The sequence below is a fragment of the Casimicrobium huifangae genome (assembly GCF_009746125.1).
Classification (GTDB): domain Bacteria; phylum Pseudomonadota; class Gammaproteobacteria; order Burkholderiales; family Casimicrobiaceae; genus Casimicrobium; species Casimicrobium huifangae.
In genome coordinates this window covers 1-57,671 of sequence record NZ_CP041352.1, presented here as the reverse complement: position 1 = coordinate 57,671, position 57,671 = coordinate 1, and the positions used below count along the sequence as shown (strand labels likewise).

Genomic DNA, 57,671 nt, shown 5'->3' with positions numbered 1-57,671 from the left:
TCATCGCCAAAGTGCTGGCGTTCTTCCTGTAGCCAGGCTTGCTGCGCGGTGGGTAGTGCCTCGCAGGGCTGCCCACCGCCAGCGTTCTATGCTGACCGGTTAAGTGCTACGTGTTGATCGCGGCAGATTCGGTGGTTTCCTGCGCCCTGGCCAGTGCCGCGTGACAGTGCGTCATCAAGCTGGCCGGTAACGGCGAGAATCGTTCGGGAACCTGCGGCGACGGTTGCGGTACTGGTGGGCGCCGCCGTGCAGCAGCCTCGTCAAGCAGCTTTTCCTCGGCGGGCGACAGTGTGAGACCGTCACGCTCGCGCAAGCGCCCTGCAGCGCTGCGCAACGTTGCGGCTTCGGCGACGTTCACCGCCGTCAACACCGAGGCGACGGTGTCCACCACGAAGGGTTCCAGATAGCGCCGTACTTTCGTTTCCGATGACGTCAACCGCACGGCCGCCTTCACCGCCGCCCGCCAGTCGCCGGTTGCCAGACAGGCGTTGGCCAGCCAGACGAGGGTGATGTCGGCTTGCTCGAAGTGCGAGCCGGCGGGCATGGATTCCATGCTCTGATTCAGCGCCTCGGCTGCCGTCGTGGGGTTGCCATGGAGCAGATGGTAGGCCCCCCGCTGTTGATGCAGCACGCATTGCAGAATGGTCATGCGGTGAGTCGAGACCAGCGCTTCTGCACGTTGCAGTGATTCGTTCGCGCGCGGCAGGTCAAGCGCGAGCAGTTCGCACTCGGCCTGATCGAGCGTCATGATTGCTTCGGCGCGCCCCTCCCGCTCAACACGGCAGCGTTCTGCCGCAGACGCATAGAGCGCTATGGCGCCACCGAAGTCACCGGCGAAGCGGAGACTCAATGCGAGATTTCCGATCAACCGGATGGGCATGTCGATGTGACGCCGGATACAGATGTCGCGGGCGACGGTGCCGTGCGTTCGTGCTTCGGGATAGTGCCCGGCACGATGCTCCAGCGTGGTAAGCAGGATACGCGTGTCCAGCTCTCCCCGTTCATCGCGCGCTGCCAGCGCAGCGGCAAAGGCCTCATGCGCGTGGACGGTGCCGGTTGTCCACTCGCTCTGGATCAGGTAGGCGTAGGCCAGAGAAAGATGTATCGCCACGGCATCAGCACTGGGCAGACGTATGTTCGCAAGCGCCATCTCGCCGCAGCGCTGGGCGAGCGGGTAACGCGCCGCAGCGCGATAGACCTCACAGGCAGCGACGAGCAGTGCCAGCTCATCCGGGCTACCGCCAGTGATGTCCTGCAGCAGGTGTTCGTCTTCGATCCAGCCAACCAGATCGTAGATGTGGCCGCGCCGAACGCAAGGCGCCCACAGAAAGGCAATCAGCTCGCGAGCGGCTGGACGATTGACGCGCGCGGCCAGCCGGATCGCACCGGCAATGTTCTCGAATTCACGCTCGAACTCCTCAAAGCGGTCGCGCTCCTGCGGTGTATGACGGCTATCGCTCACCCGTCGGGCAAAACGGTGCCAGCGGTCAATGAACGCGCCGGTAATGCGCTGCCGACTGGCGTCGTCCATCCAGTCGGAATGGCGTGCGTAAGACCGCATGGTTTCCAGCAGACGGAAACGGGGCGCCGGTTCGGCACGCATATCGGCTGCCCTTGCGACGTCCACGGCAACAACGCGCGCCTCAAGCAGTTGCCCGAGAATGCGCTCGCTATTGATGCCGTCGAACAATCCGCTGTCGGCAAACTGCACTAGCGTGAACCCTGCTTCGAAATGCGCGGCGTAACCGAGACCGACTTTGCAGTCGTCGTCGAGGATGGCGCAGGTTGACTTCAGCAACTCCTGCAACGACGTGTGACGAGGCGGCGCATCGCGCATGGGATTGACCAGCGCCACATGCTGCGTGGACAGTTCGACAAGCAGGGGCTGGATGCCGATCACGCAGGCGCGCGCTGCCGCGAGCTCAATCGCCAGTGGCAAGCCATCGAGCCGCCAGCAGACCTCTTCTATCACGGTCAGATCACGAGCGGCATCAACGCACTGCGCCCGTTGGCTCCGCGCAGCGCGCAGAAACAGGGCTGCCGCGTCACTGGGGGCAGCGGCGAGGTCACGCGTATTCATATTCGGCGCGGGCGCATGCTGCGTTATCAGCGGGTCAACGTCAAACACCTGCTCGCCGCGCAGAAGCAGCGGAAACCTTGAAGTGCAAAGGACGGTGAGTGTGGGTGACTGCTCAATCAATGATGCAAGCCACGGCGCCGCCCGGTGGACGTGCTCAAAGTTGTCGAGTACCAGCAGCAAGTCCAGCGGCGCGAGATGTTGTTGCAGGCGCTCCTGCCACGAGCGTCCGTCGGTGCGCTTGATGCCAAGCGTCATCGCCACGGCTCGTGCCACCGCGCCCGCATCAGGGACGCGCGTCAGGTCAACCACAGCAGCACCATGTCTGCGGTCGCGGGCGATGCGGTGCGCCACTTCCAGGGCCAACTGCGTCTTTCCGATGCCACCAATGCCGCATAGCGTCAGTAGCGCCGGCACATCAGCCGCGCGCAGGTGCTCCACCAGCCGTGCGATCGCAGTATCGCGACCAATCAGCCGTACCAGCGATCTGGGAGGCGCATAGCGCTGCACGGCGTCGGGCGTTGTGGCGTCTGTGTTCGCCGTGACGTTGCCCGCTGCCGTTGTCTGCTGCCCAGCCAGACGACGTTCGCGCGCCAGACGGATTGAATCGATGGTCGCTGCTGACGGCTTCAGCCCGAGATCACGCGCCAGTACGGTACGACAGAGCAGCAATTGCTGCTCCGCTTCGTGGTAGCGGCCAAGGGTGGCGTAGATCTCGATCAGCTGCCGGTGGCTCTCTTCGTCACTGGGCACAATCCGCAGTATGTTCTGCAGCGCAACGATGGCATGATCGACATGCCCAAGCTGCATGTACTCGCCAACCAATGCCCTGGCGCAGCCCAGATAGAGCTGCTCAATGTGCAGACGTGTCGGTGCCACTGCCGCTTCGATAGTCGGCAATAGCCCGGCGAGCAGCGGGCCGTTGCAGGAGGCGACGGCGGCTTGCAGCAGAGGCAGTCGTGCCCGTGCGTCGGCCGCCAACGCGTCATTGGCCGCCTGCTCGAACTGCGCAAGATCAATTTCGATCTGACAGCCCTCTGTCTCGAGCCAGATTGCGTCCGCCGAGGCGCCCACGTAGTCGCCCAACCTTCCCGCACCATCTGTGTCTGCCGACCGGCCTCGCAGCGCATAGAGGGCATCGCTCACCTGACGCAATTGCTCGTCGTCGCTGTCGCGTGCGAGCGCTTGTGCCGCCTCGTGACGCGTGAGGCGATGTCCGGGTGCGATCGCCAGCAGCTGCAGCAGTTGCAGCGCGCTCTTGCGCGGCCACTGCGTAATGGCGTGGCCATTGATGGCGACGGTGAATGGTCCGAGCAGGGTCAGGCGCAGCATGGTGAATCAGCGTGATTGCCCGGATCGCTGGCGCTGGTGCCACTGTCATGACTGGCGAAGCCCGCGACGCCGCAGCGCAGTTGCGACGCTTTCATGCTAATGGCATCGCGTGCGGATGCAATTCGCAAACGGCATCGACCCATGTCGATAGCTTGCCGGCATCGGACGGTAGCAGCGCAGTCATTCCTTGCGCCGGGGCTGCGAGAGTCTGCGAGAGCTTTGCGAGACCACCGCGCAGAACATGTGCCTGCAGTCGCGACTTGACACGCTGCCCGGTTGCGACGCCGCTTGCTTGCCCCTCAACGGCGCGGCGCAAGCGTCAATTCAATCCACTGGAGGACATGCCATGAAACATTTACTTTGTGCCGTTGCCCTGGCGATGGCTATCGGCGGAACTGCCGATCTGTACGCGGCACCGCTGATCGACAATGCACCGATAGCGGAAGCACCCGCGCTGGCGACACTTGGCCTGGATGGCGTTGCCATGATGGTCGAAGCGGCTGGCAAGGATGCCGATGTCAAAGCCCGGCTGGCGGAGTTGGCGCTGGCAGGATGGCGTGCCGATTTCGCGGCCGCGCAAGGCGACAGCGCCGAATTGCCTGGGAAGGATGATGCCGTCCTGGGCAACGCCAAGTCCATGGCAAGGCTCTACGTGCCGTTGAGCAGTGTCGCAAATCCGGCATTGAAAGCAGCACTGGTGTTCGGAATGGCAGACAACGGTCTGAGCTTCGTGGCCATTGCACCGCACGCCGACGACACGACGGGGGTTGGCCTGGCTGCCGTTACCGGCGCAATGGACGCAAGAGCGGCTACCGATGCAGCACACCTGATTGACGGTTCGCTCGCGCCTGATCGCCAGAAAGTGACTTATCCACACTACTGGTCCTGCAAGTACGTGAACAAAATCGGTACCTCTGTTGCCTGCTTTTCGCTTTGGGGTAATCCGTTCGGCGCCTACTACAGCTATCTCGTCCGCTACGGCTATGCCAAGTCCAGTTCGCAATACTTTGGCTGGTACGCAAGCTGGAAAGGCTGCGGCGTAGCCTGCCCATTCGTGGTCACCACTACCAGTGGTCGCGGTCTGGTTTGCGGCCAGGTTCCGAACACTTCTTCCTGCACTGGCTTCTAGGCTGGTCCATTGCGCCCGGGCAGCGGCGACCGTCGCTGCCCGGCACTTTCTGGAGTCAAATATGCAAGTCACTAAACATTGCCTGATGGTGATCGCTGCCGCCCTTGCGGGCTGGAGCGGCACTATCGTCGCTCAGGACGGCGACGGCGCGCAGCAGATGCGGTTGCGCGAAAGCCTGCGCGAGCGGATGCCGGGATTGCCTGCGATTGACGCAATCAATCGCAGCCCCGTTGCTGGCCTGTGGGAAGTTCGGGTCGGCGCGGTGGTGTTCTATGCCGACGAAAGCGGTCGCTACGTGGTGCACGGAGAAATGCGTGACCTTGGCACTCAACGCAATCTGACCAAGGACCGCGTTGATCAGAGTACGGCGATCACCTTCACCGATTTGCCGTGGCGTGACTCACTGACCACGAGACGCGGTACGGGAGAACGTCGAATCGCCGTATTCGCCGATGCCAACTGCGGCTATTGCAAGGCGCTGGAAAGAGAGCTGGCAAAGCTTGGCGATGTCACCATCCACACCTTTCCAGTGGCGATGCTGGGGCCCGACTCACGCAAGCGCGGCAGCAGCATCCTGTGCGCTGCATCGCCAGAGAGGGCATGGCAAAACTGGATGCTTCGAAGCACCATGAGCAAAGCGTCAAAGTGTGACGCATCGGCACTGTCGCGCAACGAAGCCTATGCCCGACGCCACCTGCTGCGGGTCACACCCACCATTGTGTTCGCTGACGGCAGCCGGCACGAAGGCGTGCTCAGCGTCGAACAACTGAGGAGCAAGATGGCTGCCGCGGCTGCAGCCGGAAGTTAGCCTCCGGGCGTCTGCGCCGGCTGCCGATGGAAGGGCATCAAGCCTGCAGACGCGCCTGAATCTTCGCCTTGGTCGCCGGCAGTTCTGGCGGCAGGTTGTGCGCGAGCTGTTCGAAGAGGTCTTCGTGCAGCTTCATTTCCTCAGCCCAGGCACTGTGGTCGATGCTGGTGACGCTCTGGTACTGCGCCTCGCTGAAGTCGAGGCCGTGCCAGTGAATGTCGCTGTAGCGCGGCGTGATGCCGAACACATGCTCTTCGCCCTGGCCGCGGCCTTCGACGCGCTCCAGCATCCAGGCCATCACGCGCATGTTGTCGCCGAAGCCCGGCCACACGAATTTGCCATCGGCGTCCTTGCGGAACCAGTTGACCGTGAAGATCTTGGGCAGCTTGGCGCCACTGGCAGCGAGGCGCTCGCCGAGCTTGAGCCAGTGACCGAAGTATTCGGCCATGTTGTAACCCGCGAACGGCAGCATCGCGAACGGGTCGCGGCGCACAATGCCTTGCTGGCCGGCCGCTGCAGCGGTGGTCTCCGAGCCCATCGTGGCCGCCATGTAGACACCTTCCACCCAGTCACGCGCTTCGGTGACCAGCGGCACCGTGGTGCTGCGGCGTCCGCCGAAGATGAAGGCGTCGATTGCCACACCTGCGGGGTTGTCCCATTCGCTGTCGAGCGCCGGGTTGTTGGTGGCGGCGACGGTGAAGCGCGCGTTCGGGTGCGCTGCCTTAGCGCCCGTTTGCTTGGCGATCTCGGGCGTCCAGTCCTTGCCCTGCCAGTCGATCAGGTGCGCGGGCGCCTCTTTGGTCATGCCTTCCCACCACACGTCGCCGTCATCGGTGAGCGCGACGTTGGTGAAAATGACATCGCGGTTGAGCGAAGCCATGCAGTTGGCGTTGGATGACTTGTTGGTGCCCGGCGCCACGCCGAAGTAACCGGCCTCGGGGTTGATGGCGTACAGGCGGCCATCCTTGCCCGGCTTGATCCATGCGATGTCGTCGCCGATGGTGGTGACCTTCCAGCCCTCGAAACCCTTCGGCGGAATGAGCATCGCGAAGTTGGTCTTGCCGCAAGCCGACGGGAAGGCCGCCGCGACGTGATATTTCTTGCCTTGCGGATTGGTGACGCCGAGGATCAGCATGTGCTCGGCCAGCCAGCCGTCGCGCAAGCCCATATTGGACGCGATGCGCAGTGCGAAGCACTTCTTGCCGAGCAGCGCGTTGCCGCCGTAGCCCGAGCCGTAGCTCCAGATCTCGCGCGTTTCCGGGAAGTGCACGATGTACTTGGTTTTGTTGCACGGCCAGGCGACGTCCGCCTGTCCAGCGGCGAGCGGCGCGCCCACGGTGTGCACACAGGGCACGAATTCGCCGCTCTCGCCTAGCACGTCGATCGCGCCCTTGCCCATGCGGGTCATGATCTTCATGTTCACCGCGACGTAGGCCGAATCGGACAGCTCGACGCCAATGTGGGCGATCGGCGAGCCGAGCGGGCCCATCGAGAACGGCACCACGTACATGGTGCGCCCGGCCATCGCGCCCTTGAACAGCGGGTTCAGCGTGGCGCGCATTTCGGCGGGCGCCATCCAGTTATTGGTGGGGCCGGCGTTCTCTTTCTTCTCGCAGCAGATGAAGGTGCGGTCTTCGACACGGGCGACGTCGGACGGATCGCTGCACGCGAGGAAGGAATTCGGGCGCTTCGCTTCGTTCAGCTTTTTGAAGGTGCCCGCCTTGACCAGGCCGGCGCACAGACGGTCGTACTCGTCTGCGCTGCCATCGCACCAGTGGATATCGGCCGGCTGCGTGAGCGCGGCCATTTCGCGCACCCAGGCGAGCAGGCGGATGTTCTTGACGTAGGCAGGTGCCTTCACAGAGGCTTGCAAAGTGGCGAGCGTTTCGGGCTGATTCATGAAGTAAGCGAAAGACGTGGTTGCGACGGAAGGAAAACGGGTCGCCGCAAACAGGAGGTCGGTTGGGCCTTGCGCGGGCTGCCCACACGCTGGCGGGTGGCCGTGCGGCGGGGATTAGGATTTTAGCCGCTGGCTACGGCGAGCTACATTCCGGCTTCATGCGTCATCGGCATGAGCGGATGCCAAAGGCTAATGTCTCGTTGCAATGCACAAATTCTGTTTTTGGCTTTTGGCTGAGAGGCTCATATCCATTGGGCTTAGCCAGTATTTTCTGCCAAAGTCGATATCACCTGTTTTTTCGGCTAAAGCCGCATGCGACGGCCACTACAGCGAAAAGATGTTGCTTCCGGAAAGCCTTGCCAGGCGCTGCAGGCGGTGCCTGGTAGTTTTCTGTAGTTCGTGCGCTAGTCGCCAGACAACCCGCGTCACGTTGCCGTGAGGCGGGTTGTCTTTGGACGCTGGGCTGCGGTAGCGAAACTACGCAGCGCGGCGCGGCAGATCGAAGCGGTCGAGCTCCATCACTTTGGTCCAGGCGGCGACGAAGTCGCGCACGAACTTGGTCTGGCCGTCGTTTTGCGCGTAGACCTCGGCGATCGCGCGCAATTGCGAGTTGGAGCCGAATGCGAGATCAACGCGCGTGGCCGTCCACTTCACGTCGCCGGTCTTGCGGTCGCGGCCTTCATAGGCGTTGTCACCTGTCGGCCGCCACGCGGTGGACATGTCGACCAGGTTGACGAAGAAGTCGTTGCTCAACTGCCCCGGCCGCGTGGTGAAAACGCCCGCCTTGCTGCCGCCATGATTGGCGCCGAGCACGCGCAGGCCGCCGACCAGCACGGTCATTTCCGGCGCCGACAGCGTCAGCAGCTGCGCCTTGTCGACCAGCATCTCCTCCGGCGACACGCGATACGCGGCCTTGCGGTAGTTGCGGAAGCCATCGGCCTGCGGCTCGAGCACGGCGAACGAATCGACATCGGTCTGCGCTTGCGTGGCGTCGGTGCGCCCCGGCGTGAACGGCACCTCAATCGTGTGGCCAGCAGCCTTGGCGGCGGCTTCGACGCCAGCGTTGCCGGCGAGCACGATCACATCTGCCAGCGAAACCTGCTTGCCGCCCGTCGCCTTGGCGTTGAAGTCACGCTGGATACCTTCGAGCACGGCAAGCACTTTCGCGAGCTGCGCCGGCTGATTGACGTCCCAATCCTTCTGCGGTGCGAGGCGGATGCGGGCACCGTTGGCGCCGCCGCGCAGGTCGCTGCCGCGGAAGGTGGAAGCCGACGCCCAGGCGGTGGACACCAGCTCGGCCACACCGAGGCCGCTGGCGAGAATCTGCGCTTTCAGTTGCGCCGCGTCGTTGCTGTCGATCAGGGCGTGCGTCGCGGCAGGCAACGGGTCTTGCCAGATCAGGTTTTCCGCCGGTACTTCCGGCCCAAGGTAGCGCACCTTCGGCCCCATGTCGCGGTGGGTCAGCTTGAACCAGGCGCGGGCATAGGCGTCCGCAAACTCTGCGGGGTTGGCCAGGAAGTGGCGCGAGATCTTTTCGTAGGCCGGGTCGAATTTGAGCGACAGGTCAGCCGTGGTCATCATCGGCGCGTGCTTCTTCGACGGGTCATGAGCATCAACAACCATGTCCTCGGGCGCCACGTCCTTGGCCCGCCACTGATGGGCGCCCGCCGGGCTCTTGACCAGCTCCCATTCGTACTTGAACAGCACTTTGAAGTAACCCATGTCCCAGGTCGTCGGGTTCGGCTTCCATGCGCCTTCGATGCCGCTGGTAGTGGTGTCGCCGCCTTTGCCGCTACCGTGCTGGTTGATCCAGCCGAAGCCCATCGCTTCCATCGGTGCGGCTTCCGGTTCCGGGCCGACCAGTTTCGGGTCGCCCGCACCGTGCGCCTTGCCAAAGGTGTGGCCGCCGGCGATCAGCGCCACCGTTTCGTAGTCGTTCATCGCCATGCGGGCGAAGGTCTCGCGCACATCGCGACCGGAGGCGACCGGATCGGGGTTGCCGTCCGGGCCTTCCGGGTTCACATAGATCAGGCCCATCTGCACGGCGGCGAGCGGGTTTTCCAGTGCGCGATCACCGCTGTAGCGGCTGTCCGGCTTGTCGCTGGTGGCGAGCCATTGCTTCTCAGCGCCCCAGTAGATGTCCTCTTCCGGTGCCCAGATGTCGGCACGGCCGCCACCGAAGCCGAAGGTCTTGAAGCCCATCGTTTCCATCGCGACGTTGCCGGCGAGGATGAACAGATCGGCCCAGGAAATCGCGTTGCCGTATTTCTGCTTGATTGGCCACAGCAGGCGGCGCGCCTTGTCGAGGTTGCCGTTGTCCGGCCAGCTATTGAGCGGGGCGAAGCGCTGGTTGCCGGTGTTGGCGCCACCACGGCCGTCGGCGGTGCGGTAGGTGCCGGCGGCATGCCAGGCCATGCGGATGAACAGGCCGCCATAGTGGCCGTAGTCAGCAGGCCACCAGTCCTGCGAGTCCGTCATCAGTGCGGCGAGGTCTTCTTTCAGCGCTGCGAAATCAAGTTTTTTGAATGCTTCGGCATAGTCGAACCCGGCGTCCATCGGGCTGGATACCGGCTGGTGCTGGTGCAGGATTGAGAGATTCAACTGATTGGGCCACCAGTTGGCATTGGACTGGGCGCCATGAGTGGCGCGGGCACCGCCGGCGGCATGAAAGGGGCATTTGCTCTCGGTTGTCATCACGTTCTCCTGTATCGGTGTTGCAGTCTGGAATCGATAAGGCGAACATTAGGCCGTTCTGGTGATCGGGTCCAACGATTAAAAATGACCTCTGTAATCGTCAAAGGCGATATGGAACGACGAGCATCCGGGCTTCGCAGGCAAGAAAAACCCGCTGTCGTTACCGATCAGCGGGTTTCCGGCGATGAGTCGGGAGGGGATTAGCCCTTCTTGAACTCTTTCGGGCACTCGCCCGGCTTTTGGCTCATTACCCAGTCGACGATCTTGGCGATATCGGCATCGGCCACTTGCGGGTGCGCCGGCATCGGGATCTGGCCCCAGACACCTGCGCCGCCAGCCTTGACGTGCTTGACCAGCTTTTCCTTGTTGGCCGCCAGTTTCTTGGCGTCCTTATCGGCGTAGCAGGCAGCCACGGCGTTGTAGGCCGGGCCGACAACTTTCTTGTCGACCTGATGGCAGGCGGTGCAGCCTTTGGCTTGTGCCAGCGCCGCATCGGCGTGGGCAACATTGACCAGCGCAACCGGCGACAGCGCGGCGGCGACGAACAGTGCAAATTTCTTCATGACGAGTCCTTGTTAAAACGGGCGCGAGTGTAACCGAAGCCCCGCGCGATGACGCTCAAGCGTTAACGCGACGTTAAGGTGATTTGTTGACGCCCGACTGACAGCACAAACAATAGCCCGGCAGGGGCGGACAGACAATGGTCGTGCCTACATGTGCGTAGTCGACGGCTTGGCTCCAGTCCGGGGTCGAGTCGCCACTGTCGCAGCAGCCGGTGGCGATCCGTCTTCTTCCTTGCCCGGCGCCCGATCTGGTGCCTTGTCCCTGATTGCTTCGACGGAGAGTGCGGCATGGATTCGTTCGCGTTTTGTGGGTTGTCCGGCTGCAAACCGGTGGCGCTGTCAGGCGGCGACAGCGGCAAGGGCCTGGGACTCAAGGCCGCCGTCGGGCTGGCCTCACGGTGCCGCAACTACCCGGATGACGTGAAGAAGGTGCAGGAAGCGCTCAACCGCTTTCCACCGCTCGAAGGCGGTCCCAGCCCGAAGCTGGTGGTGGACGGCATTGTTGGCCCCAAGACCTCGGCGGCGATTTCGGCCTTCCAGCGCAAGCAGTTCGGCATTGGCAAGGCCGACGGCGTGGTCGATGTCGGCATGCGCACCGATGAGCGGCTGGCCGGTGTCAACAGCACCTACAGCAGCCTGCCCGCCGAGATGATGCAGCACATCCCGCGCGCGCTGTCGATCATCAACATCTCGCGCTCCACCATCAGCGCCGCACGCACCTTCAAGCTGAACGGTGGCGGCGGCTTTGTCGGCTTCGGCGAGGCAAGCTGGAACAAGGTGGTCAAACACTTCCAGGTCGACAAATTCCCCGACTGGAGCAGCCAGCTCGACTGGCTGAACCGCATCTACATTGGCATGGAGACCGCGATCGGTCACATCCCGATGGGCATGATCCTGCTCGCCGACGAGCCCGCCAGCAGCAACGAAGGGGCGTTCGCCTTTACCTTCGCGGGCGGTTACGAAGTGGGCGAACGCAACAAGACCTATCAGGGCATTCCGCGCGGCTCGGTCTATCTATGCCCCAAGATGCAGACGATGAAGCAGGACGCCTTCGCCTATGTGCTGATCCATGAACTGGCACATTTCGTCGGCCCGACCGGACAAACCGGCGTGCAGGTCGACGACTACGGCTATCGCCACAAACCCGGCTATGACGCTTTGGTGCCGTGGCAGCGCGTGCACAATGCCGACAACTTTGCGCAGTTCTCTTTCGACGCGATCGGCAAGCCGTTTAACCTGAAAGAGCACCTGCTCAGCTGATCGAGCACCGCCAACGCCGCGTGTCGCGCGGTCAGGGCTTCAACGCATCAATCGCGAGCACAACGTCGGCGTCGCTGCGCGCCGAGTTTTTGACGCCCTGGGTGATGACTGCGGCATTGCTGATCCCGAGCAGGCGGCGCAGGATCATCACGCCATCGGTCAGCGCCAGTGTCTGGCCGTCGCCATCGACGTCGAAGCGGGACAGGTTGGCGGCGACATGCGCCGCAATCTGCGCTGCATCGCGGCGCGCGCCGGGGCTGATCGCACCAGCAACCAGCACGGTGCCCCGATAGCCGAGCAGGTAACGCAGCAGCAGCACGCCATCACTGGCAGCATCATAGATAGTTGTCGGCGCACTGTCATCGATATCGAGAATCGGGGGTGGGGCCACCACCTTTAACAGACGCAACTGCTGCGGCGCAGGTGCCTGACTGCCGCCCGCGGCGAGCGGCGCAGCGCCTGCCTGACTGGCGCGCACACCGCACAGACTGCCCACGGCACCGCTAATCGTCAGTGTGGTTCCACTGACGCTGCAGGTCGTGGGTGTCCAGCTGTCAAACGCGACGGGCATGCCGCTGGTCGCGCTCGCCACCAGGGTCGGCGTGGTACCAACGACGATACTGTCCGACGACGTGAAAGCTATCGACTGCGCGGGCCGAATCGGCACGGCAACGCGACGACTAATGGTGCTGCCGTCACCCACCTGCCCGTTGCCGTTGCGCCCCCAGCACTTGACTGCGCCCGCAGCGGAAAGGGCGCAGCTGTGGGCGCCCTGCGCGCTGGCGACCACAGTCGCGCCCGCGAGGCCGCTGACGTCCACCGGCGTCAGTCGCTGGGTATTGCTGTTGTCGCCCAGCTGCCCGTAACTGTTGTCGCCCCAGCAGCGCGCGCCACCGCTGGCCATCAGGGCGCAAGTGTGGAGTTCCGCGGTGACAATCGAGGTGGCGACACCGCCGAGGCTCACCACGTCGACCGCTGTCAGCCGTTGTGTCGTGCTGTTGTCGCCGAGTTGGCCGTTGACGTTGTAGCCCCAGCACTTCACGCCGCCAGCGACCAGCGCGCAGGTGTGCAACACGCCTGCGCTGATTGCGGAAACGCCGCTGCCGAGCCCGGAAACAGCGGTCGGAACCAGCCGTTGCGTGGTGCTGTTGTCACCCACGGTTCCCCAGAAGTTGTACCCCCAGCACTTTGCAGCGCCGCCAGTCAGCGCGCAGGTGTGCAGCGCACCGCCGCTGATCGCCGACACGCCGCTGCCCAGGCCATTCACATCCACCGGGGTCGGGCGGGTGGTCGTGCTGTTGTCACCAATCTGGCCGTTAGCGTTCAGGCCCCAGCATTTCATGGCTCCGGTCGTGGTCAGCGCACAGGTGTGAAAACCGCCTGCACTGATCGCCGCCACGCCACTACCGAGCCCGACAACAGCAACCGGAATCGGGCTGTCGGTCAAGCTGTTATTGCCCAACTGACCGTCGCTATTGCGGCCCCAGCACCATACGCCGCCGCCGACACTGAGCGCGCAACTGTGAAAAGCCCCCGTGCTGACGGCGGCGATGCCGCTGTCGAGGCCGGCCACGGCAACCGCACTCGGCCGCTGTATGGTGGTGTTGTCACCGAGTTGCCCGCTGTCATTGGCGCCCCAGCATCGGACCGCGCCAGCAAGCGTGACGGCACACGAGTGATAGGCGCCGGTGCCGATGGAGACGACGCCCGCGGTATGCCACGCAACGTTGGCTGGCACCGCTGATTGCGACGTGCTGCCGTTGCCCGTCTGCCCGAAAAAGTTGTAGCCCCAGCATTTGACGTCGCCCAGCGCCATCAGCACACAGGTGGACAAAGCGCCGGGGCTGACGGCAGCGGCGCCGCTGAGGCCGACAACGTCCACCGGCGTGGTGCGGGTCGCCGAGCTGCCATCGCCGAGTGCGCCATATTGGTTGTAACCCCAACACTTCATGGCGCCACCGGCGATGAGCGCACACGTGTGATAGAAGCCCGCACCGATCGATGTAACCCCGCTGCTGAGGCCAGAGACCGCGATGGGCGACAGGCTGTTGACGGTGCTGCCGTCGCCAAGTTGGCCCCGGTCGTTCGGCCCCCAGCACTGCACGCCGCCGGAGACCAGCAGCGCGCAACTGTGGTAGTTGCCGAGACTGAGTGAGGCCACGCCACTGCCGAGGCCGACCACCGCAACGGGCGCCGAGCGATTGGTGGTGGTGCCATCACCCACCTCACCGGCGATGTTGTTACCCCAGCATTGCACGGCGCCTGCCTGACTCAGCGCACAAGCGTGTGAGCCACCGACCGAGATGGCCGCAACGCCACCGCTCAGACTCACCACGTCAACGGGAGTCGATTGATCGGCAGTGTTGCCATTGCCCACCTGACCGTAGGCATTGGACCCCCAGCATTTGACCGCGCCCGCGGTCGTCAGCGCACAGGTGGAGAAGCCACCCGCATCAATAGCAGCAACGCCGCTGCCGAGGCCCACGACGTCAACGGGGGTCGAACGATCAGTGGTGGTGCCATCGCCCAGCCCGCCGACAAGGTTGCGCCCCCAGCACTTCACCGCCCCACTCACCAGCAGGGCGCAGGTGTGATCGGTACCCGCCGTCAGCGCCGCAACTCCAGGCGCAAGGCCGCTCACTTCGGCGGGCAGAACGCGTCTGAGTGCGGTGCTGTTGTCGCCCAGCTGGCCATACTGGTTGCTACCCCAGCACCGCACCACCCCGGTCGCACTCAGCGTGCAGGTGTGCTGGGCACCGGACGCCACCTGCGTGACGGGGTCATCAAGCGCGCTGGCTGTTTGCGCCTGGACACGACCAACAGCGCCGAACACCAGCAAGATAATTGCGAGCAGCCCAACGTGCATGAACCGATGCGGGTGTCGCACCAACTCAGACAGCCTGCGATGACAATGAAACCGACCGACCTCACGCGCCAGCCACTGCGGCCGGGCGCGGAATGCATGACTCAAAACCACATCAACATCCCGGAACAAGATCCCGAACGGGATTCGTTACAACACGACGAATGCTAGGGGCAAACGATGCCCACCCAAAGCGCCACGTTTCATTCGCTCCTGTACTCAAGCGAGCGGCTCTGCGATCGGACCGAAGGGCCGCAGTGGCGTGCGTCGACTAAGGCTTCAGGGCGTCGATCATCAGCACGACATCTGCATCGCTGCGAGCTGAATTTTTCACGCCTTGGGTAATGGCTGACCCGGTGATGCCCAGCATCCGGCGCAGGATCATCACCCCGTCGGTCATCGCCAGCGTCTGGCCATCCCCGTCAACGTCAAAGCGGGTCAGCGTGTCGGCGATGTGCTGCGCGATCTGTGTCGCGTTACGTCGCGCGCCGGGCCCGATGGCGCCGGTGATCAAGGCGGTATCTCGATAGCCCAGCAGATAGCGCAACAGCAACACGCCATCGCTAGCGGCATCGTACTTGGTGGCCGGTGCGCTGTCGTCGATGTCGAGCGATGGAGCGCCCAGCGTGATGCCAACCAGCACCGGATCGTGGTCCGACGAGCGGAACGGTGTCGCCGTGTAGTAATCCGGCGAGGTGCAGGTGGTTGAGGTGCAGTTCGGGTTGTTCTTGAACTCAACGTTGTAGTCGAGGATCACCGGCTCGTCGGAGTTGATGTTCCAGATGCCTGCGTTGGTCACTTGCGCCATCAGGCTCGGCGTCACCATCGCATGATCGAGCGAGCCCGACTGGCCGCTGAACACATAGGAGTGCTCGCCGACGGCGAGATCAATCAATCCGCCCGCGCGAAGGATGTCGATCGGGTCTTCCTGCGAGTAGGCGTTGAGGTCGCCCAGAATGATCACGTCGGGATCGTTGGCGGCTGCCTGCACCGTGGCGATGAAGCCCAGCAGCGCTGCGGCCTGCCCTTTGCGCATGGCATTCCAGTTGCCCTGGCCATCGCCCTGATCGGCATCGGCGCCGGTACCCGTGCCGCCTTTTGATTTGAAGTGATTGATGATCACCGAGAGCTTTTGCCCGGCGCTTGCGCCACCATCGACGGTGAAAGTCTGCGCCACTGGTGCCCGTGCCTGCGTAAAGGCGGCGTCGTTCGGCGACATTGACGCGCCGACTGGCGTCACGGCCGTGGTGCGATAAATCAGCGCGGGTCGGATCTCGTCGGTGCTGCCCGGGATCGTGCCCCAGCCTGAGGGGTTGGGCACATAGGTCCAGTTGCCGCAGCCGTTGGTCGCGGTCAACGCATTGGTCAGCTCGGTCAATGCCGAGGTGGTGCCATTGCCATCGTTCTCCATTTCGAGCAGGCCGACCACGTCGGCACCGAGGCCGCAGAGTGCGGCAACGATTTTGGCCTTCTGGCGGCCGAATTCATACGCCGTGTCAGCCCCACGCGTGGTGGGGAAGCCGCCACCGGTGCCGTTGCCATTGAAGAAGTTCAGTACATTGAACGACGCCACCTTGAGGTTACCGCCTACCGCCGGCGGCGACAACGGGCGTGGCGCGTAGCTGAACGCCGGCGCTTCAGTCGCGTGAATGGCGTAGTTGCCAAACGAATGATTGAGGATGCCGGTGAGGTTGGTGATCGTCGTGCCGAGCCGGATCGTGTTGTTGGCCGGATCGAGGAACGGGATCACCGCCGGGTTTTGCGTCGCGCTGGTGTCGGCGAGCAGGATGGACGAGCGCAGGTTCAGGTTGGCGCGCGCACTGACGGCTGCGACGTTGCTGGTCCCGCTGCTGTTGTTGCCCGAGGCAGGATCGTCGTTCGGATCCACGACTTCGGTCGGCTGCAACAGGCGGCCATTGACGGAGAGCAGAAGTTCGCCGTAACGCGCGAGCGAGAAGTGCTCGCTGACGGTCATCGTCTGCGGCAGGCGCACGCGCATGCCTTCGTAACGCTCAAGATCGGTCACCGACGCAACCGGCAAAGCGACGTCGACCAGCGCCGGCAGTGGATTACCCGACGACACAATCTGCACGGTAGCCGAAGTGATCTCAGTGAGTGTGTTGGGTGCGGTGCCGAGTTCGGCAACGGTACCGGTCACGTTGACCTTGTCGCCCACGGCAACGGCTGTTGCCGAGTGAAAGATGAAGATGCCTTCGGAAGTGGCGGGGTCGACGTCAATGTTGGCGTCTTCTTCCTGGAGGTAGAAACCGCCCAGCGAATTTGCCGCCTGGAAGCTGGCAGTGACGATGCCCTGCAGCGTGACCGTCTGGCCGACCATCGGGCTGGCGCTGCCCGTACCCTGCACGTCGTGGATGCGCGGACCGCTGCTGACGTCGTCGTTGACGATGGTGCCGATGCCCTGGCCATCGGCGATGAAGGCGCCGGTGACGTTGGTCACGTTGACGAAGAAAGTCTCGTTGGGCTCGAACGAGGTGTCGCCGTTGACGTCGACGCTGAACGTGTACGTCGTGGCGCCAGCGGCGATGGTCTGTGCGGCGAGCGATTTGGCGGTGTAGTCGCTGCCGGCCGTCGCCGTGCCGTTCGCCGTCGCGATGTCGAAGCTGACGCCGCCGACCGGCGCCGGCTCGGACAGGCTCACGGTAAAAGTGAACGTGGTGGTGCCGCTGTTGCCTTCGTTTTGGTTGACGTCGTTGATGCTGAGCATGACGCCACCGTCATCGTTGACGATGGTGCCGAGGCCCTGGCCGTCGGCGATCGTGGCGCCGGACACATTGGTCACATTGACGAAGAAGGTTTCGTTGGGCTCGGACATCACGTCGCCGTTGACCAGCACCGTGAACGTGTAGCTCGTGTTGCCCGCAGCAATGGTCTGCGCGGTGAGCGACTGCGCTGCGTAGTCGCTGGCGGACGATGCCGTACCGTCGGCGGTGGCGATGTCGAACGTAACGCCACCGGCACCCGCCGGTGCGGAAAGACTCACAGTGAAGGTGAACGCCGTGGTGCCGGCGTTGCCTTCGGCGACCGAGACGTCGTTGATGCTGAGCGTCGGCAGCGCCGGGCCGCAGGGCGCAGCGGCCGTCGCCGAGTTGCGCGGCACTGCGGCGGCGGCGGCGAAATCGTTCGCGTTGTTGTCGGTGTCGGTGCAGCCGTTCGCAGCGCGATAGATAGCAGTCGTGGTGCTTGGCGACGGGCTTGTTGCCGTCTCGCTGCAGTTGGTGCCCGAGCCGTAGCCGACAAGATCGACGATGCCGCTGCTCGGGCAGGCACCGCTCAGTGCGGTGGATGAGCTGACCAGTGCGATCTTGCCGACGGTGGAGCTGATCTGGATGGTGCCGCTCGCGTCGGGCGTCGGGATGGCTGTGATGCCGTTGGCGTTGCTGCCAAGTCCCACCAGATAGTACTGACCCGGCTGCACTGTACCGCTCAACGCGACGCTCTGCCACGATGTTCCGGTGGACCCCGCATACTGCACTGACCAGCCATTGATGCTGACGGCCGAACCACTGCGATTGAACAGCTCGACGTAGTCGCGCGTGAAGGTCGAGCAGCCTGCCGTGGGGCACCCCGCCCCGCCGTAGACCTGGCTGATCACGATGTCGGGCGACACCGCTGTAGCCGGCAACGCGATCAGCGATAACAGTGCGGTCGCCAGCCTGCGCGAGAACAATTGCGTGCAAGACGGCGCCACATCAAGGCACCACAAACCAGAAAGCGAACGAAGCAGCACGACGGCCCCCAGAAAACATCATCGGGCCGTTACGCCCACAAACAACGATTATTAGCAGCTCAACGCCGCCAAATCAATCACATCAGCGTGACGAAGCGACCGCAGAGCCACCCGTAAAACAAAAGCAATCGACACACCAGAAGGTGGAGCTGATCAGCGCTTCATGCGCGCGATGAGTCCATCAAGCTGATCGAGACTGGCGTAGCGGATCACCAGTTCGCCTTGTCCACCGGACTGATGCACGATGGAAACATAAGTGCCCAGCGCGTCGGCGAGCTCAGTTTCCAGGCGATCCAGATCCGGGTCGCGCGTGGCGGGCAGATCAAGTTTGCCCTGCTTGCTTTTGGCGGTTGGCACACCGGGGCGCTTGCCGGTCGCACTGCTCTCTTCCTTCACCAGCGCTTCGGTCGCACGCACCGAGAGATCGTTGATGGCGATCTTTTCGGCGAGCATCACTTGCTTGTCTTTCGGCAGCGTGGCGAGTGCGCGGGCGTGGCCCATTTCGAGCGTGCCGGCGATGACGCGATCCTGCACGGGAGCGGCAAGCTCCAGCAGGCGCAGCAGGTTCGACACCGCGCTGCGTGATTTGCCCACCGCTTCGGCGGCCTGCTCATGCGTGAAGCTGAACTCGGCGATGAGACGCTGCAGGCCATGCGCTTCTTCAATCGCGTTCAGGTCCTGACGTTGCAGGTTTTCGATCAGCGCGAGCGTGAGCGCCGTCTTGTCGTCGACTTCCTTGACGATCACCGGCACTTCGGCGAGGCCCGCCAGTTGCGCCGCGCGGAAGCGGCGTTCGCCGGCGATGATTTCGTGTTTGCCGGACACTGTTTTTCTTACGACGATGGGCTGCATGATGCCCTGCGCCTTGATCGACGCCGACAGCTCGGCGAGCGACGCATCATCAAAGCGGCGGCGCGGCTGGTATTTGCCGGCGATCATGTCGGCGACCTTGAGCGAAGTCACGCCCGCCGCCGGCGCATCCACCCTGGTCGGCTCCGGCATCAGGAGTGCGTCGAGTCCGCGGCCGAGGCCTTTGAGTTTCACTGCCATAGTTGTTCTCTGTCATGTAGCCCGGATGCTTGCATCCGGGGATCGTGCGTTGGTGAAGACGCCATCTGCGCTTCGCGTTGGGTTCGCGGGAACCCGGATGCAAGCATCCGGGCTACGTTAAAAGTTTTTCGTAGTCGCTTCGCGGCAATCGGAAGAACGGAATCTCGCCGCCGCCGTTGTAGTTGAGGGTGCCGTCACGCTTGAGGCCGCATTTGGTCAGCACATGCTGCGAGGCGGCGTTGTCGGGGTGGGTAACGGCGGTGATTTCGTCGAGACCGACGACGTTGAAACCATAGTCGAGCACGGCGCGCGTGGCCTCAGTCGCGTAGCCTTTGCCCCAGCTCGATTGCGGCATGCGATAGCCGACTTCAACATGCGACGTGTCGCGAATTGGTTTCAGGATCGCCCAGCCGAGAAATTCATCACTGCCGTGCAGGCACATCGCCCACATGTGAAAGCGCTCGCTCGTCCACAGCGCCAGACGGCCACGCATGAAGTCGCGATATTCCTCGAAGGGCCGCTTCTCGGCCTCGCCGGTGCCGACGTAGCGCACCACCATCGGATCACAATCCATCGCGTAACAGGCGCGGTAGTCCGCCTCGCTGACGAGGTCGTGCAGCGACAGTCGCGCGGTCGTGAGCGTGTGCTGCGGCGGCGTCATGCGGGCGATGCCTCCTGCGTATTTTCATGCTTCGCCACCAGCTCCGCCGCGAGCTGCATGTAGGCCTGCGCGCCCTTGCTTGCCTTGTCGAGCAGCAGCGCGGGCAGGCCGTGCGACGGCGCTTCGGCGAGGCGCACATTGCGCGGGATGATGGTCGCGAAAAGCTTGTTGCCGAAGTGCTGCTCCAGCTGCGCGGCGACCTGTTGCGACAGGCTCATGCGCGCGTCGTACATCGTGCGCAGCAGGCCCTCGATTTCGAGCGTGGGATTCAGGTGCTGCTGCATCTTGCGCAAGGTGCCGACGAGATCACTCAGGCCTTCGAGCGCGTAATACTCGCATTGCATCGGAATCAGCACGCTGTCGGCAGCGCACAGCGCGTTGAGCGTGAGCAGGTTCAGCGTCGGCGGGCAATCGATCAGGATGTAGTCGTATTCCTCGGCAACAGCGGCGATGGCAGCCTTCAGCGTGTGAATTGCGTCTTTGAGCTTGGTCTCGCGGTCGGGCATCGACACCATCTCGATCTCCGCGCCCGCGAGCTCGCGATTGGCCGGGATCAGATCAAACCCGCCCTGCGCCTTGATGCGCGCATCAAGCAAACCGACCTCGCCGAGCAGCACGGTGTAAACACTCTGCTCCAGCGCGTTTTTGTTCACGCCCGAACCCATCGTCGCATTGCCCTGCGGATCGACGTCGATCAACAGCACACGACGGTTCTGCGCGGCAAGCGAAGCGGCAAGATTGACGGCGGTGGTCGTCTTGCCGACGCCGCCTTTCTGGTTGGCGATTGCGATGGTTCTGATCATTATTGTTTTCCGTAGGGCGGGCATTGCCCGCCATGTGTACGACGGCGGGCAATGCCCGCCCTACGTTCGATGCTCATTTCTGCAAAGCAAATTTCACGCTGAACCCGATCAGCGCCACGCCCGCCAGCCGCTTGAGCCATGCGCCCGCGCCGGGGTAGCGGGCAAACACGCGCTTTGCGAGTTGCGCTGCGGCGACCAGCCACATGCAGTAGCCGAACACCAGCGCCAGCACCACGGCCATGATGCGGGCGTAGGTGGCCGCGCCGTCGAACGTGGTCTGGTCGATGAACAGCGGAAAGAAGGCAACGTAAAAGCCAATCGTTTTCGGGTTCGACAACGTGACCAGCATCGCTTCGCGAAACCACTGCCACGGGCCACGACCGGCACCCGTCGCCACCTTGCCTTCGCCCAGCGTCTGCTTCGCGTTGCGGATCAGCGTGAAGCCGATCCACGCCAGGTACGCCGCGCCTGCGTAACGCAGCAGGTCAAACGCGCGCGGGTACGCCGCCGCCAGCGCCGCGACGCCCGACAGCGCCAGCACCATCCACACCGCATCGCCCGCCATCAGCCCAAGCGTCGCGAAGAATCCCGCCTTCGGCCCGCCGTTCTTCTCCGCCATCGAGGTGAACAGCTTGATCGTGCCGGGGCCGGGAATCGCCAGGAAGATCAGCGTGGCGATGACTAGCGAGGGGAGGTCGTTGATGCCGGTCATGGGCGCGCTCCGCGCGCAGGACGAATGACCAATGACGAATGACGAGCGGAGGGCACGTTATTCATCGATTAACTCGCCCGCGCTTCAGACGCAAAACGATGAGAGCCGCGAGCGCGAGCAGCGCCGCAGCCGCATAGAGCTTACCCATGAACGCTACGAGCGCCGCGCCGGTGATGAAACAGCTGGCGAGCACATACTGGGACACCAAACCAAACCATTCGGTGCGCCGATGTCTTTGAAGCTTTGCGTCATTCGTCATTGGTCAGTCGTCCTTGGCTCGAATGCGCTCAAGCGCGCTCGAGCCACAGCAAGCATCGCTCCGCCTCAAGAAACGGGACAGTGAGCGCCCGCTTCCTGTCGACAACCCAACCAGTTCCGGCGAGTTCGGCGACTTCATCGTCGGGGAATTTGCCTTTCATGGCGAGCACGAGGGCATCTTCCTCGGGGGAGACGCAACCCTGCGCCGAGGTCACAAAATCCTTGAGCGAGGCGTAGGCGCGGCAGATCACCACGTCGTAGGTCACCGGGTGCTCTTCCACACGGCTGTGCACGGCGGACAGATTGCCGATGCCCAGCGCTTCCGCGGCCTTGTTCACATAGTCGGTCTTTTTGCGCACGGCATCGACGCTGACCACCTCGAGATCGGGCCGCATCACGGCAATCGGCAGCGCCGGGAAGCCGCCGCCGGAGCCGACGTCGAGCAGCGTGGTGGCCTCTTTCGGGATGAAGTGCAACACCGAAAGCGAATCCAAAACGTGCTGCACGAGCATCGCATGCGGCTCACGGATGGCGGTGAGGTTGATCACCGCGTTCCATTCCGACAGAAAGGCGAGTGATTCGATGAGTTGATTTTTCTGCTTGTCGCTGGCCTTGAGATGCATTTCGGCGAGGCCGGCGTCGAGCTTGGCGCGCAGTTCGGCGCGCAGCCCTGGAGTGAATTCGATCTGCTCACGCCCCGGTTTGAGCGGTCGGTCGATCACGGGCCTGAGCCCGGCAGAAGTGGTCATGCCTTGTCCTTGTGGGTTGATACCGGGCTTCACTGCGGGGCGGTGGCCGGTTTTGTTGTTGTTCATGCGGCGATTTGTACGAATGCCTCTCCTACCGCGTAGGGGAGGTTTCGCGTAGCGACGGTGGGGTTGCTTGCGCGGACGGTTGACGCGTGCAACCAACCCCTCCGCCCGTTCCGGGCACCTCCCCTGCGTTGCAGGAGAGGCGTTTCGAGTGCGTCGGTCACGCCACAAACTCCGCCAACCGCCCCTTTTTCAGGTGCACCAGCAGCAGCGAAATCGCTGCGGGCGTAATGCCGGAAATGCGACTCGCCTGCCCTAGCGTTTCCGGGCGCTGGGCGGTGAGCTTGATCTGCACCTCTTTCGACAGGCCGCGCACTTGGGTGTAGTCGATGTCGACGGGCAAACGCAGATTTTCATTGGCGGCCTGGCGGTCGATTTCGTCCTGCTGACGCTCGATGTAGCCGGAGTATTTGGCGGCCACTTCTACCTGTTCCACGACGGATTCATCCTGACTCGTAGGCTGGGTTGAAAACCCAGCACCGCGCGAGTCATCGCTGGATGTTGGGTTTTTAACCCAGCCCTCTGCCGTCGCTTGTTCGCTTTTTGCTGTCAGATTCAATTCCGAGCGCAGCGAATCCACCGCACCAAACGTCACCCCCGGCCGCCGCAGCAGATCAAACAGGCTGTACTCGCGCTCAATCGTCGTACCGAGCAACTCGGTCGCCCGGGCTGCCGACAGAATGGACGGGTTCACCCAAGTCGACTTGAGCCGCTCTGTTTCACGTGAAACAGCGTCGCGCTTGCGATTGAAGGCATCCCAGCGGGTGTCATCGACCAGCCCCAGCGCCCTGCCCTGTTCGGTCAAGCGCATATCGGCGTTGTCTTCCCGCAGTTGCAGACGGTATTCGGCGCGACTAGTAAACATGCGGTACGGCTCACTCACGCCGCGCGTGATGAGGTCGTCGACCAGCACACCAAGGTAGGCTTCGTCACGGCGCGGACACCAACCGTCCTTGCCCTTTGATTTCAGCGCCGCGTTGACGCCAGCCAGCAACCCCTGCGCCGCCGCCTCTTCGTAACCTGTCGTGCCATTGATCTGCCCGGCCATGAACAGGCCGTCGAGATACTTGGTCTCCAGCGTCTGCTTGAGCTGACGCGGATCGAAATAGTCGTACTCGATGGCGTAACCGGGCCGCAGGATATGGGCGTTTTCGAGGCCCACCATCGAGCGGATCAGCGCGAGCTGGACATCGAACGGCAAGCTGGTCGACACGCCCGCCGGGTAGATTTCCTGCGTCGTCAGCCCTTCCGGCTCCAGGAAAATCTGGTGGCTCGTTTTGTCGGCAAAGCGGTGGATCTTGTCTTCGATGCTCGGGCAATAGCGCGGCCCAACGCCCTCGATAACGCCAGTGAACATCGGCGAGCGATCCAGCCCCGACCGAATGATGTCGTGCGTGCGCTCGTTGGTGTGTGTGATCCAGCAAGGCACCTGACGCGGATGCATCGCGCGATTACCGATGAAGCTGAACACCGGCGCCGGGTCGTCGCCGGGCTGCACGCCCACCTTGGAGTAGTCGATGGTTTTGCCGTCAATGCGTGGCGGCGTACCGGTCTTCAGCCGACCCTGCGGCAGCTTCATTTCCTTGAGCCGTGCGCCGAGCGTCGTCGCCGCCGGGTCCCCGGCGCGACCGGCCGTGTAATTCTGCAGACCGATGTGGATCAAGCCGGAGAGAAAAGTCCCCGCCGTGAGCACGACCGTTTCGCTCTCGAAGGTCAGCCCCATCTGGGTCTTGACGCCCGTCACCCGGTTGCCCGAGGTCAGCACGTCGTCCACCGGCTGCTGGAACAACGTGAGATTGGGCTGGTTTTCAATCCGCCGACGAATCGCCGCGCGATACATCACCCGGTCATTCTGGGCACGGGTCGCACGAACCGCCGGGCCTTTCGAGCCATTCAGGATACGAAACTGAATACCCGCCTCATCAGTGGCGATGGCCATCGCGCCGCCCAGCGCGTCAACCTCCTTAACCAGATGCCCCTTGCCGATGCCCCCGATGGACGGGTTGCAGCTCATCTGGCCAAGCGTCTCGATGCTGTGCGTCAGCAGCAGCGTCTTCGCACCCGCACGTGCGGCCGCCAGCGCGGCCTCGCTACCGGCGTGGCCGCCGCCGACGACGATCACATCAAAACGGTCGGGGTAGATCATGTATTCAGTGGGGCAGCCAATGTTTCACGTGAAACACGAGCCGGAAAGGAGGACGTATTCTACCGACGCGCTCGCAGACATCGAACCGCGAACACTAAAAGCCGCCAAGAAGGATCCGCGCCTTGGCCAGAATCGCCAGACCAGATCGCGCTCATGGCGCAAAACCTACACGACGCAGCGATTGTGTCCAACCTTGGCCATCAAATCAGACCGGGAACAATCCAGACACCGACTCAGATCGCCAGACCAAATCGCGCTCATGGCGCAATTTGTTCCACGTGAAACCTACATACCCCAATCGCGCGACGGCACCTTGCGTTCGCCACGGCGAACCTCGTCAGTCACCTCGACGAATCGTCCGTCGCGCCAATCAAAGAATCTGGCCCCCGGCAACGTCGCCAGATCTGCCGGCGGCAAGCGATAGCGATAACGGACCGTGCTCCACGTTGAGTCAGGCTTTGCGGAGCCGTCCGGATTGGTGATCTTCGGCATCGGCCATTCGGGCAGCGGCGTGGCGAGCGGAAAGACAAACAGCCAGGGCGTGCTTTCGGTCATCACGAAACAGCGCCAGGCATGCTCCGGGGAGCCCGCCCGCGCTTTGACGGTGACGTCCGAGAACATGCGAAACAGCGGATGCTTCGTTTGCGTACCGAGAAATACCAGCAAACACGGCTCACCGCCAGCCGGTCGATCCGCAACCGCTGTCGCGGCCACCGAATATGGCCGGATATCCGTGTGCACCCACTGGGCGAACGACTTTCCGAGCGGCCGCAACCATACCCCACAGACAATCGCGAACAGCAGCACCGCCATCGACAACGCCCTTGGCCACGCAGCCCGCGCCAGCAGCACCGCAGCCAGCACCACACACCCCGCCCAGGGCGCATAGTAGAAACGCAAAAAGGTAATCGTCCCGAACGGTGATCCGTCAGCGATAGGCGCCGACAAATGGGCCAACGGTGTCTGCACGATGATCGCAGCCAGCGCCACAGTCGTGACTGCCGCCAGCACACCAAACGAGGGCGGCACCTCCGCCATCAATCGACGGTCCCACCCCGTCTGCGCCTGGCGCCGTGCGAACAATGCGCCGACCACAGCCAGCGTCAACAACAAACCCAACCCAATCAGCCAGAACACGCCACGCTCACCCCCGAGCGCGCTCGACGCCAAACCCGGAAGCAATCGCACCAACGTACCGAGACCTCGTCCGATCGCCAGCAGCGGATTACCCATTACCACCGCATAAGCATCGGCCAATATCAGGTGACGCCACGCGAAGGCTCCCCCAATGGCAACCCCGAGAGCAGCAAACACCAGCCAACGGCGACGCCAAGATGCCGAACGCGCCGCGAGCACCATGAACGCCATCGCCGTCGCCACCGGGTAAGCCAGCTCCTTGCTCCAGCAGGCGGCGATAGCCACCAGCAACGCCGCCAACAGCGGCATTGTCATGCGAGCACTTACTAGCGTCACCAACACCAGCTTGGCGAGCAACAGCAAAAAACCCGTCGCCAGCAAGTCAAACCGATTGGACGGCCACAGCGCCGGCCCCAGACTGAATGGCGCCAGCGCAAACAGGGCGGCACCAGCCAGCAAGGCCCAGCCGCGCACGGCCAATGCTCGCAACAGCACTACCAGCAGCAGCACATTGATGCCGTGCAACACCAGATTGATCAGCGCATGCGGCAGGTAATTGAGACCAAAGGCCCGCTGCGCGATCCACCAGGACACGACGCCGATGGGCCGAAAGTAGAACGGCTCATAAAAGTGGCTTTGCCAGAACGCCGCCCACGGCGCCTCGACCATCCTCGCCGTCGCGATGAACACATAGTCGTCAATCACGAAGTCGCCGCGCGTCACCGGCCAGTAGGCCCAGGCCATCAATCCGAGCACCGCCACCAACAAGACGCGCAAACTCAGGGGCAAAGCAACTTTTTTCTGTATGTCAGTCTGCATCGGGCCTGGAGGTTACTTTTTGTCAAAGTCGACTATCGCCGCAAAGAGACTATGAGCCCTTATTGAATCGTCGTTGCAGCAAAAAGCCAATGACGTCCGCTAACATCCACGGATGCCCGATTCGCCCGACGCGGCGGCGCGTCCAGAGCCTATCACGCCGCCCGCATCAGCCACCGCCCGCCCGGATCAGCCCGAGGCTCACCCTCCGCGCGGCTTTGTCTTCTGGCTGTCGGTCGCGCAGTTGATGAGCTGGGGCACGCTGTTCTACGCGTTCTCGCTGCTGCTGGAACACTTCGAGCGCGACCTGCGGCTCTCCCGTGTTGACGCTTCGCTCGCCTTCAGCCTCGCGCTGCTGGTTGAAGGTTTGCTCGCCTTTGCCGTCGGGCGCCTGATCGACAACGGGCGCGGTCGTCTGGTGATGGTGGCCGGCTCCCTGCTCGCAGCACTGGCTTTTGGCAGTCTGGCCTGGGTGCAAAGTGCGTGGCAGCTGTACGCGGTATGGATGGTCGCCGGCGCGGCAATGGCCGGCTGCCTCTATCAGCCTGCGTTCTCGATTCTGATCCGCCGCTATCCCGAGGATTATCGTCGCGCGATCATCACCCTCACCTTCCTCGGTGGCCTCGCCAGTACGGTGTTCATTCCGTTGGTGGCCTGGCTGATTGCCGCCTTCGGCTGGCGTCATGCGTCACTGGCCCTCGCGGCGCTGCATCTGGCGCTCGGCCTGCCGATCCATCTGTACTGGCTGCGCGGCGAACCACCGTTCGTGCCACACGCCACAGACACCCCGCCAAAACGGCTGATCGAATTCACCCATCACTTCCCGTTCTGGGGTCTGGCAGCGTTTTTCGTGCTGTTCTCCGGCATCACCACCGCGATGGGCGCGCATCTGGTGTCCATCCTGCGCGAACGGCAATTGCCGGAGGCTTGGGTGATTGCCATTCCGGCATCCATCGGCGCACTGCAGGTGGCGGGCAGGCTGCTGCTCTACTTCACCGAGAAGCATCTCGACGTTCACTGGGCCAATCGCTGGATTCCGGTGCTGCTGCCGACCGCGCTATTTGTGCTGGCGCTGGGCCTGCAGTCGCCCTGGGTTGCCATCCTTTATGCGTTGCTCTATGGCATGGCCAACGGCATGATCACCATAGTCAAGGCCACCGCCATGGCCACCTATGTGTCGCGACAGCAGGCAGCGTCGCTCAACGGCCTGCTCGGCACCCCGACCGCCATCGCACGGGCGCTGGCGCCGTCAGCCATTGCCGCCTTGTGGACGGTCAGCGGCAACTACATCCTTGGTCTCGCCATCCTGTGCGCGGTGGGAGTGCTCGCCACCGTCGCCTTCTGGATGGCGCAGTTTCGCAGCCAATTGCGTAAAGCCTAGAGCGAAACCGACGCGGCGTCGCCCTCGCCCACGCGTAACCAGATGTAAAACCCGGCCAGTAGCGTGCACGTGGGCGTTGCCACGGCGTTGTTGAAGCATGCGGCGCCAAACCAATCGAACCGGCGATCCGCGACCAGAAACGAAGTCGTCACCACCCCATCCACAAAGGAGCACACCATGAACATCACCCTTCGCACCCTGATCGCCGCTGCCGGCGTTGCCGTCGCATTCAGCGCCAGCGCGCAGACCGCGACACCGAACATCGATCAACGCCAGGCCAACCAGCAGGCCCGCATTGAGCAGGGCAAGGCCACCGGCACGCTCAGCAAACGCGAAGCCGCACGCATGGAAGCCGGCCAGGCCAAAGTGCAGGGCATGAAGCAAGCCGCCGCCGCTGACGGCAAGGTCACCCGCGCCGAGCGCAAAGCGATCCAGAAAGAGCAGAACAAGCAAAGCCGCCGCATCCATCGCCAGAAACACGACGGCAACAAGAAATAGCCATCAGCGGAAATAAAAAGGGCGCACCGTGGTGCGCCCTTTTTTAACTCGTCCAGCAAGCGCTATTGAACAGCCGTCGCCACGATTGTTGAGTTGGACGTCACCGTAAAGCCAAATACGGTCGAACTATCCGTGATTTCACTGCGCACCATACCCACGGCTGGCGCCACCCAGGCAATCGTGCGGGTGTTGGACGTCGAGCCGATCGGATAAGTCGTCGTCGTATTGATCGTGTACTTGCAGGCGTTGGCGTAAGTGCCGGCCGGCGCCGTGACCGATTCACGCGAGGTGAGCACGATGGTGCCGGTCTGCGTGCCGTTGCCGGTCGGCGTCGCCGGGTTGAAGGTGACGGTGCGGTTAACGCTGATCGACTGCCCTACCGTCATCGTTTTCGGGAACACAATCGGCGGCGAGAAGTAAGTCTCCTGCGTACCGCTACTCCCGGTGGATCGGCCACCAAGCTCGCTCCACGACGTCGCGCCGTCCGAAATCATGGTGTATGACGGTGAACCGGTGCTTGGTGTATCGACGATGCGCGTAGCCGTCTGGCCGTTGAAGCTCACCGGGGTCGGGTCGTAAGTGCGCACAAACGTGGACGTCGAGCTGGCCGCACCCGTCGAAGTGGTCTGGTAACTGATCTGCTTGCCGGGGAAGTAGAACGTCCCGCAGGCATCGCCGCTGGGTGTCGGCGTAGTCGTTGCAGCCGTGGCAGCAGTCACGCAAAACGCCACCCCCTCACCCACATAGCCAGTCGCAACGGCGGCGTCATACGTCGCCTGGCTGGCGCTGTAGCGATGATTCGAGGTCTTGCCGCCGGCCGCCGTGCGGAATCCCCGGTAAATGGGCGTCGTGCCGCCCGGACATACGCCGCTGGTGGGTTGCTGCGTGGCGAAGTCGTAGTCTTCCCACGAGAAACCGGGAATGTTCTGGCCGCGGATGGACTCGCAATCCACGCCCTGCCGACCGTAAAAATGCGAACTGGTAAACGGACTGGTGTTGGCGATGTAGAAACGGCAGATGCGCGTCTGTGCAGCCGTCGCCGCCGCAGTAGCGGTCGCCTGGAAGGTCATGCCGGTCCGCTGGAAGTCGGCTACGCCATCAAGCGCCGACTGCTCGGGGGTACGCCCCGTCATGAAATACGCGTCCAGCGTCTTGTTGTAGTACTCAACGACGGTCACCGTCTGTGCCGACGCCGCCGTGGCAAAAGCCACCCCCAGCAGCGCAACCGCGCGCGCTGCATTCAATCGCAACCCCCTCACAACCACCACTCCCTTCGTTTGCAAAAAAACTGGCCGGACGATCCGGCCAGACATCAACTTCATCTTAACAAACGAAAACGGAGAACAAATGACGCCAGTCAACTTTCTGCGGTCACCGCTGACTCACTGTCGTTTGAGCGCTGCAAACGCGGCCGCCATTGCGCCATCCGGAGCCCGCGGCGCACCACGATGAGGCGCGCCCTGCCACGCGCGATCACGTGAACCAGCCCCGTGACGCTGTGGCTCGTGATCGCCTCGCGGGCGCACCTCGGCGTCGAGCTTCATGGTCAACGCGATGCGCTTGCGTGCCACATCGACCTCGACCACTTTCACCTTGACGATCTGCCCGGCCTTGACCACGTCTTTCGGGTCTTTCACAAACTTGTTGGCAAGCTGCGAGACGTGCACCAACCCATCCTGATGCGCGCCGACATCCACAAAGGCGCCGAACGCGGCGACATTGGTCACCGTGCCTTCGAGGATCATGCCCTCGACCAGATCCTTGATGTCGTTCACGCCCTCGTTGAAGCGCGCCACTTTGAACTCGGGGCGCGGATCGCGGCCCGGCTTTTCGAGCTCGGCGAGCACGTCACGCACGGTGATTTCACCAACGCCATCCGCCACAAAGGCATTGGCGGGCACCGCCTTCAATGCGGCGCCGTTGCCGAGCAGTTCGGATAGCGGCTTCTTCGCGCGCTCAATGATCTTTTGCACCAGCGCATAGCTCTCGGGGTGAACGGCGCTGGCGTCCAGCGGATTGGCACCGCCCTGAATGCGTAAAAAGCCGGCGCACTGCTCAAAGGTCTTCGGCCCGATGCCCGAGACCTTGCGGATCTCGTCGCGATCACCGAACGCGCCATGCTGTTCGCGATGCGCCACGATGTTGCGCGCGTTGCTAGCGCTGAGTCCGGCCACGCGCGTCAGCAGCGGCGCCGAGGCAAGATTCACGTCAACGCCCACCGAGTTCACGCAGTCCTCGACTACCGCATCGAGCTTCTTCGCCAGCAGCGACTGGTTCACGTCGTGCTGATACTGACCCACACCGATGGACTTCGGATCGATCTTCACCAGCTCGGCGAGCGGGTCCTGCAAACGCCGTGCGATGCTCACCGCGCCACGCAAACTGACATCCAGATCGGGCAACTCCTGCGATGCGTATTCGCTCGCGGAGTACACCGATGCGCCCGCTTCGCTGACGACCACCTTGGTCACCCCCGCTCCCAACTGCTTGATCAGATCCGCTGCCAGCTGATCCGTTTCACGACTTGCCGTGCCGTTGCCGATTGCAATCAGCTGCACACCATGTGCCTCACACAGCTTGCGCAGCGTGTGCAGCGAGCCGTCCCAGTCCTTGCGCGGCTCATGCGGGTACACCGTGTTGGTAGCGACCACCTTGCCGGTCGCATCCACCACCGCCACCTTCACGCCGGTGCGAATGCCGGGGTCGAGCCCCATCACCACCTTGTTGCCGGCCGGTGCCGCGAGCAGCAGATCACGCACGTTATCGCCGAACACCTTGATCGCCACCTCCTCCGCACCCTCGCGCAGGCGGGCGAACAGGTCGCGCTCCAGCGCCGGTGCCAGCTTCACCTTCCAGGTCCAGCTCACCACCCGTTTCAGCCAGTCATCCGCCGCACGAGCCTGATGCGACCATTGCACTTGGCTCGCCACCATGCCCTCGCACACGGTCAGCGTGCCGGGCGCCGGCGCAATCTCCGGCACGGGCTGCACCAGCTTCACCGTCAGCACCTCAGCCAGCCAGCCTCGGAACACCGCCAGCGCGCGATGCGAAGGCACCTTGCCAATCGGTTCAGCGTAGTCGAAGTAGTCGCGGAACTTGTCGCCGTCCTTCTCCTTGCCTTCCGCCACCTTGCTCTCGAACAGGCCATTCGTCCACAGCCATTCGCGCAGCTTGCCGACAAGAGTTGCATCCTCCGCCCATTGCTCCGACAGGATGTCGCGCGCGCCATCCAGACAGGCCTGCGCATCGGCAAAGGCGACCGCCGCACCATCGGCGGGTGGCACCGTGTTGACGAACTTCGCCGCCTCTGCGAGCGGTGTCAGCGTCGGGTCGGTGTAGAGCGCATCCGCCAGCGGCTGCAAGCCAGCCTCCCGCGCAATCTGCGCCTTGGTGCGTCGCTTCACCTTGTACGGCAAATACAAATCTTCAATCTCTTGCTTGGTCACACAACGATCCAGCGCGACCGCCAACTCGTCGGTCAGCTTGCCCTGCTCTTTGATCGTCGCCAACACCACGTCGCGCCGTTCATCCAGCTCGCGCAGATAACTCAAACGCTCTTCCAGAAAGCGCAACTGGACATCATCGAGTCCATCAGTCACTTCTTTGCGATAGCGCGCAATGAACGGTACCGTCGCGCCACCATCGAGCAGCGCAACCGCCGCTTCAGCTTGTTTCGGGGCAATAACAACGTCTCGTGCGAGACGCACGATCAAGGATTCAGGCATCGGAAATTCAATCGATCAAATTGACAAAGCCGCGCAGTGTATCTGCGCGGCGAAACGATCCGTCGACGTGGCGGGTGCGAGCAAAATTGATCGACGGATTGCGGACACAAACAGCTATTTTGCTCAAACGACTGACCTGTAGTCGTTTGAGCAAAATTGATCGCAATGTCGAGATAGTGATAAATCTGCCCGTAACTACTGCCCGGCTGTCGTTTACGCGGAAAAACCATTGCCATAAGACTCCGAGCCGACAACAAGACGCTTCGTTAGCGCACCCATCGCGCCGTCGGAGCCTGTCGGACTTTGGCTCGTCGGCTGCAAATCGACCGCAGCGGTCCCATTCACCGCCTTTTTGGCCCATAGCCTCGCTATGAGCGCTGCAAAGTCGGCAAAAACTGTCCACGCTGGGGCCGATTTTCGCTTTCGACGCCCAAAGCCCGACAGGCTCCTAGAATCAACCCACCGTGATCGCAGTCTCCAGAGCAAGCGCCGCGCAATCTGCGTCTGTGCAACAGGACACAGTCGCGTTCGCGCCAAGAACTCAATTGGGGATTCTCATGGCTCGTCTGTTCAGTCGAATGCTTGCGGCGCTGGCGCTCTGCGCCTCGTTAACCACCCACGCTTCGCCGGGCGATCTTGACACCACATTCGGTTCCGGCACCGGCAAAGTCATCACCGCCATCGGCGCGGGCGAGGCCACCGCCAACGCCCTCGCGGTGCAACCCGACGGCAAAGTCCTGGTCGCGGGGAGCTGCTCCAATGGCAACGATGTCGACCTGTGCATCGCGCGCTACAGCGCCAATGGCGTGCTCGACGCCACCTTCGGCAACGGCGGCAAGGTCCTCACATTCGTCAGCGACTACGGCGACAACGCTTACGCCATCGCGGTGCAACCCGACGGCAAGATCGTGGTGGCGGGCTCCTGCCTCATCATCATCACCAACTCGTGCCTTGCCCGCTACAGCGCCAATGGCGTGCTCGACGCCACGTTCGGCACTGACGGTATCGCCGCGCCCTTCATCACCATCAACGGTAACGTCGCCAATGCCCTCGCCATTCAGCCTGACGGCAAGCTCGTGATCGTGGCGCAGTGCTATCACGGCGGCACTGGCCTCGACTTCTGCCTCGCCCGCTTCAACACCAATGGCGAGCTAGACCCCACGTTTGGCAGCGCAGGCCTCGTGTTCACCGACCTCAGCATCTACGATGACATCCCGCGCGCACTCGTGCTGCAACCCGACGGCAAAATCCTGGTCGCCGGTTCTTGTTCCGACACCTTCTGCCTCGCGCGTTACAACGCCAATGGTGTGCTCGACGCAACCTTCGGCAGCAGCGGCACCGTCATCGTCTTCAGCGGCGGCACAAACATCGGTCGCGCCCTCGCCCTGCAGCACGATGGCAGGATCGTCATAGCGGGGGAGTGCTTTTTCGGCGGATGGGACTTCTGCATCTCCCGCTTCAGTACCAACGGCGCGCTCGACACGAGCTTCGGCAGCAGCGGCAGAGTCGTCACCCCTATAGGCAGCAACAACGACTACGCCAGAGCCCTCGCACTGCAACCCGATGGCAAGTTGGTCGTGGCGGGATTTTGCTCGAACGGCACCAAAAACGACGTCTGCCTCGCCCGCTACAACCCCATCGGCTCGCTCGACATGAGCTTTAACACCACGGGCAAATTGATCTCACCCATCGGCGCTAGCGATAACGCCGCCACCGCCGTCGCGTTGCAACCCGACGGCAAGATCGTCGTGGCAGGGTATTGCTCCAACGGCAGCAACAACGATTTCTGCCTCGCGCGCTACGAGGGCGGCCCGTTTGATGCGCGCAATTGTTCGATGGATATTGACGGCGACAACCGAGTGTTGGCGACAACGGACATGCTGATCGGCGCCCGCGTCGCGCTAGGCCTGACCGGCAACGCCGTCATCGGCAGCATCACCTTCGCGCCCCATGCCACCCGCACCACCTGGCCCGCGATCCGCGATTACCTCGTCACCCAGTGCGGCATGTCGCTGGCACCTTGAGGCAACTGTCGCGATTGGAAGGGCGGGATGACCCCGAGCACCGCATCGCGCCGCTCGTCCAGCTCGCGCAGGTAAATCAGACGCTCACGCAGAAAGCACAACTGCGCGTCATCACGGCCGTCGCTGGCCTCGTTGCGATAGCGCGCGATGAAGGGAACGGTGGCACCACCGTCCAGCAATTCAATTGCAGCTTCTGCCAGTTTTTGGGGCAATGGCAACGTCTCGCGCAAACCGCACGATCAGGGATTCTGGTATCGGGAAATCATTCAGCCACTTTTGCGAAGTCGCGCAGTGTAGCCGTATCTCTGTAGCTGAGCCCAAAGCGCATTTGCGTCGTTCCTCGGAGCTAAACTGCGCGCTTTGCTTTCCGGCACTCATGGCTTCGCTCACTACGCGAGACAGCAAGGTGCCACCGTTGGTTTTCGGGATACTTGATGTTTTGCTGGTTTCGACATGTTCGTGCTTCTGTGTTTGCAGTGCCAGCTTTCTTGGCCGCCATCAACCCAGCATTCGCTGCACCCGGCGATCTCGACGCTGCAGGATTTGGCGCCGGAACGGGCAAGATTCTTACGGCCATCGGTCCGGCATACGACCGTGCCGCTGGCATAGCCCTTCAACCCGACGGCAAGATCATCGTCGCCGGGCCATGCCGCAACGACAACAACGATGACTTCTGCGTCGCGCGCTACCTACCCGGCGGCGCCCTCGACACAAGCTTTAACGGGACCGGCACAGCTCTCGCCGCTATTGGCGCGTCGGACGACATCGCTACCGCAGTCGCGCTGCAGCCTGACGGCAAAGTCGTTGTAGCCGGCTACTGCTTTAACGGCGGCCGTTATGACTTCTGCGTTTCCCGCCACCTCACTACTGGCGCCATCGACACAAGTTTTGACGGCACTGGCAGGGTCATGACTACTATCGGTACTGCATACAGCATGGCCTTGACGCTCATGTTGCAGCCCGACGGCAAAATTGTTGTCGCTGGCGTATGTTCCAATGGCGGAAACAACGACTTCTGCCTCGCCCGCTATCTGACCAGCGGTGCCCTGGACACGAGCTTTAACGGCACCGGCAAAGTCCTCACCCCCATAGGCCTTTCCGACGACACCGCCAACGCCATTGCCCTGCAATCCGATGGCAGGATTGTGGTCGCCGGATTTTGCCTCGGTGGCGGCGCTGACTTTTGTCTAGCCCGCTACATGACTGACGGTACCCTCGACACAACCTTTGGCAGTACTGGCAAGACATTCACGTCCTTTGGCGCCTCGGACGACAACGTCTACAGCATCGCCCTGCAGCCTGACGGCAAGATCGTCGTCGCCGGCGAGTGCCGCAGCGGTGGCAGCGCCGACTTCTGCCTGGCTCGCTATCAGCGCGACGGCGCCCTCGACCCAAGCTTCAATGGCACCGGCAAACTCAAATCCGCGATCAGCGCAGGGGATGACGTAGCATCCGCGCTTGCTCTCCAGCCCGACGGCAAAATCGTCGTGGCCGGACTGTGCCACAACGGTAGCAACTACGACTTTTGTCTTGCGCGCTATCTCGCGAGCGGAGTGCTGGATACGAGCTTCGGCAGCGCCGGCACGACCATCACGCCTGTTGGCACATCACAAGACCACGGTCGAGCCCTCGCGCTTCAACCCGACGGCAAGATCGTTGTTGCAGGGGCTTGCAATAACGGCAGCAGGACCGACTTCTGCCTGACGCGCCACGAAGGTGGCCCGTTTGACGCCCGCAATTGCTCGATGGACATTGACGGCGACAATCGGGTGCTCGCCACCACGGACTCGTTGATCCACGCTCGTATCGCCCTCGGCATGACCGGTCCTGCCGTCATTGACGGCATCACCTTTGCCAGCCACGCCGCACGCCAGACCTGGGCCGATATCCGCAACTACCTTGTCACCCAGTGTGGCATGTCACTGGTGCAGTAACGTCAGCGGAGACCGCTCGAAGAAGACGTCAAGCCCCCGCCACCGCCGCATTCACCGTCGCCTGATCTGCCCCCGCCTCATTCACCACCCGCACCACCCGTTGCGGGAATGGCACGCTGATGCCCTCGGCTTGGAATGCCTTCCAGATGGCGAGGTTGATTTCGGAGCGCACGTTGTTGATGCCGTTCTCGGGGTCAGCGATCCAGTAGCCGAGCGTCAGCTCCAGCCCATCGGGCGCAAAGTCGGTCAGCATGGCATTCGGCGCCGGGTCTTTCAGCACGCGCGGCTGTGTTTGCGCTGCGGCGACCATCAGCGCGCGCGCCTTGTCGACGTCGCTTGAATAATCAATCTGCAACTTGGTGTTGAAGGCAACACGCTTGCTCTCCAGAGAAAGGTTCTCGACGCGATTGACCATGAACATTTCGTTCGGCACCACCGACTCTCGCCCGTTGGCCGCGCGCACCACCGAGTAGCGGGCGTGGATGTTGGTGATCTGGCCCTCGAAGCTGTCGATCTTCACACTGTCGCCGACCCGAAAGCTGCGCTCCAGCAGCATGGCAAATCCGCCCACGTAATTCGCCGCGATCTTCTGCAAACCCAAGCCCAGCCCGACGCCGAGCGCGCCACCGAACACCGACAGCACGGTGAGGTCAATGCCCACCGCCGTCAATGCAATCAGCAACGCGAGAACGAACAGCCCAGCGCGCAACAGCCGCGACAGCACCAGGCGCACACTCATGTCGATCTGTGTGGCCATCAGCCGCGTTTCCAGCGCGGCGGACAGCCACAGCGCGCCAAGCAGCGTCACCGCCACCAGGCCGAGCCCCTGCAGCATGGTCAGCGCCGACACCTGCGTCTTGCCAATCGGCAGCCGCAGCGCTTCGAGCTCGGTCTCGATCGTCGGCAGCACGCCCGCCATGTGCGTCACCACGCCCAGCCAGACCAGCACGCTGACGCTGTTGATCACCGCCCGCACCGGCGACGAATTCGGGAACAGTCCGCGCAGCACGCGCGCTACGGCGCGCACCACGGTGAGCGACGCAAACACCGGCACCGCCAGCTTGGGCAACATGCCGCTCGCGGCTCCATAGGTCGTCAACCGGAACACCACCAGCAACACGCAGGTCACCAGCGGAAAGGTCAGCCCGTACCAGAGCGCGTGCTTCCAGGCGCCGATGCCCGGTTTGCGCGCCTGCGGGTCGCGCTCGCGGCGACGGCTGGCCCACACCCCGGCAAGCACGCCAATCACCATCGCCACCAGCACCACCGCGATGTGCTCGATGTCGGCGCGGTCAATGTCCTCAAACTCGGTGAGCAGTTGCTGAAAGGGAGATGTCATGGCCGGATTATGGCGTGAAAAACAAACCCTCTGCGACACAACAGCTTTTCTTGAAAAAGACCATTGGATTTGGGCTTAAACGTTAAAACATCAGGTAGTCGACTTTAAGCAAAAACCGTAATTAAGCCCTTATTGAATGGGCTTCTCCATCAAAAGATGCCAGTTTGCTGATGCTCGTCTGACCGCCGCCGCAAACGCGCCGGGCCCCCGCGACGAATCGGCGAAAATAGTGCTTTCCGCCACTTCGCGACCCCGCCGTCGTTCCCCGCGCAATGTCTGTTTTCACCAAGCTGCTTGCACTTTGCGCAGCTCCGTTCGCCGCTGCCTGCCTGCACGCCGCCCCGGCCTCACTTGATCTGAGTTTTGGCGCAGGCACCGGCACAGCCATCGTTCCCATCGACAGCAATGGCGATGTGCTCAGCAGCATGGCCATCCAGCCAGACGGCCGCATCCTGCTCGGTGGCTATTGCGTGGTGGCGGGCAGCAACAACTTTTGCATGGCCCGCTTGCTCGACAACGGCACGCTCGACACCTCGTTCGGCACGGGCGGCAAAGTGACGACGGCCATTGGCGCCAACAACAATGATCGCGCCAGCGCGATGGCGTTGCTGCCCGACGGCCGCATCGTGCTGGCCGGCACCTGCCACAACGGCAACGACTTTGACATTTGCGTCGCCCGTTACCTGAGCAATGGCAGCCTCGACACCCAGTTCAACAGCACCGGCAAGCGGGTGTTGCCGGGTGATGGCACCAAAAATGAATATGGTCGTGCCGTCGCCGTGCAGAACGATTCGAAAATCGTGATCGCTGGCTATCGGTCGGAAACCGCGGAGGACAACTTCCTGGTCATCCGCCTGCTGGCAGACGGTTCATTCGACACCTCGTTCAACACCAGCGGCAGTCGCTCGGTCAATGTCATTGCCGGCGTCAACGATCAGGCCAGCGCCGTTGCCGTTGCCGTTGACCGCAGCATCGTGGTCGCCGGCACCTGCACGCAGGCAACCCAGCGTTTCTGTGTCGTCCGCCTGACGTCCACCGGCGCCACCGACACCAGCTTCAACGGCACCGGGCAACTGGTTTTGAGTCAGCTGGCGGTTGGCAGCAACGACCAGCTCAATGCCCTCGCCATCCAGCCCGATGGCTATCTGGTCATGGCCGGACAATGCACGTCCGGCTCGGTGTCCTCGTTCTGCGCCGTGCGCACTGCGGCGGACGGCACGCTCGACAGCAATTTCAACGGTAGCGGCAAACAGGTGTTGGGCAGCCTCTATACAACAGAGAAGGTTGCCAGTGTCGCCATCGAGGCCGGAGGACGCATTGTGCTCGGCGGCACCTGCAGCAACCTGAGCAGCAGCCGCCTCTGTGTCATGCGACTCAATCCGGACGGCACCCCGGACACCAGTTTCAACACCAGCGGTCGCGAGAATTATTCAATCGGCCCGCTCATCACTGACGAGCTGACGGCAATAGCTGTTCGCCGCGATGGGCGCATTGTTGCGGCCGGATCCTGCTTCAACGGCACCAATCTCGACTTCTGCGCCCTCGCCATCGAAGGCGGTCCGCTTGGTTATCGCAACTGCTCACTCGATATCGACGGAGATGGCCAGATCCTCGCCACTACCGATGCGCTTATCCATGCCCGCATAGCGCTCGGCATGACCGGCACAGCAGTCGTTGGCGGCATCTCGTTCCCGACTACGGCGACCCGCACCACCTGGCCAATCATTCGCGACTATCTGATTTCGCAATGTAATGTGCCATTGGCGCGTTAAGAGCAACATGCTGCAATTCACCGACATTCAAACTGCGGCCCTTCGCCTTGAGGGCGTCGCTCATCGCACCCCCATCCTCACCAGCCAGACGCTCAACGCGGTGCTCGGTTGCGAGGTTTTCATGAAGGCCGAGAATTTTCAGCGCATGGGCGCGTTCAAGTTCCGCGGTGGCTACAACGCCATCAACGCACTGACTGATGCCGAACGTGCCTGCGGCGTGTTTGCGTTTTCCTCGGGCAACCACGCACAGGCCGTGGCGCTGGCTGCACGTCTGCATGGCTGCAAAGCGACCATCCTGATGCCGGCCGATGCGCCGCAAATGAAACTCGACGCCACCCGTGGCTACGGGGCCGAAGTCATCACCTACGACCGCTATCGCCAGGATCGCTCGGCGCTGGCCAAGCAATTGAGTGAAGAGCGCAACGCCGTGCTCATCCCGCCCTACGACTATCTGCCGGTGATGGCGGGCCAGGGCACTTGTGGGCTCGAAATCGCCGAAGAGATTGCCGATCTTGACGCGCTGATCGTCTGCACCGGTGGCGGCGGATTTCTGTCTGGCTGCACTGTGGCGGCCAAGGCGGTACAGCCCGCCATCAAGGTCTTTGGTGCCGAGCCGGAGGCTGGCAACGACGTCCAGCGGTCGTTGCGCAGCGGGCAGATCGTCAGCATCGACGTGCCAAAAACCATTTGCGACGGTCAGCAGACGCAAGCGGTAGGCGCGCATCCGTGGGAAGTCATCCACACCATGGTCAGCGATATCCTGACCGCCGCTGACGCTACCGTGATTGATGCCATGCGCTTCGCCTTTGAGCGGATGAAACTGGTGCTCGAACCCTCCGGCGCGTGTGCACTTGCAGCTCTAATGGAAAACCGCGCCGCCTTTGCTGGCCAGCGCGTCGCGGTCACCCTCTCGGGCGGCAACATCGATTTCGGACGCTTTTCGGCCTTGCTGCAAACGCGAGCCTGACGCCCGCGCGCGGCGCTGGGATTGGTCCGACAGGCTCCTAGAATCCGGTCATGAGAAATCACCCCACTCTCCGCCTGATCGGTGCCCCAACCGACATTGGTGCCGGTACCCGCGGCGCCTCCATGGGCCCCGAGGCACTGCGAGCTGCCAACCTTGTCGAAGCACTCACCGCACGCGGTCTCGATGTCGTTGACGGCGGCAATCTTGGCGGACCGCCCAACCCCTGGCTGCCGCCGCACGAAGGCTATCGCCACCTGCCCGAAGTGCTGGCATGGAACGTCGCCGTGCGTGACGCCATGACCCACTCACTGCGAGCCGGCGAATTCCCGATGCTGCTCGGTGGCGATCACTGTCTCGCCATTGGCTCCATCGCTGCTGTCGCCGGCCACTGTCGCCGCGTTGGCAAGCGACTGCGAGTGCTGTGGCTCGACGCGCACGCCGACTTCAACACCAGCGCCATCACGCCATCCGGCAACATTCATGGCATGCCGGTGGCGACCCTGTTTGGCTTCGGTGCCGGCGCGCTGGTCAATCTGGCCGATCCGGCACCCGCGTTGAGCCGTGACGAACTGGTGCAGATCGGCATCCGTAGCGTGGACGAAGACGAAAAGCGCTTCGTGCACGAGCAGGGCCTGGAAGTGTTCGACATGCGCTCGATCGACGAAATGGGCATGCGCACAGTGATGCAGCAGGCGTTGCATGGTGTCGATGACGACACCCATATCCACGTCAGCTTCGACGTTGATTTCCTCGACGCCGAGCTGGCACCTGGCGTTGGCACCGCCGTGCCCGGTGGTCCCACCTATCGCGAAGCACACCTCTGCATGGAGATGATCGCCGATACCGGTCGCCTCGCCTCGCTCGACATCATGGAGCTGAACCCGGCGCTCGACGTGCGCAACCGCACCGCCAAGCTCACCGTTGACCTCATTGAAAGCCTGTTCGGCAAGTCCACATTGATGCGCGCTGCGTAGCCGCACCGCAGGCTGGCAAACAGCGCACAGCATCGGAACATTCCGGGCTGTGCGCAAATTGCCACCATTGCGGGCGAAGTCAATGCTGCGATCATATTTTTTGTGTCGCAGCGGCCAGTTAGCCACTACACTGCCCTGCTTTAGGTAGCACATCAGGACGCGCCCGCCGCGATCCGGGGTTGCCTTCGCGGCATGAGGGGCCGCAGCTCACCAACACGCCAACAGGCAGAACTACGACGTGCAGAGCAATTCGCCAAGCCGCTACGACAACGAGGGCTACTCCGCGCTGGACATTCCCACCAGCGCTGCGGTCGCCTACCTGCGCGAACGGGCGGCCACTACGGCGGCACGCAACACCGCACGCGACCAGGCGCTGACCGAGGCGCGGCGACTGCTGCTGGTGACCGACGCTACCTGCGACCTGCCCAGTGCCTGGCTGCGCGATCACAACGTCGCCGTAATTCCGGTAGACATCCGTCAGAACGACCAGACCACCCGCGACTTCCGCGATGAAGTGCAGTGCAGCGAGTTCGCGCTGCAGCTGAGCACGAGCAATAACCGCGACGTCCTGTCCAGCGAACCGTTGCAGCCAGTGCAGATTCGCGACCATGTGCAGGCGTGGATGAACAACGATATCGACAACGTGATGCAGGTGACGTTCGCTGCCAGCCGCAGCAAACACTACCTGAGCTCGCTGGCCGCCACCCAGTCGCTGGTACTGATTCACAACAAGGTGCGTCGCTCGATGGGGAATCGGGCGCCGCTGCGGGCGTGGGTACTCGATTCGCAGACCGGCCTCACCGGCGAGGCGTTGCTGCTGGCGCACGCGGTTTACCTGCGTGATCGTGGCACCGAGGCTGCTGCCATTGCCGAAGCGGTGAAGCAGTTGCGCGGCAACGTGCACACATTGCTGGTGCCGGGTGACCTGCGCTACCTGTATCAGGCCCTGCAATTGAAGGGGGATCGCGACCTGCCGCGCTGGAAGCTGCTGCTCGGGCGCTGGCTCGATATCCGCCCGCTGCTTTATGCCGGTCGCAATGACGTGCACTCCGTGGCCCGCGTCCGTGGTGCGCCAGCGGCGATCGCCCTCGCGCTGGCGCGCGTTACCCGGCACGTCGAGCTTGGCCTCAGCACACCGACCGTCTGTGTCAGCTACGCCGGTGATCTGGAAGCACTGTTCACGCAGCCCGCCTTCACCACGCTGCGTGATGAATGCCGGCGTCGCCGGGTAGAGCTGATCAGCACCACCATGAGCATGACCGGCTGCGTCAAGCTCGGGCCAGCCGCGCTGTCGATTTCATTTGCCAGCGAACGGTTTCTCCCGGCCTGAGCCAATTGACTCGGCATTTCTCGCGCGAGAAATGCGTTGACATCTGCAGTATCGTGTCCTCGGGAGCAACCGGCTTGACCAGCGCCCCCCAGTCGGGTGACTAACCGCCGCCGTTCTTCTTGCTCTGAAGCACCGGCATCAGCGCCTCCACCGCACCCGGTGGCAGCTTTTCCACGTCGTGGCGACAGTCGCGCTTGGGGACATTGCTCCCGGTCACCACACAGCGCTCCTCTTTCACACGGGCGGTGGCCTCGGGTTGGGCTTGACCGTCGCTCGCGCAACCGGCCAACAACGACAAAGCGCCAGCAACGAGCGAAACACGGGTCAACAAAATGTGCATTACTTCTCCATACATCCAACGTTGAGAGTGATTTACGTGATCGTACGTGAATCGTGCAGCAGCAACTACCCATCGACTCACTCGCGAAGCCGCTTGCCCGTTATCGACAGCATTGCGGCTCGATCACGAATTTGCATCTTACATCGTAAGCTGATTCTTTTCTAGCCGAACTTGAGTGCAAATCAGTTGATTGCCAGGACAATAACTGTACATAATCACATGTAACGCATTCAAAACACTACGCAATTGACTCTGCCGCCGCATCACAAGGGTCGTGGCGCCACGCTCAACATGGCGGGGCGCTTCGAGTCGCGCGCTGCGGAGTGGTTCGACGACGGCTGGGGCCACGAAGCACACGACCGCGACCTGCTGGAGCGTGCCGGCCAGCGCCCGAAAACGGTGATCCACATCGAGCAGGCGCGCTCGATCATTTCGCACAACGATTCGCCCGACATCGGCTTCGAGCAGTCGATCAACCCCTATCGCGGCTGTGAGCACGGCTGCATCTATTGCTACGCGCGGCCGACGCATTCGTACCTGAACCTTTCTCCCGGTCTCGATTTCGAGACGCAAATCTTCGCCAAGCGCAATGCGGTCGCGCTGCTGCGCAAGGAGCTCGGCAAGCGTGGTTACGTCCCTTCCGCCATCAACCTCGGTGCCAACACCGATCCCTACCAGCCAATCGAACGCAACGAACGCCTCACCCGCGGCGTGATCGAGGTACTGGCTGAAACCCATCATCCACTCACCATCGTCACCAAAAACGCGCTGGTCTGCCGCGACATCGACCTGCTGGCGCCAATGGCGGCGAAGAAGCTGGTCACCGTCTTCATCTCGATCTCGCAGCTCGACAACGACCTTACCCGCATCCTCGAGCCGCGCGCCTCAGCGCCTGCCAACCGCCTGCGCGCGGTGCGCGAGCTGGCCAGCGCTGGCATCCCCACCGCTGTGCTGGTGGCACCGATCATTCCGTTCATCAACGACCAGTACGTCGAAGCGGTGCTTGACGCGTCACACGACGCCGGCGCCTTCGCGGCCAGCTACACCATCATCCGCCTGCCCTACGAGCTGAAAGCGCTGTGGAAGGACTGGCTGACGACGCACTTCCCGGACCGTGCCGAGCGCGTGATGGAGCGCATCCGCGACCTTCGCGGCGGGCGCGAAAACGTAAGCGAATTCGGCGCCCGCATGAAGGGCCAGGGCATCTGGGGCGATCTTATCCGCCAGCGCTTCCGCAAAGCCTGCACCCGGCTCGGCCTGGCTCATGCGTCGCAAAGCATCCCGACGCTGGACACGTCACTGTTCAATCCGCCCAGCAGCGATACGAGGCAAGGCCAGTTGTTCTAAGCCGCAAAGCCCGGTGCTGACCGCACTACGGCACCGCCGCCTGACGGCTACGGCACCACCGCGAGGAACAGGAACACCGCGAACATCACCAGATGTACGGTGCCCTGCAACACTGTGGCGCGACCACTGCCCAGCGTCAGCACGCTGACGATCAGGGTCAACGCCAGCAGCACCATCTCCTTGCCCGGCAACCCCAGCACCAGCGGAAAGCCGAGCACCACCGACAGTGCGGCCACCACCGGAATGGTCAGGCCAATGGTCGCCAGCGCCGACCCCAGCGCGAGGTTGAGGCTGGTCTGCATGCGGTTGGCACGTGCCGCCCGTGCCGCCGCCAGCGTCTCCGGCAGCAGTACCAGCATCGCGATCGCCACGCCCACCACGGCAGCCGGCGCGCCGATGGCACCAACGCCAGACTGGATCACCGGCGCCAGCAGCTTGGCCAGGCCGACCACCGCCACCAGGCACACCAGCAGCAGACCAAGGCTCAACGCCGTCTCGCCATTGCCCGGCGGCGCCGCATGCTCGTCACGGGCACCGGTCTCCACCGGCAGGAAGTAGTCACGATGACGCACCGTCTGCACAAACACGAAAGCTGCGTAAAGCACCAGCGACATCAAACCGGCGAACGCGAGCTGTGATGCCGAGTAGGTCGGCCCCGGGGTCGTAGTGGTGAAGCCGGGCAACACCAGCACCAGCACCGACAGCGCCGCCAGCACCGACAGCGCCGGACTGGTGCCGTCCACGCGGAACGCCAGCACGTGGTGACGCAGGCCACCCAGCAGCAGGCAGAGCCCGACCACACCATTGCAAACGATCATCACGGCGGCATACACCGTGTCGCGGGCAATCGCCGCCGTGCCAGCCCCGCCCGACAGAATCATCGACACCACCAGCGCCGCTTCGATGACGGTCACCGCAAGTGCCAGGATCAGCGTGCCAAACGGCTCACCTACGCGATGCGCCACCACCTCGGCGTGATGCACGGCGGTCAGCACCGCGCCCACCAGCGACACGGACACCAGCAACACGCCAATCGTGCCAAGCGCCTGGCCCCAGGCAAAAGCCAGCACCAGTGCCGCCGCGAACGGAATCCAGCCGTACCAGCGGCTCACGTAACGCAGGGCCGGATGGGTCACCTGAACCTCCGAGGGGGAATACAACCGATGCAACCGATGTTACGCGATGGTGTCGGAGAGCCGGCGCTGGTTCCCCCGCGTCGCCGCCGCGCGAGATATCCGTTGCGTTGATTGGCAAACAGCCTCGTCAATCGGGCCGCTGCAACCAGTAGTGCGAGACAGAAGCCAGTCAATGCGGGAATTTATTTATTCCATTTGACAACGGTAGACGCCGGACGGCGGCACCCACAATGGCTGCATGTATCAGTACACCGCATTCGACCAGAAGCTCGTTGACGAACGCGTCGCGCAGTTTCGCGATCAGACCGAGCGCCGCCTGTCGGGCGAGCTTTCGGAGGACGAATATCGTCCGCTGCGCCTGCAGAATGGTCTCTACGTGCAGAAGCACGCGCCGATGCTACGCGTGGCGATTCCGTACGGCCTGCTCGCCTCGCGCCACCTGCGCATGTTCGCGCACGTCGCCCGCAAGTACGACCGCGGTTACGCCCACTTCACCACGCGGCAGAACATCCAGTACAACTGGCCGGAACTTGGTCAGGTACCGGACATCCTCGCCGATCTGGCGACCGTGCAGATGCACGCCATTCAAACCAGCGGTAACTGCATCCGCAACACCACCACCGACCAGTTCGCCGGTATCGCACCGGACGAAGTGGTGAACCCGCTGGTGTGGGCCGAGATCATCCGGCAGTGGAGCACCATCCATCCCGAGTTCGCTTTCCTGCCGCGCAAGTTCAAGATCGCCATCAGCGGCGCGACGAGTGATCGTGCCGCGACGCTGGTGCACGACATCGGCCTCGTCGCGCTGAAGGACGCCGCCGGCAACATTGGCTTCCGTGTCGCCGTCGGTGGTGGTCTCGGCCGCACGCCCATCGTCGGCACCGTGATCCGTGATTTCGTGCCATGGCAACACCTGATCACCTATCTCGAAGCGATCCTGCGCGTCTACAACCGCCTCGGTCGTCGCGACAACAAATACAAGGCGCGCATCAAGATTCTGGTCAAGGAATCGACGCCGGCACAGTTCACCGACTGGGTCGAAGCCGAATTCGAAGCCACCAAGAACGGGCCGACGCTGCTGTTGCAGGCCGAGGTTGACGCCATCGCCGGCCGCTTTACCTGGCCCACCTACAAAGACCTGCCGCAGGACGACGCCGCCACCGTTACCTTCGCCGCCGGTCACGATGACTTTGCGCGCTGGCAGCGCCGCAATGTGCACGCGCATCGGGTGCCTGGCTATGCCGCCGTCTCTGTCTCACTTAAGCGCGTGGGCATCCCGCCGGGCGACATCACGGCCGACGAGCTTGACGCGGTTGCCGCACTCGCAGACAAGTACACACAAGGCGAACTGCGTGTCACGCATGAGCAGAACCTGGTCTTCCCCGACGTCGAGAAGAGCGAACTGCCAGCATTGTGGCGCGAGCTCAAGGCGCTGGGGATGGCAGTGCCCAACATCGGCCTGATCGGTAACATCATCGCCTGCCCCGGTGGTGACTTCTGCGATCTCGCCAATGCGGTGTCGATCCCGGTCGCAGCGGCTATTCACGAGCGCTTTGAATCGCTTGACTACCAGTTCGACATCGGCGAACTGGATCTCAACATCTCGGGCTGCATCAACGCCTGCGGTCACCACCACGTCGGTCACATCGGCATCCTCGGCGTCGACAAGCACGACGAGGAGTGGTACCAGATCACCATTGGTGGCGCGCAAAGTATTGCCCAGGGCGGCGCACAAACGGCAAAGATCGGCAAGATCATCGGACCGTCGTTCGCCCGGGCCGAAGTAGCCGATGTTGTCGAAACCCTCATCCAAACCTATCTTGGCCTGCGCGAGCGCGACGATGAACGTTTCGTCGACGTCGTCGCCCGTGTAGGTATCGACCCTTTCAAGGAGCGCGTATATGCCGAAGCTGATTAACCGTTACGGCGTGGTCGACAAAGCCGGCACCGACGGCTGGATCGAATACACCGGCGACGCCAGCGCCATCCCGGTCGGCGCCAAGGTGCTGTTGCCGCTCACCGAGTTCCGCGAGTTCGCCGGCACCTGGCAGAAACACGTGGGCGACAACGGCGCGCTCGGCGTCAAGCTCACCCCCACCGACGACCCGGCACTGATCGCTGGCGAGCTCGACAAGCTGGCACTGATCGCCATTGAGTTCCCGGCCTTCGCCGATGGTCGCGGCTACTCCACGGCCACACTGCTGCGCGAACGCTATCGCTACATCGGCGAGCTGCGCGCCGTGGGCGATGTGCTGCGCGACCAGATCTTTTTGATGTCACGCGCCGGCTTCACCACATTTGCGCTGCGCGACGACCAGAATGTCGAGAAGGCGCTCGCCGCATTCAACGACTTCTCGGCCTACTACCAGCACGCCGCCGACCGTTTTGTAAACCCCGACGCCCTGCCGCTGGCCGCCTGAAGCGGGCAACTGCTCACCCGCCCCGCTGTGGTTCCTTCCCGGACGCAGCGGGGCTTTTCTTTGCGGCATTCAAGTCTGCGGTGAGCCGATAGTTCCGCAGCCTCAGTGCAGAGAGGCGGAATCAGGGAAACATCGCCAGCGCACTGGACTTCTGATCCCGCCGCATCGACGTTTGCGTTCCCATCACAACCCAATTTCACGGCAAATTTTCGCGAAATTGATCGACTTCACACTAAATCGGGCCCCGAGCCCACATTAATCAAGGCTTCCAGCAAAAAGCTGTTAACCAGCCGAGCGCTGTGACCACGCCGCCCGCAAGTGAACCAGCAGGCCATCACTCGCCGCCTCCACCAGATCCAGCACGTGCTCAAAGTCCTGCGCGTCGCCGTAGTAAGGGTCCGGCACCTCGCGCAGTCCGCGCGCCACGGCATCTGGCGAGAACTCCAGCATCCGGCGCACTTTTGCACGCTGCGCCGCGTCCGCGCGGGCAAGCACCGTGGAATAGTTCAGATCATCCATCACCACGATCAGATCGAAGCGCACGAAATCATCATCTCGCAAGTGCCTGGCCCGCAACGCGGAGAGGTCGTAGCCCCGCCTGCGTGCATACGCCTGCGAGCGCGCGTCGGGTGGCTCGCCGGGGTGGTAGTTGTGGGTACCGGCAGAGTCAATCCGCAAGTGCTCCAGCAGCCCCGCCTCGCACGCCTTGTACCTGAACACACCTTCGGCCGTCGGGCTGCGGCAGATATTGCCCATGCAGACGAAGAGAATGCCCAACTCGGGGCCGACAGAGTGCGCGATACGAACCACGCGCAAAGTTTAAGACGACTGCACCGCTAAGCTTCCGTCATGAGCACCGCCAGCGCCACCAGGGCCCTCTCCTCGACCGCCTTCTTCACCCTGCTGCTGATCGCGCTGGTGATGGGCGCCAATCACGTGGCGGCGCGGCTAGCATTCAACAACGGCGTCGATGTGGCCACTGCCGTCGTCTTTCGCAGCGCGGTGTCTGCCACTGTGCTCGCCATCATCATCCGCCTGCAGGGCGTACCGTTTCGCTTTGATGCGCTGACTCCTCGCCAGCGCCACTTCGTGCCGTTGATCGGCTTGCTGATTGGTTTTCAGAGCCTGACGATCTATTCCTCGGTCGCGCGGCTGCCGGTGGCGCTGGCGCTGCTGGCGTTCAACACCTACCCGCTCTGCGCCGCGTTCTGGGACCGCGTGCTCTACGGCAAACGGCCAGACCGCTCGATGCTGCTGGCGATGCCGGTGATCCTGTTCGGCCTGGCACTCGCGCTGGACGTCGCGGGAGCAGCATCGGGCCTGGGCGCCGGTGCCCACTGGGCGAAGATCGGTGTCGGCGTTGCCTTTGCGCTGGCCGCCGCCATGCTGTTCGGTCTCGCAATGATCCTCACGCAGCACGAAATCACCGCGCTCGACGGTCGCGTGCGCTCCTGCACCACACTCGGCATGGCCGGCCTCGTCGCCATCGTCAGCGCCACTGTACAGGGAGGATTGCAGTTCCCCAGCGGCGCAACGCCAGAGCTGGGCTGGCTTGGCCTCGGGCTGCTCACGTTCCTCTACGGCTCCGGCTTCACACTGATGTTCACCGTGCTACCCAAACTCGGTGTCGCCGGCAACTCCGCGATCATGAACGTGGAACCAGTGTTTGCGTTGATCCTAGCCTGGCTATTCCTCGGCCAATCCATCGCGCCGATTCAGGTGGTCGGTGCGTTGATCGTGGTGGGCGCCGTGATCTGGTTGGGGCTCAAGCGTGGTAAGTCGTAGGGTGCGTTTTCAACGCGCCCAAATTGCTACGAACTAGAACGGATCGGTGCAACGCACGCCCAGCGGCTTCTTGATGCCGGGGCCATCCTCGGTATAGAGCTGCGTCACACCATGCTCCGCGCAGGTCGCGATGATGAGCGCATCCCAGTACTGCACTTGATGTGTCGTTGCCAACTCAAGCGCTACCGAGTGTGCCTCGCTTGATGACGCGATCGGCCGCATCACGGTTGACCAAGTCTGGACGACCTCACGCGCCATCTCGCGAGTCGCAATCCTTTTCCGCACTGTCGCACTAAAAAACTCGCCGTAAACCTGAGTGGCAATTGGCCAAGCTGCGACAAGCGCTTTCTTCAACAACGCGGCGGCGACAGCATGTTTCTTCGCATCACTCGGGTCAAATGCGTAAATCAATACGTTCGTATCGAGCGAATTCATTCATCGTACGCGTCGGAGCGCTCAAATTTTTTCCCGTACGGCCGGCTCGCCCTAAACGACAGAGCCTTTTTGATCAACGCTTCGCGTTCAGCCTTACTCATCACAGAACGCGGCTCCGCCCTCACCAATTTGAGCGACGGTTTGCCGCGCCGTGTAATGATGATTTCCTTGCCCGATTCAGCAAGGCTGGCAAAGTGGGCAAAGTTATGAACCGCATCGCGCGCGGTGGCGGTCACTGTTTCGGCGAGCGTTGAATCCACGAGTGATACCCATCCTCTGAATCAGGTTTTGTCAATGTATCACATGGTGTTATACAAACGGTGCGGCACTAGCGTGTAGTCCTCTTCGAAACAGGTTGTCTTAATGGCAGTTTCGTAGGGTGGGCAGTCTCTGCCCACCGTATCCGTTGTGTCGCGATAGATGTTGTTCTGCCGCCTTGTGGTGGGCACGGGGTGCCCACCCTACACGGCTGTTCCTGGGTCAGGCCATCGCGCCAATTCAGATGGTCGGTGCGTTGATCGTGGTGGGCGCCGTGATCTGGTTGGGGCTTAAGCGTGGCAAATCGTAGGTTTGATGACCTTGCGCTCTCCGCAAAACACCGTAAAATATGACCATAATTTTTGGTCATAAATCATGTCCGCCTATTCCCTTGCCCAAGCCAAAGCCCACCTCAGTGCGGTGATCGACGCCGCGCTCGCGGGCAAACCAGCCGTCATCACTCGCCACGGCAAACCGGTGGCCAAGATCGTGCCCTATGACGAACCAGTTGCTGATCTCTCCATCTTCGACGCGCATCGTGGCACGCTGCCGAAGGGCTTCAAATTCGATCGTGACGAGTTGAACAGTCGGCGCTGATGCCCGTCTTTCTCGACACCAACATCCTCGGCTACCTGCTCGATAGCGGCAAGAAGGAAAAAATCGCCCGCCGCCTTGCGAGCGCGCAGTCCCACGTCAGCGTGCAGGTGCTCAACGAGTTCATTGCCGTTTGCCGCAAGGCTGGCAAAGACCGTGAGACAGCCTACGCGCTGGCGGACGCCATCGCCAATGCAAGTATCGTTCACGACATCACGCTCAGCACCTATCGCCTCGCCCAGGCACTCGCCACGCGCTACCAGCTTTCACATTGGGACAGCCTGATCGTCGCCGCAGCAACGCTCGCGCAATGTGAAACGCTTTACAGCGAAGACCTGCAGCACGGGCAGGTGATTGGAACGGTCAAGGTGGTCAATCCGTTTAAGTGACGAGTGACCAGCATAGGCTGGATACGCGAAGCGTCATCCACCATTTCCGTCAAGCCAACTATACCGGATGACCCTGGCGGGTATCCGCCCAACCTGGGCTATCAGAGCGGCAATAGTTCATTCTATTGAGCGATAGAACGCCAACATTGCGCTGATCACAAACATTCCACCGGTCAACATGTTGATCAGAAAGTTGACCTCATCACGCTCTTGCCGATCGCGGTTGAACATGTACACAGCACCGACAAATCGCCAATAGGTGTTTGCCGCCAGCGAAAATAGCAGAAAGTTTGGCCAGTACTCCGTGTCAACGAATTGTTTGCCCGCGTACAGGAAGAACGCAAATGCAGCTAAAAAGTAGACCTTGCCTTTGACCCATAGAAAGACATCGATCACGTCAGCTACTCACACAGTAGCGACGGTTTTCTGAAGCCGGTAATACGCCACGCCGCTGGCCCCTCGATGTCGGTCCTGATGCGGTCGGCAAACGCAACATATTGGCAGGTTTGCTGCGTAGTCATCGCTGGCGAAACGTAGGTGGACGCAAACAAGTTGCCACCAATAACGCTGCCCGTTGTCGTCGACCCGCCGCCGAACGAGTAGTACATGGATCGCGACCAAACAAAGGCTCGCTTGCCTGGTTCTACGTCGAACGCACTGGACGGCATGCCATGATCCATGACCGCTTCTGACATCAGCTTGCCGACGTAGCGCTCCATGACGGCCGACGCGCAGCTAGTCAGCGCAAGTATTGAGACGCAAAGTATGGCGCACTTCATTTGGTTCTCCTTGGTGTGGGCCGCAAATGTCTACCTCCCTCAATGTCTCGCTCGTTGCCTAGGAAATCAACTTCTTGATGCTTGGATTTGTTGTGACTACGGTTCGGTCGCTTCCACGAGTTCTTCCCCACAAGTCTCAACTCATCCACTTCGAGACAGGACTACACATCCAAATTCCGCACCCCCAGCGCATTCCCCTCAATAAACGCGCGTCGCGGTTCGACCTCTTCGCCCATCAGCGTGGTGAAGATTTCGTCGGCGGCGATGGCGTCTTCGATTTGCACTTTGAGCAGGCGGCGCACCTTCGGGTCCATCGTGGTTTCCCACAGTTGCTCGGCGTTCATTTCACCCAGGCCCTTGTAGCGCTGGATCGAGAGGTTGGCGCGGGCTTTGTCGAGCAGCCAGTCAAGCGACTGTTTGAAGCCTGACATGCGGGCTTCTTCACGGTTGCCCTTGCTGTCGGTGCGAGCGACCACGGCACCCTCGCCGACCATGGCTTGCAGTTCGGCCGCCTTCTGGATCTGGTGGTAATCGCCGCTGGCGAGGAAGTGCTGATCAAGCACCGTCTGGCTGGTACGGTTGTTATGCGTGCGCTTGAGCAGCAGCACCCATTCCTCGTTCTTCTCGTCGTAGAACGGCTCCACAGCCAGCTCCGCATCGTCGACGCGCGCCGCGAGCGCTTCAGCACCTGCCTTGGCAGAGGCTTCATCAGCGAGTGACACCTGCGCACCGAGAAGCAGCGCGTCCAGCGCACGGCGATCAATGGTGCGGGCGTTGCGATCGATCACGGCGTCCGCCAGTAGGTACTGCCGCGCCAGATCGGCGAGCCCCTTTTCCGACAGCGGCTCGGCATCAGTTGACGGCTTGAACTCAGCACCCTTGAGCGAAATCTTGAGCAGGAACTGCTTCAGTTCCAGCTCATCCTTCAGGTACTGCTCTTCTTTGCCCACTTTGGCCTTGTAGAGCGGTGGCTGCGCAATGTAGATGTTGCCGCGCTCGACGAGATCGGTCATCTGGCGATAGAAGAAGGTGAGCAGCAGCGTGCGGATGTGGGCGCCGTCGACGTCCGCATCGGTCATGATGATGATGCGGTGATAGCGCAGCTTGTCAGGGTTGTAATCGTCCTTGCCGAAGCCGGTGCCCATCGCGGTGATCAGCGTCACGATCTGTTCGCTGGAGATCACCTTGTCGTAGCGCGCCTTCTCGACGTTCAGCACCTTGCCGCGCAGCGGCAGGATCGCCTGGAACTTGCGGTCGCGGCCCTGCTTGGCGGTGCCGCCGGCGGAATCACCCTCCACCAGGTACAGCTCGCTGAGCGCCGGGTCTTTTTCCTGACAGTCCGCGAGCTTGCCGGGCAGACCCATGCCATCAAGCACGCCCTTGCGTCGCGTCATCTCGCGCGCCTTGCGGGCGGCCTCACGGGCACGGGCGGCTTCGACAATCTTGCCGCAGATGACCTTGGCGTCGTTCGGATATTCGAGCAGGAAGTCGGCAAGCTTGTCGGCGCAGATTTCTTCGACCACCGGGCGAACCTCGCTCGACACCAGTTTGTCCTTGGTCTGCGAGCTGAACTTCGGGTCCGGAACCTTCACTGAAAGGATGCAGGTCAGCCCTTCACGCAGGTCGTCGCCCGAAACCTCGACCTTGGCTTTCTTGTCCAGTTCGTTCGAGGTGATGTATTTGGTGATGGTACGCGTCATCGCCGCGCGAAGGCCAGTCAGATGGGTTCCGCCATCACGCTGCGGAATATTGTTGGTGAAACACTGCACGTTTTCACCGTAGCTGTCGTTCCACTGCATCGACACTTCAACGGTGATGCCATTCTTCTCGGCGCTGCAATAGAAGATGTTCTTGTGCAGAACGGTCTTCGCCTTGTTCATGTACTCGACGAAGCCCTTGATACCGCCGGAGTACGCGAAGTTTTCGCTCTTGCCGGTGCGCTGGTCGATCAGCTCGATCTTGACGCCGTGATTGAGGAACGAGAGCTCACGAATGCGCTTGGCCAGAATTTCAAAATGGTATTCAACCAGCTGGAACGTCTCGATTGAGGCAAGGAAATGCACCTCCGTGCCACGACGGTTGCGCGTTTCGCCGGTAATTTTGAGCGGCGCCACCGGTACGCCCTGGCGGAACTCCATCTCATGCACTTTGCCTTCGCGCCAGATCTTGAGCTTCAACCAGTCCGACAGCGCGTTCACCACCGAAACACCGACGCCGTGCAAACCACCGGACACTTTGTATGAGTTCTGGTCGAACTTGCCACCTGCGTGCAGCTCGGTCATCACAATCTCAGCCGCCGAGCGCTTCATCTCGTCGTCCTGCTTGATCGCCGTCGGGATACCGCGACCGTTGTCGGTGACCGATACCGAGTTATCGGCATGAATGATCACCTTGATGTCGTCGCAGTAGCCACCGAGCGCTTCGTCAATGGCGTTGTCGAGCACCTCGAACACCATGTGATGCAGGCCGGTGCCATCACCGGTGTCACCGATGTACATGCCGGGGCGCTTGCGGACGGCCTCCAGACCTTTCAGGATGCGGATCGAATCTTCGTTGTATTCAGCGGGCTTTTTATCGGTATCGGACATGAAACTTTTTCTGCTTTTGGTTTTCGTTTTCAGTAGGAGCGGCGCCGCCGCGACCTTCAACGAGGAATGAAGACATAGAGTCGCGGCAAAGCCGCTCCTGCAAACCCGCCATCGTCAGATGCGCATCGGCATCACCACGTATTTGAAGTCGGTACGACCGGGCACCGTAAACAGCGCGCTGGCCGAGGAATCCTGCAGCGCAATGGTGATTTCGTTTGACGACAGCGTCGCCAGCGCATCGAGCAGGTAGTTGATGTTGAAACCAATATCGACCGCAGCGCCTTCGTAGGCGACCTCGATTTCTTCTTCGGCTTCTTCCTGTTCGTTGTTGGTACAAGCGATCTTCAGCGCACCCGGATGCAAGCCGATGCGCACGCCACGGAAGCGCTCGTTCGACAGGATCGCCGCGCGCTGCAGCGTGTGCAGCAGCAGCAGACGATCCAGCGTGATGATCTTGCTGTGTGCGGTCGGAATCACGCGGTTGTAGTCGGGGAACTTGCCATCGATCACCTTGCTGGTGAGCTCGATGTTGCCGAAGCTGAAACGCACCTGATTGGCGAGGATGTCAATGGTGATGGGATCGTCGGTTTCGCCCAGCAGCTTGGAAAGCTCAATCACCGTCTTGCGCGGCACGATGATTTCCTGGCGGGTGAAGTTGCCTTCCACCGGCATCGTGGCATAGCTCAGGCGATGACCGTCGGTGGCCACGCAGACCAGCTGGTCCTTGTCGAGCACGAACAGCATGCCGTTCAGGTAGAAGCGGATGTCCTGTTGCGCCATGGCGAACTCAACCAGCCTGAGCGTCGCCTTGAGCAGCTTCTGCGGCAGCTTGAAGCTCTGCAACTGCTCCTGGCTCATGGTCAGGCGCGGATAGTCGGCGGCCGGCAGCGTCTGCAGGCTGAAGCGGCTCTTGCCGGCCTTCACCGCCATCTTGCTGTCCTTGGCGTCAATCGAGACCTCGCTGCTCTCGGGCAGCGCACGCAGCAGGTCCTGCAGCTTGCGGGCGGCCACCGTGGTCGACTGGTCGCCCGCCTCGGGCACTTCCACCTTGGCTGAAATCTGCAATTCGAGATCAGTGGCGATGGTGTTGAGCGTATTGCCCTTGTGCTCAAACAGCACATTGGCCAGGATCGGCAACGTCTGCCGACGTTCCACGATACCCGACACCGCCTGCAAGGGTTTCAACACCAGATCGCGAGGTATGTTCTTAAATTGCATATATACGTAACCCTATTTAATAGAAGACCAATGCGGCTGTGGGTAACTTGAAAACTCAAACAAAATCAAACTGTTACGACAAAAATTTGGCTGCGGGCGAGTGCTGTGGCAAGTGCGGATAATTTGTGGACGAGATTTTCGCGGACAATTTTTTGCACACTTATCCACAAACGATAGCCTTTCATCAACACGGTTTACTGGCGCCCTTTCATTCACTTTACTGCGTTCAGATTCCTCACCATCAACTGCGCAGTACTTGCAGCAGGAACGCGAAATCGTGCTGAATCTGAGGTGTGCTCTCGCGCAGGCTGGCGATTTGTCGGCAGGCGTGCAGCACCGTGGTGTGATCGCGGCCACCGAAGTTCTGTCCGATTTCCGGCAGTGACATTGGTGTCAGCTCTTTGGCCAGCGCCATCGCCATCTGCCGCGGCCGCGCCACGATGCGAGAGCGCTTCTTGGAGTGCATATCGCTGACCTTGATCTTGTAGTAGTCAGCAACTGTCTTCTGGATGTTCTCGATCGAGATCTGTCGTGACTGCACGGCCAGCAGGTCACGCAGCGCTTCCTTGGCTACCTGCGGCGTGATGGCGACATTGTGGAAGCCGGCATAGGCGATTACGCGCTTCAACCCGCCTTCCAGTTCACGTACGTTGGAGCGGATGTGTTTGGCGATGAAGAAGGCAACCTGCTCATCGAGCTCCACACCCACCTGCTTTGCTTTGGCAAGCAGGATCGCTACCCGCATCTCGGTCTCGGGCGGTTCAATCTGCACCGTGAGGCCCCAACTGAAGCGGCTCTTGAGCCGGTCTTCGATGCCTTCGATCTCTTTGGGATAGGTGTCGCAGGTGATGATTACCTGCTTCTTCGCTTCGGTCAGCGCATTGAACAGGTAGAAAAACTGTTCCTGCGTACTGCTCTTGTTGTTGAAGAACTGGATGTCGTCGATCAGCAGCAGATCGAGCGAGGCATAACTTTGCTTGAACGCATCCCACGCCTTGTGCTGATAGGCTTTAACGACGTCCGACACATAGCGTTCGGCATGGATGTAACGTACCCTGGCGGTCGGATGTTCACGCAGTAACTGGTTGCCAATCGCCTGCAGCAGATGCGTCTTGCCAAGGCCGACACCACCGTAGATGAACAGTGGGTTGTAGGCGTCACCCGGATTGCCGGCGACCTGCATGGCCGCGGCGCGAGCCAGTTGATTGGCCTTGCCGGTGACGAAGCTGTCGAAGGTGAAGCTTGAATTGAGTGTTGATTCGCGTGCCGCTGTGCCGGTGATCGCGCTGCCGCCACTGTCGGCCGCTGTCACGACAAGCGGCGTTTCCGGCACTGGCCCGGCGGTGACGGGTGAAGCTATTGATGCCGCGATGTTTGCCGGTGCAGTGCGTTCAGCAATTTTCTGGTGGCCATTGACCGCAGCGCTGGCAACGGCCAGGCGAACGGTGCGTGGCTCCGGAAAGTAGGCTGTCGCGAGCGAATCGATCGTGCTCAGGTAACGATCGCGCACCCATTTGCTGACAAATGCATTGGGCGCAACAACGGTGATCGAGGAATCGGTTTCTTCCGCACTCAGCACCCGAAACCACGTTGCAAACTGCTGTGCCGACAGCTCCCGCTCAAAGTGATTGAGGCAATGTGACCAGAAACCGGAAACAGAGCCAGACAT

General features: G+C 62.2%; 45 protein-coding genes and 3 pseudogenes (1 of these 48 running past the window's edge). 18 read left to right on the top strand and 30 right to left on the bottom strand.

Annotated features, from left to right (window positions below; all coding sequences use genetic code 11):
- On the top strand, positions 1 to 32 hold the final stretch of the coding sequence (locus FKL89_RS00235; RefSeq protein ID WP_156860788.1) for a hypothetical protein. It extends 517 nt beyond the left edge of the window; the window shows 32 of its 549 coding nt (coding positions 518-549); its start codon lies beyond the left edge, outside the window; the stop codon is at positions 30 to 32.
- A 74-nt stretch (positions 33 to 106) separates the two neighbouring features.
- Here FKL89_RS00235 and FKL89_RS00230 read toward each other — a convergent pair whose 3' ends face one another.
- The gene (locus FKL89_RS00230; RefSeq protein WP_156860787.1) at positions 107 to 3,409 is read right to left on the bottom strand and encodes an AfsR/SARP family transcriptional regulator; all 3,303 of its coding nucleotides are present in this window, start codon (positions 3,407 to 3,409) and stop codon (positions 107 to 109) included.
- Positions 3,410 to 3,755: 346 nt separating this feature from the next.
- On the opposite strand from FKL89_RS00230, the gene FKL89_RS00225 reads away from it, so the two are divergent.
- Positions 3,756 to 4,538: a hypothetical protein gene (locus tag FKL89_RS00225; protein ID WP_156860786.1), complete on the top strand. Its 783-nt coding sequence runs from the start codon at positions 3,756 to 3,758 to the stop codon at positions 4,536 to 4,538.
- Between the two features lie 61 nt (positions 4,539 to 4,599).
- Positions 4,600 to 5,346 carry a DsbC family protein gene (locus FKL89_RS00220; protein WP_156860785.1) on the top strand — a complete coding sequence of 249 codons (747 nt, stop codon included), beginning with the start codon at positions 4,600 to 4,602 and terminating at the stop codon, positions 5,344 to 5,346.
- A 37-nt stretch (positions 5,347 to 5,383) separates the two neighbouring features.
- Here FKL89_RS00220 and FKL89_RS00215 read toward each other — a convergent pair whose 3' ends face one another.
- The 3 genes from FKL89_RS00215 to FKL89_RS00205 form a co-directional block, all read right to left on the bottom strand.
- Positions 5,384 to 7,246 carry a phosphoenolpyruvate carboxykinase (GTP) gene (locus tag FKL89_RS00215; protein WP_156860784.1) on the bottom strand — a complete coding sequence of 621 codons (1,863 nt, stop codon included), beginning with the start codon at positions 7,244 to 7,246 and terminating at the stop codon, positions 5,384 to 5,386.
- Between the two features lie 477 nt (positions 7,247 to 7,723).
- Positions 7,724 to 9,940, bottom strand: a complete 2,217-nt coding sequence (katG, locus tag FKL89_RS00210; RefSeq protein ID WP_156860783.1) for a catalase/peroxidase HPI — start codon at positions 9,938 to 9,940, stop codon at positions 7,724 to 7,726.
- 200 nt (positions 9,941 to 10,140) lie between these two features.
- On the bottom strand, positions 10,141 to 10,503 hold the full coding sequence (locus FKL89_RS00205; RefSeq protein WP_156860782.1) for a c-type cytochrome: 363 nt from the start codon (positions 10,501 to 10,503) through the stop codon (positions 10,141 to 10,143).
- A gap of 288 nt (positions 10,504 to 10,791) precedes the next feature.
- On the opposite strand from FKL89_RS00205, the gene FKL89_RS00200 reads away from it, so the two are divergent.
- A complete protein-coding gene (locus tag FKL89_RS00200; RefSeq protein ID WP_156860781.1) occupies positions 10,792 to 11,763 on the top strand; it encodes a peptidoglycan-binding protein in 972 nt (323 codons plus the stop codon).
- Positions 11,764 to 11,794: 31 nt separating this feature from the next.
- Here FKL89_RS00200 and FKL89_RS00195 read toward each other — a convergent pair whose 3' ends face one another.
- From FKL89_RS00195 to FKL89_RS00150, 11 genes and pseudogenes are all read right to left on the bottom strand, one after another.
- Positions 11,795 to 14,629 (bottom strand): RCC1 domain-containing protein, encoded by a 2,835-nt coding sequence (locus tag FKL89_RS00195; protein WP_156860780.1) that lies wholly within the window; start codon positions 14,627 to 14,629, stop codon positions 11,795 to 11,797.
- Positions 14,630 to 14,897: 268 nt separating this feature from the next.
- Positions 14,898 to 18,374: an ExeM/NucH family extracellular endonuclease gene (locus FKL89_RS00190; RefSeq protein ID WP_156860779.1), complete on the bottom strand. Its 3,477-nt coding sequence runs from the start codon at positions 18,372 to 18,374 to the stop codon at positions 14,898 to 14,900.
- 153 nt (positions 18,375 to 18,527) lie between these two features.
- On the bottom strand, positions 18,528 to 19,424 hold the full coding sequence (locus FKL89_RS00185) for a ParB/RepB/Spo0J family partition protein (RefSeq protein WP_156860778.1): 897 nt from the start codon (positions 19,422 to 19,424) through the stop codon (positions 18,528 to 18,530).
- 112 nt (positions 19,425 to 19,536) lie between these two features.
- Positions 19,537 to 20,085: a GNAT family N-acetyltransferase gene (locus tag FKL89_RS00180; RefSeq protein WP_156860777.1), complete on the bottom strand. Its 549-nt coding sequence runs from the start codon at positions 20,083 to 20,085 to the stop codon at positions 19,537 to 19,539.
- On the bottom strand, positions 20,082 to 20,888 hold the full coding sequence (locus FKL89_RS00175) for a ParA family protein (protein ID WP_156860776.1): 807 nt from the start codon (positions 20,886 to 20,888) through the stop codon (positions 20,082 to 20,084). Before FKL89_RS00175 ends, FKL89_RS00180 begins: the two co-directional genes overlap by 4 nt.
- 73 nt (positions 20,889 to 20,961) lie before the next feature.
- Positions 20,962 to 21,600: a LysE family translocator gene (locus FKL89_RS00170; protein ID WP_156860775.1), complete on the bottom strand. Its 639-nt coding sequence runs from the start codon at positions 21,598 to 21,600 to the stop codon at positions 20,962 to 20,964.
- Positions 21,601 to 21,661: 61 nt separating this feature from the next.
- Entirely contained in the window at positions 21,662 to 21,859 is a 198-nt protein-coding gene (locus FKL89_RS00165; RefSeq protein ID WP_156860774.1) for a hypothetical protein, read from the bottom strand.
- Between the two features lie 28 nt (positions 21,860 to 21,887).
- Positions 21,888 to 22,769: a 16S rRNA (guanine(527)-N(7))-methyltransferase RsmG gene (gene rsmG, locus FKL89_RS00160; RefSeq protein WP_238363446.1), complete on the bottom strand. Its 882-nt coding sequence runs from the start codon at positions 22,767 to 22,769 to the stop codon at positions 21,888 to 21,890.
- A gap of 61 nt (positions 22,770 to 22,830) precedes the next feature.
- Positions 22,831 to 23,103 (bottom strand): annotated as a pseudogene (gidA, locus tag FKL89_RS20525) (tRNA uridine-5-carboxymethylaminomethyl(34) synthesis enzyme MnmG); the annotation flags it as partial.
- A gap of 9 nt (positions 23,104 to 23,112) precedes the next feature.
- Positions 23,113 to 24,816 (bottom strand): annotated as a pseudogene (gene mnmG, locus FKL89_RS00155) (tRNA uridine-5-carboxymethylaminomethyl(34) synthesis enzyme MnmG); the annotation flags it as partial.
- A 285-nt stretch (positions 24,817 to 25,101) separates the two neighbouring features.
- Positions 25,102 to 26,742 carry a hypothetical protein gene (locus FKL89_RS00150; protein ID WP_156860771.1) on the bottom strand — a complete coding sequence of 547 codons (1,641 nt, stop codon included), beginning with the start codon at positions 26,740 to 26,742 and terminating at the stop codon, positions 25,102 to 25,104.
- Between the two features lie 142 nt (positions 26,743 to 26,884).
- Here FKL89_RS00150 and FKL89_RS00145 point away from each other — a divergent pair, with 142 nt between their 5' ends.
- Complete coding sequence (locus FKL89_RS00145) at positions 26,885 to 28,150, top strand: MFS transporter (protein ID WP_156860770.1); 1,266 nt, start codon at positions 26,885 to 26,887, stop codon at positions 28,148 to 28,150.
- Here FKL89_RS00145 and FKL89_RS00140 read toward each other — a convergent pair.
- Positions 28,147 to 28,329 (bottom strand): hypothetical protein, encoded by a 183-nt coding sequence (locus FKL89_RS00140; RefSeq protein ID WP_156860769.1) that lies wholly within the window; start codon positions 28,327 to 28,329, stop codon positions 28,147 to 28,149. The two genes, FKL89_RS00145 and FKL89_RS00140, sit on opposite strands and share 4 nt — an antisense overlap.
- On the opposite strand from FKL89_RS00140, the gene FKL89_RS00135 reads away from it, so the two are divergent.
- Positions 28,328 to 28,648 (top strand): hypothetical protein, encoded by a 321-nt coding sequence (locus FKL89_RS00135; protein ID WP_156860768.1) that lies wholly within the window; start codon positions 28,328 to 28,330, stop codon positions 28,646 to 28,648. The genes FKL89_RS00140 and FKL89_RS00135 overlap by 2 nt on opposite strands.
- 62 nt (positions 28,649 to 28,710) lie before the next feature.
- On the opposite strand, the gene FKL89_RS00130 is transcribed toward FKL89_RS00135, so the two are convergent.
- On the bottom strand, positions 28,711 to 29,892 hold the full coding sequence (locus FKL89_RS00130; protein WP_156860767.1) for a TapB family protein: 1,182 nt from the start codon (positions 29,890 to 29,892) through the stop codon (positions 28,711 to 28,713).
- A 138-nt stretch (positions 29,893 to 30,030) separates the two neighbouring features.
- Complete coding sequence (locus FKL89_RS00125) at positions 30,031 to 32,373, bottom strand: Tex family protein (RefSeq protein ID WP_156860766.1); 2,343 nt, start codon at positions 32,371 to 32,373, stop codon at positions 30,031 to 30,033.
- Positions 32,374 to 32,930: 557 nt separating this feature from the next.
- Here FKL89_RS00125 and FKL89_RS00120 point away from each other — a divergent pair.
- On the top strand, positions 32,931 to 34,397 hold the full coding sequence (locus tag FKL89_RS00120; RefSeq protein ID WP_156860765.1) for an NHL repeat-containing protein: 1,467 nt from the start codon (positions 32,931 to 32,933) through the stop codon (positions 34,395 to 34,397).
- Positions 34,398 to 34,432: 35 nt separating this feature from the next.
- On the opposite strand, the pseudogene FKL89_RS00115 reads toward FKL89_RS00120, so the two are convergent.
- Positions 34,433 to 34,627 (bottom strand): annotated as a pseudogene (locus FKL89_RS00115) (Tex-like N-terminal domain-containing protein); the annotation flags it as partial.
- 258 nt (positions 34,628 to 34,885) lie between these two features.
- Between FKL89_RS00115 and FKL89_RS00110 the strand changes: the two are divergent.
- Positions 34,886 to 36,331, top strand: coding sequence for a delta-60 repeat domain-containing protein (locus FKL89_RS00110; RefSeq protein WP_162527346.1), 1,446 nt, complete (start codon positions 34,886 to 34,888; stop codon positions 36,329 to 36,331).
- A 28-nt stretch (positions 36,332 to 36,359) separates the two neighbouring features.
- Here FKL89_RS00110 and FKL89_RS00105 read toward each other — a convergent pair whose 3' ends face one another.
- Positions 36,360 to 37,670, bottom strand: a complete 1,311-nt coding sequence (locus FKL89_RS00105) for a mechanosensitive ion channel family protein (RefSeq protein WP_156860762.1) — start codon at positions 37,668 to 37,670, stop codon at positions 36,360 to 36,362.
- 272 nt (positions 37,671 to 37,942) lie between these two features.
- On the opposite strand from FKL89_RS00105, the gene FKL89_RS00100 reads away from it, so the two are divergent.
- The 4 genes from FKL89_RS00100 (at position 37,943) to FKL89_RS00085 (ending at position 42,713) form a co-directional block, all read left to right on the top strand.
- Positions 37,943 to 39,442 carry an NHL repeat-containing protein gene (locus tag FKL89_RS00100; protein WP_156860761.1) on the top strand — a complete coding sequence of 500 codons (1,500 nt, stop codon included), beginning with the start codon at positions 37,943 to 37,945 and terminating at the stop codon, positions 39,440 to 39,442.
- 7 nt (positions 39,443 to 39,449) lie between these two features.
- Positions 39,450 to 40,409 (top strand): pyridoxal-phosphate dependent enzyme, encoded by a 960-nt coding sequence (locus FKL89_RS00095; RefSeq protein WP_156860760.1) that lies wholly within the window; start codon positions 39,450 to 39,452, stop codon positions 40,407 to 40,409.
- A 50-nt stretch (positions 40,410 to 40,459) separates the two neighbouring features.
- Positions 40,460 to 41,383, top strand: coding sequence for an arginase (gene rocF / locus FKL89_RS00090; protein ID WP_156860759.1), 924 nt, complete (start codon positions 40,460 to 40,462; stop codon positions 41,381 to 41,383).
- Positions 41,384 to 41,621: 238 nt separating this feature from the next.
- On the top strand, positions 41,622 to 42,713 hold the full coding sequence (locus tag FKL89_RS00085) for a DegV family protein (RefSeq protein ID WP_156860758.1): 1,092 nt from the start codon (positions 41,622 to 41,624) through the stop codon (positions 42,711 to 42,713).
- A 100-nt stretch (positions 42,714 to 42,813) separates the two neighbouring features.
- On the opposite strand, the gene FKL89_RS00080 is transcribed toward FKL89_RS00085, so the two are convergent.
- Positions 42,814 to 43,053 (bottom strand): hypothetical protein, encoded by a 240-nt coding sequence (locus tag FKL89_RS00080; RefSeq protein WP_156860757.1) that lies wholly within the window; start codon positions 43,051 to 43,053, stop codon positions 42,814 to 42,816.
- A gap of 246 nt (positions 43,054 to 43,299) precedes the next feature.
- On the opposite strand from FKL89_RS00080, the gene FKL89_RS00075 reads away from it, so the two are divergent.
- A complete protein-coding gene (locus FKL89_RS00075; RefSeq protein WP_272953715.1) occupies positions 43,300 to 44,400 on the top strand; it encodes a PA0069 family radical SAM protein in 1,101 nt (366 codons plus the stop codon).
- 47 nt (positions 44,401 to 44,447) lie between these two features.
- On the opposite strand, the gene FKL89_RS00070 is transcribed toward FKL89_RS00075, so the two are convergent.
- Positions 44,448 to 45,536, bottom strand: a complete 1,089-nt coding sequence (locus tag FKL89_RS00070; protein ID WP_420361130.1) for a calcium:cation antiporter — start codon at positions 45,534 to 45,536, stop codon at positions 44,448 to 44,450.
- Between the two features lie 238 nt (positions 45,537 to 45,774).
- Here FKL89_RS00070 and FKL89_RS00065 point away from each other — a divergent pair, with 238 nt between their 5' ends.
- Both FKL89_RS00065 and FKL89_RS00060 read left to right on the top strand, forming a co-directional pair.
- Complete coding sequence (locus FKL89_RS00065; RefSeq protein ID WP_156860756.1) at positions 45,775 to 47,454, top strand: nitrite/sulfite reductase; 1,680 nt, start codon at positions 45,775 to 45,777, stop codon at positions 47,452 to 47,454.
- Complete coding sequence (locus FKL89_RS00060; protein WP_156860755.1) at positions 47,438 to 47,956, top strand: DUF934 domain-containing protein; 519 nt, start codon at positions 47,438 to 47,440, stop codon at positions 47,954 to 47,956. Before FKL89_RS00065 ends, FKL89_RS00060 begins: the two co-directional genes overlap by 17 nt.
- Before the next feature lie 282 nt (positions 47,957 to 48,238).
- On the opposite strand, the gene FKL89_RS00055 is transcribed toward FKL89_RS00060, so the two are convergent.
- Positions 48,239 to 48,712 carry a low molecular weight protein-tyrosine-phosphatase gene (locus FKL89_RS00055; protein ID WP_156864488.1) on the bottom strand — a complete coding sequence of 158 codons (474 nt, stop codon included), beginning with the start codon at positions 48,710 to 48,712 and terminating at the stop codon, positions 48,239 to 48,241.
- A 93-nt stretch (positions 48,713 to 48,805) separates the two neighbouring features.
- On the opposite strand from FKL89_RS00055, the gene FKL89_RS00050 reads away from it, so the two are divergent.
- Positions 48,806 to 49,741, top strand: coding sequence for a DMT family transporter (locus tag FKL89_RS00050; protein ID WP_156860754.1), 936 nt, complete (start codon positions 48,806 to 48,808; stop codon positions 49,739 to 49,741).
- 33 nt (positions 49,742 to 49,774) lie between these two features.
- On the opposite strand, the gene FKL89_RS00045 is transcribed toward FKL89_RS00050, so the two are convergent.
- Complete coding sequence (locus FKL89_RS00045; RefSeq protein WP_156860753.1) at positions 49,775 to 50,176, bottom strand: PIN domain-containing protein; 402 nt, start codon at positions 50,174 to 50,176, stop codon at positions 49,775 to 49,777.
- Positions 50,173 to 50,436: a type II toxin-antitoxin system Phd/YefM family antitoxin gene (locus tag FKL89_RS00040; protein ID WP_156860752.1), complete on the bottom strand. Its 264-nt coding sequence runs from the start codon at positions 50,434 to 50,436 to the stop codon at positions 50,173 to 50,175. The genes FKL89_RS00045 and FKL89_RS00040 overlap by 4 nt, the downstream gene beginning before the upstream one ends.
- Before the next feature lie 373 nt (positions 50,437 to 50,809).
- Here FKL89_RS00040 and FKL89_RS00035 point away from each other — a divergent pair, with 373 nt between their 5' ends.
- A complete protein-coding gene (locus FKL89_RS00035) occupies positions 50,810 to 51,031 on the top strand; it encodes a type II toxin-antitoxin system Phd/YefM family antitoxin (RefSeq protein ID WP_156860751.1) in 222 nt (73 codons plus the stop codon).
- Positions 51,031 to 51,417 carry a PIN domain-containing protein gene (locus FKL89_RS00030; RefSeq protein WP_156860750.1) on the top strand — a complete coding sequence of 129 codons (387 nt, stop codon included), beginning with the start codon at positions 51,031 to 51,033 and terminating at the stop codon, positions 51,415 to 51,417. Before FKL89_RS00035 ends, FKL89_RS00030 begins: the two co-directional genes overlap by 1 nt.
- Positions 51,418 to 51,534: 117 nt before the next feature.
- Here the strand turns inward: FKL89_RS00030 and FKL89_RS00025 are convergent, their stop codons facing one another.
- The 5 genes from FKL89_RS00025 to dnaA all read right to left on the bottom strand — a co-directional run bounded on the left by FKL89_RS00025 (position 51,535) and on the right by dnaA (position 57,671).
- Positions 51,535 to 51,813, bottom strand: a complete 279-nt coding sequence (locus FKL89_RS00025) for a hypothetical protein (RefSeq protein WP_156860749.1) — start codon at positions 51,811 to 51,813, stop codon at positions 51,535 to 51,537.
- Positions 51,814 to 51,818: 5 nt separating this feature from the next.
- Complete coding sequence (locus FKL89_RS00020) at positions 51,819 to 52,196, bottom strand: hypothetical protein (RefSeq protein WP_156860748.1); 378 nt, start codon at positions 52,194 to 52,196, stop codon at positions 51,819 to 51,821.
- A gap of 161 nt (positions 52,197 to 52,357) precedes the next feature.
- Positions 52,358 to 54,784: a DNA topoisomerase (ATP-hydrolyzing) subunit B gene (gene gyrB, locus FKL89_RS00015; RefSeq protein ID WP_156860747.1), complete on the bottom strand. Its 2,427-nt coding sequence runs from the start codon at positions 54,782 to 54,784 to the stop codon at positions 52,358 to 52,360.
- A 114-nt stretch (positions 54,785 to 54,898) separates the two neighbouring features.
- Complete coding sequence (gene dnaN, locus FKL89_RS00010; RefSeq protein WP_156860746.1) at positions 54,899 to 56,002, bottom strand: DNA polymerase III subunit beta; 1,104 nt, start codon at positions 56,000 to 56,002, stop codon at positions 54,899 to 54,901.
- A 241-nt stretch (positions 56,003 to 56,243) separates the two neighbouring features.
- The gene (gene dnaA, locus FKL89_RS00005) at positions 56,244 to 57,671 is read right to left on the bottom strand and encodes a chromosomal replication initiator protein DnaA (protein ID WP_156860745.1); all 1,428 of its coding nucleotides are present in this window, start codon (positions 57,669 to 57,671) and stop codon (positions 56,244 to 56,246) included.

Bases quoted from the DNA above. Each gene is read 5' to 3' on its own strand.
- FKL89_RS00095 (WP_156860760.1), top strand. From the start codon at position 39,450: ATGCTGCAATTCACCGACATTCAAACTGCGGCCCTTCGCCTTGAGGGC.
- FKL89_RS00200 (WP_156860781.1), top strand. From the start codon at position 10,792: ATGGATTCGTTCGCGTTTTGTGGGTTGTCCGGCTGCAAACCGGTGGCG.
- FKL89_RS00195 (WP_156860780.1), bottom strand. From the start codon at position 14,629: ATGCACGTTGGGCTGCTCGCAATTATCTTGCTGGTGTTCGGCGCTGTT.
- FKL89_RS00140 (WP_156860769.1), bottom strand. From the start codon at position 28,329: ATGGTGTGCTCCTTTGTGGATGGGGTGGTGACGACTTCGTTTCTGGTC.
- FKL89_RS00145 (WP_156860770.1), top strand. From the start codon at position 26,885: ATGCCCGATTCGCCCGACGCGGCGGCGCGTCCAGAGCCTATCACGCCG.
- FKL89_RS00060 (WP_156860755.1), top strand. From the start codon at position 47,438: ATGCCGAAGCTGATTAACCGTTACGGCGTGGTCGACAAAGCCGGCACC.
- dnaA (WP_156860745.1), bottom strand. From the start codon at position 57,671: ATGTCTGGCTCTGTTTCCGGTTTCTGGTCACATTGCCTCAATCACTTT.
- FKL89_RS00205 (WP_156860782.1), bottom strand. From the start codon at position 10,503: ATGAAGAAATTTGCACTGTTCGTCGCCGCCGCGCTGTCGCCGGTTGCG.
- FKL89_RS00030 (WP_156860750.1), top strand. From the start codon at position 51,031: ATGCCCGTCTTTCTCGACACCAACATCCTCGGCTACCTGCTCGATAGC.
- FKL89_RS00055 (WP_156864488.1), bottom strand. From the start codon at position 48,712: ATGGGCAATATCTGCCGCAGCCCGACGGCCGAAGGTGTGTTCAGGTAC.
- rocF (WP_156860759.1), top strand. From the start codon at position 40,460: ATGAGAAATCACCCCACTCTCCGCCTGATCGGTGCCCCAACCGACATT.
- FKL89_RS00230 (WP_156860787.1), bottom strand. From the start codon at position 3,409: ATGCTGCGCCTGACCCTGCTCGGACCATTCACCGTCGCCATCAATGGC.
- FKL89_RS00225 (WP_156860786.1), top strand. From the start codon at position 3,756: ATGAAACATTTACTTTGTGCCGTTGCCCTGGCGATGGCTATCGGCGGA.
- dnaN (WP_156860746.1), bottom strand. From the start codon at position 56,002: ATGCAATTTAAGAACATACCTCGCGATCTGGTGTTGAAACCCTTGCAG.
- FKL89_RS00100 (WP_156860761.1), top strand. From the start codon at position 37,943: ATGTCTGTTTTCACCAAGCTGCTTGCACTTTGCGCAGCTCCGTTCGCC.
- FKL89_RS00175 (WP_156860776.1), bottom strand. From the start codon at position 20,888: ATGATCAGAACCATCGCAATCGCCAACCAGAAAGGCGGCGTCGGCAAG.
- gyrB (WP_156860747.1), bottom strand. From the start codon at position 54,784: ATGTCCGATACCGATAAAAAGCCCGCTGAATACAACGAAGATTCGATC.
- FKL89_RS00020 (WP_156860748.1), bottom strand. From the start codon at position 52,196: ATGAAGTGCGCCATACTTTGCGTCTCAATACTTGCGCTGACTAGCTGC.
- FKL89_RS00035 (WP_156860751.1), top strand. From the start codon at position 50,810: ATGTCCGCCTATTCCCTTGCCCAAGCCAAAGCCCACCTCAGTGCGGTG.
- FKL89_RS00165 (WP_156860774.1), bottom strand. From the start codon at position 21,859: ATGACGAATGACGCAAAGCTTCAAAGACATCGGCGCACCGAATGGTTT.
- FKL89_RS00065 (WP_156860756.1), top strand. From the start codon at position 45,775: ATGTATCAGTACACCGCATTCGACCAGAAGCTCGTTGACGAACGCGTC.
- FKL89_RS00050 (WP_156860754.1), top strand. From the start codon at position 48,806: ATGAGCACCGCCAGCGCCACCAGGGCCCTCTCCTCGACCGCCTTCTTC.
- FKL89_RS00180 (WP_156860777.1), bottom strand. From the start codon at position 20,085: ATGACGCCGCCGCAGCACACGCTCACGACCGCGCGACTGTCGCTGCAC.
- FKL89_RS00045 (WP_156860753.1), bottom strand. From the start codon at position 50,176: ATGAATTCGCTCGATACGAACGTATTGATTTACGCATTTGACCCGAGT.
- FKL89_RS00220 (WP_156860785.1), top strand. From the start codon at position 4,600: ATGCAAGTCACTAAACATTGCCTGATGGTGATCGCTGCCGCCCTTGCG.
- FKL89_RS00135 (WP_156860768.1), top strand. From the start codon at position 28,328: ATGAACATCACCCTTCGCACCCTGATCGCCGCTGCCGGCGTTGCCGTC.
- FKL89_RS00170 (WP_156860775.1), bottom strand. From the start codon at position 21,600: ATGACCGGCATCAACGACCTCCCCTCGCTAGTCATCGCCACGCTGATC.
- FKL89_RS00120 (WP_156860765.1), top strand. From the start codon at position 32,931: ATGGCTCGTCTGTTCAGTCGAATGCTTGCGGCGCTGGCGCTCTGCGCC.
- FKL89_RS00080 (WP_156860757.1), bottom strand. From the start codon at position 43,053: ATGCACATTTTGTTGACCCGTGTTTCGCTCGTTGCTGGCGCTTTGTCG.
- FKL89_RS00105 (WP_156860762.1), bottom strand. From the start codon at position 37,670: ATGACATCTCCCTTTCAGCAACTGCTCACCGAGTTTGAGGACATTGAC.
- FKL89_RS00125 (WP_156860766.1), bottom strand. From the start codon at position 32,373: ATGCCTGAATCCTTGATCGTGCGTCTCGCACGAGACGTTGTTATTGCC.
- FKL89_RS00185 (WP_156860778.1), bottom strand. From the start codon at position 19,424: ATGGCAGTGAAACTCAAAGGCCTCGGCCGCGGACTCGACGCACTCCTG.
- katG (WP_156860783.1), bottom strand. From the start codon at position 9,940: ATGACAACCGAGAGCAAATGCCCCTTTCATGCCGCCGGCGGTGCCCGC.
- FKL89_RS00215 (WP_156860784.1), bottom strand. From the start codon at position 7,246: ATGAATCAGCCCGAAACGCTCGCCACTTTGCAAGCCTCTGTGAAGGCA.